Origin of the sequence: Gaetbulibacter saemankumensis DSM 17032, assembly GCF_000425645.1 — a bacterium.
In the GTDB taxonomy this organism is placed as follows: Bacteria; Bacteroidota; Bacteroidia; order Flavobacteriales; family Flavobacteriaceae; genus Gaetbulibacter; species Gaetbulibacter saemankumensis.
In genome coordinates this window covers 1-57,671 of record NZ_AUDV01000005.1, presented here as the reverse complement: position 1 = coordinate 57,671, position 57,671 = coordinate 1, and the positions used below count along the sequence as shown (strand labels likewise).

Below are 57,671 nucleotides of genomic sequence, written 5' to 3'. Positions count from 1 at the left end.
TAATCATATTTTCTTTTAGAAATATTGGCGTATTTTGTCCCAGAAATTTTTAGGAGACACTTTAAATTCATCTTCCAGCTCTTCTAAAGTTTTGCTTGCGGTATTGATTTTATTAAAAATTTGAGCTCTTATCAAATATATAGATGGCACTATTATGGCCATAATTGGAATTAAGTAAATTAGCTGATTGGAATCTACATAATTTAAGTCATCATTTAATGTTATGAATATTTGGTATGCATACATGGCAATAGGAACTAAAAGCACGTGATACCACCAATGTCTACAGGTAAAGAACCAAATGAAAAACAAAAATAGAGGTATCATTTTGCCTGTTAAAGTCCATGCAACTGTTAAAACACTTCCATAATATTTGCTGTCATATGTAAACAAAAAAGTGTTCCAAACACGAATATCTGGAACACTTTCATATAAATAAAAGAAATAAGGAGTTAACGCAATTAAAGTTGCGATTAAACTCCCTATAATCAAACTTTTCCTATCCAGCCGATGGAATTCTGATTTTTGATCTTTCAATTTTTGCTGTTTGTTCTCCATCTTGGTTTACAGTGTTTGCTGCATAAGCCGTGAACAACATTCCTCCGAAAATCGCTATAGCGATAACATACTTTTTAGTTTTCATTTTATAAGGGATTTAATTAATTAATTACCCAAATGTAACTAAAGAGTAAATGGTGATTTCTGGTAAAATGTTAAAAAAATGTTAAAACAAGTTGTTTTTACCTTTTTTACTTGCGGATTTACCGTAAAACACCATTTTTCAAAGCAATATGTCTACTTATTATACATCAAAATTGATTATAAATCTATTTTAAAACTAACTTCCTAGTATTATCTTTATATAATTCAATTTGAATCACGTTATAATTATTTTCTAATAACGGCTCAATGATTTCTGGCCATTCAATTAATACCCAGTTATCAGAATCTAAATAATCTTCTATCCCAAAATTATAAGCTTCTTCAATATCGTTTATTCTATATAAGTCAAAATGATAAGCTCTGTCATCTCCTAAATCATACTCGTTAACAATAGAGAATGTTGGGCTATTTGCTTCATCCTGGCTTCCTAATTTTTTAATTAAAGCTTTAATTAATGTTGTTTTTCCAACACCCATATCACCAATAAGCAATAGGGTTTTGGTTTTGAGATTATTAATTAATTCTTGAGCCACCTTATCGACGTTTTCAAGATTATAAATTATTTCCAAACACTTTAATTTTAATTACAATAATACAATTTTTATATGAATACACCTAAAAAATATGCGTTTTGTCGATTTAATACTACCTTACATAGATTATTTCGGATTAAATACCACAAACGGTATAATCATTTCTTCTAAAGAAACCCCACCGTGTTGATAAGTGTTTCTATAGTAACTCACATAGTGATTATAGTTATTAGGATAAGCAAAGAACAAATCCGTTTTCGCAAATATAAACGAACTACTCATATTAATACTAGGCAAATGAACTTCCTTGGGGTTTTTAAACTCAATAACATCTTTATTATCATAAGTTAAACTTCGTCCGGTTTTGTAGCGAAGATTTAAACTAGTGTCTCTGTCGCCAATTACTTTTGATGGGTTTTTTACATTTATAGTACCGTGATCTGTGGTTAATATCAGCTTAAATCCAAGTTGTTGAGCTTTTTGTATCATCTCAAACAATGGTGAATTTTTAAACCAGCTCACGGCTAATGATCGATAAGCTTTGTCATTAGAAGCTAACTCCTTTACAACTTCCATTTCAGTTTTAGAATGCGATAGCATATCTACGAAATTATAAACCACAACCGTTAAATCATTATTTTTTAAAGATTTGAAATTTTCAACGAGTTTTTTCCCAGTCTTTAAGTTTGTGATTTTGTGAAATTCACAAGTTAAGTGTGTTAAACCTAAACGTTTTATTTGCGATTCAAGAAAATCGGCTTCATGCAAATTTTTCCCACCCTCATCGGTATCGTTTTTCCAAAATTGAGGAAAAAGTTTTTCCATATCACCTGGCATTAAACCAGAAAAAATGGCGTTTCTGGCATATTGAGTCGCGGTAGGTAGAATACTATAAAAAGCCTCTTCTTTATCTTTCTTATAATATCCGTTAATTATGGGCTCAAAAACCTTCCACTGATCATAGCGTAAATTATCTACAACAACTAATAGGGTAGGTTGCTCCTTATTTAATTCTGGAACTATTTTCTCCTTGAATAAAGTGTGGGACATTACTGGGGCATCATAATAGGGTTCAAACCATTTAGCATAGTTTTTTTCTATGAATTTCCCGAATTGAATGTTTGCTTCTGTTTTTTGAGATTCTAAAATCTCAAACATACCTGCATCTTCAATATCTTCAAGTTGAAGTTCCCAGTAAATTAATTTCTGATATAACGTAGCCCATTCTTCAAAAGAATTTACCATCGTTAAATCCATAGCTATTTTTCTAAATTCCTGCTGGTAATTAGAAGTCGTCTTTTCTGAAACCAGTCTGGAATGATCCAAATTCTTCTTAAGACTTAATAGTATCTGATTTGGATTTACCGGTTTAATTAAGTAATCGGCAATTTTACTACCGATAGCTTCTTCCATTATGTATTCTTCCTCGCTTTTTGTAATCATAACCACTGGAAGATTATCTTGTTTTTCTTTTATTTCATTTAATGTTTCCAGACCTGTTAACCCAGGCATGTTTTCATCTAAAAAAACAATATCAAATTTTTCGGTATCTAAAATATCGATAGCTTCACTACCACTTTTACAAGTAACCACGTCATAATTTTTCTTTTCCAAAAATATAATATGAGGCTTTAATAAGTCTATTTCATCATCAACCCAAAGTATTTTTATGTTACTCATGTATCTTATTTATTTTAGAAATTAATTTAAACTATGGACTTTAGTACTATATATTTATATTTGTTAATGCAACACGATAATTAATAAACGTTTGAACAAACTTAAAATATTAAACGACCCAATTTACGGATTTATTACTATTCCAAATTCATTAATATTCGATTTAATTCAACATAAATACTTTCAACGCTTACGAAGAATCACTCAAATGGGGATGTCTTATTTGGTGTATCCAGGAGCTCATCATACACGGTTTCATCATGCAATTGGATGTATTCACTTAATGAAGCAAACTATCAACGTGCTTCGTTTTAAAGGTGTTACAGTTTCTAAGGAAGAAGAAACAGGGCTTTATGCGGCTATTTTACTTCATGATATTGGTCATGGTCCATTTTCACATGCTATGGAGCATAGTATTGTAGAAGGTGTTTCACATGAACAAATTTCCTTACTTTTTATGGAGCAACTGAATAAGGAATTTAACGGAAATTTAACACTAGCTATTAAGATTTTTAAAGGCGAATACCATCGCAAATTCATGTGTCAGCTAATATCGGGGCAATTTGATATTGACCGAGCAGATTATCTTAAGCGGGATAGTTTCTATACTGGTGTTGCAGAAGGAAATATTAATAGTGAACGTCTCATTACTATGTTGAATGTAGTAGATGATCATCTTGTTTTTGAAGAAAAGGGTATTTACAGTGTGGAGAAATTTATTGTGGCACGACGATTCATGTATTGGCAAGTCTATCTGCATAAAACCGGTTTAGCTGCAGAACAATTATTAATAAGAGTGTTGCAACGTGCTAAAGAATTATATAGCCAAGGGGTTAAATTAGAAGCGGGAACATCATTGATTTATTTTTTGGAAAATAAAATATCCATTGAAAATTTTAGTAATCAGGTTCTGGACATTTATGCTGAATTAGATGATTTTGATATTGTATCAGCAATGAAACATTGGAAGAATCATGATGATTTTGTTTTAAGCAGACTTTGCCAGATGATTCTTAATCGGAATTTACCGGCCATAAAACTTAAAAAGAAACCAATAAAACCAGAAAATTTAGACAAAAATCTAAAAGAAGTCATGGAGTTTTACAATATTGAAAAGCATGAAGCTCGTTATTTTGTTTTTACAGGAAGTATTTTTAATCAGGCTTATCAGTTAAAACACAAGGGTATAAATATTATGCATAAATCTGGAAAAATACAGGATATCGTGAAGGCATCCGACCAGTTAAATTTAAAAGCTTTGTCTAAACCGGTTACAAAATATTATATCTGCTATCCTAAGGGGAAACTTTAGGACATTTTTCCTATTTTTGCACATCTAATTAAAAACAATAAACTTTAAGTTTGAAATTTACAGCACAACAAATAGCAGGGATTTTAGAAGGAGATGTTGTTGGAAATCCTGATGCTGAAGTATCTAAACTAGCTAAGATAGAAGAAGGATTTGAAGGCGCATTAACCTTTCTAGCTAATCCGAAATACACACAATATATCTATACTACAAAAGCTTCTATCGCTATTGTAAATAAATCTTTTATTCCAGAAAGCGAGATACAAACCACACTAATAAAAGTTGATGATGCTTATTTAGCGTTTTCAAAAATATTAGAATATTACAATATGGTTAAGCTAAATAAATTAGGGATTGAAAATCCATCTTTTATTTCAGATTCAGCGACCTACGGGGAAAATATTTACATAGGGGCCTTTGCGTATATCGGTGAAAATGTAAAGATTGGAGATAATGTTAAATTATTTCCAAATGTATTTTTAGGAGATAATGTGGTTATCGGGAATAACACAGTTGTTTTTGCCGGGGCAAAGCTTTACTCCGATACCGTTATAGGTAATAGTTGTGTCATTAATTCAGGAGCAATTATAGGTGCTGATGGCTTTGGTTTTGCACCAAATGAAAACGGAGGCTACAACAAGGTACCTCAAACAGGCAATGTTATTATTGAAGACAATGTTGATATAGGAGCTGCAACAACTATAGATAGAGCTACATTAGGTTCTACAATTATTCGTGAAGGTGTGAAATTAGATAATCAAATTCAAATTGCACACAATGTTGAAATTGGTAAAAACACTGTAGTTGCTGCACAAACTGGTATTGCAGGATCGACTAAAATAGGATCCGATTGTCAAATAGGAGGGCAAGTTGGTATTGTTGGACATATTACTATTGGTAATAATGTTAAAATTCAGGCTCAATCGGGCATAGGAAGAAATGTAAAAGATAATGAAGTGCTTCAAGGGTCACCAGCCTTGTCGTATGCAGATTACAATAAATCGTATGTTCACTTTAAGAACCTACCTCAGATTATTAAACAAATTAACGATTTAGATAAAAAATAAATGGGAATAGTTAACACTGAACTTAAACAGAAAACTATAGAAAACCCGGTCTCACTTACCGGAGTTGGTTTACACACAGGTAAAAATGTAACCTTAACTTTTAAACCTGCAGATGCAAATACAGGCTTAGCATTTAAGCGTGTTGATTTAGAGGGAGAACCAATAATTGAAGCCGATGCAAATTATGTAACCAACACCCAAAGAGGTACTTGTCTGGAGAAAAATGGAGTAACTATACAGACTTCAGAACATGTTTTAGCTGCTCTAGTTGGTTTAGATGTAGATAATATTATTATTGAATTGAATGCTTCAGAGCCTCCAATTATGGATGGCTCTTCAAAGTTTTTTGTTGAAGCGCTTGAAGAAGCGGGTATAATAGAATTAGACGCTTTTAGAGAAGAATATGAAATTACAGATGTGATTTCTTATGTAGATGAAGAATCCGGGAGTGAAATCCTAGTAATGCCTGCCAAAGAGTATCAAGTAACAACAATGGTTGATTTTGGAACCAAAGTTTTAGGCACTCAAAATGCTACGCTGAATCAAATCTCCGATTTTAAAGAAGAAATTGCATGCTCAAGAACATTTAGTTTTTTACATGAAATTGAAATGTTATTGGAACATGGGCTTATAAAAGGAGGTGATTTAAATAACGCTATTGTTTATGTGGATAAGCCTTTATCTGAAAAAACCATGGAGAAACTAAAAGTAGCCTTTAAAAAAGATGCTATAGCAGTGAAGCCAAACGGTATTCTTGATAACCTAACTTTACACCACCCAAATGAAGCTGCTAGACATAAATTACTTGATGTTTTAGGAGATTTAGCACTTGTAGGTACACGTATTAGGGGTAAGGTAATTGCTAATAAACCAGGACACTATATTAATACACAGTTCGCAAAAAAACTTTCAAAATTAATAAAGAATGATCGTCGCAATAATGTGCCTAATATAGATTTGAATCAGCCACCATTAATGGATGTAAATCAAATCATGTCTATGTTACCGCACAGGCAACCATTCTTGTTAATAGATAAAGTATTTGAATTAACAGATAGCTATGTAACAGCAACAAAAAATGTCACTATGAATGAATATTTCTTCGAAGGGCATTTTCCAGGCGCACCTGTTATGCCTGGTGTTCTCATTGTTGAGGCCATGGCTCAAACAGGTGGGATTCTTGTTTTAAATACGGTTCCGGATCCTGAAAACTACTTAACATTCTTCATGAAAATGGATAACGTAAAGTTTAAACAAAAAGTAATGCCAGGCGATACATTAATTTTCAAATGCTCATTAATAACACCTATACGTCGTGGTATTTGTCATATGCAAGGATACGCCTATGCGAACGGCAAACTTTGTGCTGAAGCTGAATTAATGGCGCAAATATCGAAGGTAAAATAATTATAAATAAAATAAGCTTCTAAATTTATTCTTTTAGAAGCTTATGTATATAGACAACAACAACTAGTTCTATAAATTAAACTAAAAAAATGAATCAACCTTTAGCATATGTCCATCCTGGTGCCAAAATCGCAAAAAATGTGGTTATTGAGCCTTTTGCAACTATTAATAATAATGTTATAATAGGTGAAGGGACTTGGATTGGTAGTAACGTTACAATCATGGAAGGTGCGCGCATCGGAAAGAACTGTAATATATTCCCCGGTTCTGTAATTTCGGCAGTACCTCAGGACTTAAAATATAATGATGAAGATACTACGGTGGAAATTGGCGACAATGTCACTATAAGAGAGTGTGTCACAATCAATCGTGGTACTACAGATAGAATGAAAACCGTAGTAGGGAACAACTGTCTTATTATGGCTTACAGTCATATAGCTCATGACTGCATCGTTGGAAATAATTGTATTTTTTCTAACAATAGTACCTTGGCAGGACATATTACTGTTGGTGATTATGTGGTTTTAGCTGGTATGACGGCTGTCCATCAATTTGTTTCCATTGGTAATCATGCTTTTGTTACTGGCGGATCTTTAGTTCGTAAAGATGTACCACCTTATGTAAAAGCAGCGAGAGAACCATTATCTTATGTAGGCATCAATTCAGTAGGCTTAAGAAGACGTGGTTATACTACAGATAAAATAAGAGAAATACAGGATATCTATAGAATTCTATATCAGAAAAATTACAATAATACCCAGGCGGCTGAAATTATAGAGGCCGAAATGGAAGCAACCCCCGAGCGTGATGAAGTATTACAATTCATTAAAAACTCACATAGAGGTATTATGAAGGGATATTTCAAATCAAATTAAAATTAATAATCAGACCTTAAATTAAATATATGGTAACGACTAGTGATATTAGAAACGGACTTTGCATTCGATACAACAATGACATTTTTAAGATTGTAGAATTTTTACACGTTAAACCTGGTAAAGGTCCAGCGTTTGTAAGAACAAAATTAAAAAGTGTTACTTCTGGAAAAGTTATAGACAACACCTTTTCTGCAGGACATAAATTAGAAGATGTTCGTGTAGAAACACATAAGTTTCAATTCTTATATAATGATGGGGAATATTACCACTTCATGAACACAGAAGATTATACACAAATCCAATTAGTAGAAGCAGCTTTAGATAGCCCTGATCTAATGAAGGAGGGTGAAGTAGTTACTGTGATAATTAATACGGAAGACAACATGCCTCTTTCAGTAGAAATGCCTGCTAGTGTTATTTTAGAAGTAACCGCAACAGAACCAGGTGTAAAAGGTAACACTGCTACTAATGCTACGAAACCAGCAACTGTAGAGACTGGAGCTACTGTAAACGTACCTTTATTCATTAATGAAGGTGATAAAATTAAAGTAGAAACAGAAAAGGGAACATACAAAGAACGCGTTAAAGAATAAACGTAAGTTGAAATTTCCAAAACCACATACTTTAAAACAAATAGCCAATTTAATTGATTGCAAATTTGTTGGAAACGAAGATTTTCCAGTTTTAGGAATGAATGAGATTCATGTCGTAGAGCCGGGAGATATTGTTTTTGTAGATCATCCAAAATATTATGATAAAGCCTTACAATCGGCAGCAACTATTGTTCTTATAAACAAGGAAGTTGAATGTCCGGAGGGTAAATCTTTACTTATAAGTGATGATCCATTTAGGGATTTTAATAAACTCACCGATTATTTTAAGCCTTTTCAATACGCTACTAGAGCTATTTCAGAATCTGCTGATATTGGAGAAGGTACCATCATTCAACCAAATGTTTTTATCGGACATAATGTAGTAATTGGTAAAAACTGTTATATTCATTCTAATGTTAGTATCTATGACGATGCCGTGATTGGTGATAATGTTACCATTCACGCAGGAACTGTGTTAGGAGCCAATGCATTTTACTATAAAAAAAGAGTTGAAGGATTTGATAGATTAAAATCCTCTGGCCGTGTAGTTATAGAGAACAATGTTGATATAGGTGCCTCGTGTACAATTGATCGCGGAGTTACTGGTGATACCGCTATAAAAGAAGGGACTAAAATCGACAATTTAGTTCAAATTGGTCATGATACAGTAATTGGAAAAAAATGCCTAATAGCATCCCAGGTAGGAATTGCTGGTTGTGTTGTTGTAGAAGACGAAGTTACTTTTTGGGGGCAAGTGGGTTGCGCTAGCGGCGTAACAATAGGGACTAAGGCGATCTTACACGGGCAATGTGGCATTACTAAATCTCTGGAAGGTCACAAAACTTATTGGGGAACACCAGCGCAGGAAGCTATATCTGTTCTTAAGGAAATGGCATCTGTGAAACAATTACCTAATGTTTTAGTGCAATTAAAATCAAAAAAATAAATTTAAAAACCTGATTAAAGTATCCCAAAAAAAGTATTTTTGTGCTGCTTTATTCAAAAAAAATATAAGATGAGTGTTTTAGTAAACAAAGATTCAAAAATAATAGTCCAAGGATTTACTGGTAGTGAAGGTACTTTTCATGCTAGTCAGATGATTGAATACGGAACGAATGTAGTAGGTGGTGTTACTCCAGGAAAAGGAGGTCAAACCCATTTAGATAAGCCTGTTTTTAACACAGTATTAGATGCTGTGAAGGAAGTAGGAGCAGATACTACTATTATTTTTGTGCCACCAGCATTTGCTGCTGATGCTATTATGGAAGCTGCTGATGCAGGTATTAAAGTAATTATCACTATTACTGAAGGAATTCCTGTTGCCGATATGATTACAGCTTCAAATTATATTAAAAATAAAGATTGTCGTTTAATTGGCCCTAACTGTCCAGGAGTAATTACTCCAGGCGAAGCTAAAGTTGGTATTATGCCAGGTTTTGTTTTCAAGCAAGGAAAAGTTGGAATTGTATCTAAATCTGGGACATTAACTTATGAAGCCGCAGATCAGGTAGTTAAGCAAGGTTTAGGGATTACAACCGCTATTGGAATAGGTGGAGATCCAATTATTGGAACCACAACTAAAGAAGCTGTAGAGTTGTTAATTAATGACCCTGAAACTGAAGCTGTGGTAATGATTGGTGAAATTGGAGGACAACTAGAAGCCGATGCTGCTAACTGGTACAAGGAAAGTGGAAGTAAAAAACCAATCGTAGGATTTATTGCTGGCGAAACAGCGCCTGCTGGTCGTACAATGGGACATGCTGGTGCTATTGTAGGAGGAAGCGACGATACGGCTCAAGCTAAGAAAAAAATAATGAGAGCTTGTGGAATTCACGTAGTGGATTCGCCTGCTGAAATTGGAAAAAAAGTAGCGGAAGTATTATCTTAATACGCGCTCAAAATATTAAGAAAGGCCTCGCAATAATTTGTGAGGTTTTTTATTTGTTGCAACTTGTAATTGCTATATTTGAATTAAGAAAATAAACCAATCGTACATTAAGAGATAATTATTCTTAAAAAGTATTTAATAAATTGAATCACATGAAATTATTAGAAGGCAAAACTGCCATTATCACTGGAGCAAGTAGAGGTATAGGGAGAGGAATTGCTCAGGTATTTGCTGATCAAGGCGCTAATGTGGCGTTTACTTATAGTTCTTCAGTTGAAGCTGCTAACGAACTGGAAAAAGAATTAATCGCTAAAGGGGTAAAAGCTAAAGGCTACAAAAGTAATGCTGCTAATTTTGAAGACGCTCAGCAATTAGCCAATGATGTTGTTGCTGAATTCGGAAGCATTGACGTGCTTGTGAATAATGCAGGAATCACTAAAGACAACCTGTTAATGCGTATTAGTGAAGAAGATTTCGATAGTGTTATTGAAGTAAACTTAAAATCTGTATTTAACATGACGAAAGCCGTTCAGCGCACTATGCTAAAGCAACGTAAAGGTTCTATTATCAATATGAGTTCTGTGGTTGGGGTTAAAGGTAACGCTGGTCAAACTAATTATGCGGCATCTAAAGCGGGTATTATTGGGTTTTCTAAATCTGTAGCTTTAGAATTAGGATCGCGTAATATCCGTAGCAATGTCATTGCACCGGGTTTTATTGAAACGGAAATGACAGCAAAACTAGACGAAGAGGTTGTAAAAGGATGGCGTGCAGGAATTCCATTAAAACGCGGAGGTACACCAGAAGATGTAGCCAACGCTTGTGTATTCTTAGCCAGTGATATGAGTGCCTATGTAACAGGGCAAACATTAAACGTAGATGGTGGTATGTTAACTTAAAAACTTCTAGTAAGTTTAATGCAAATAGAAACTATTGTTTATATCATATTATCTGTAATTGCAGCGGTTTTTATCGCCGGATTTCAGTATGTAAAAACTGTCAAAAGCATATCTAAAAAGGATGTGCTTTTTTTGTTTCTTAGGTTTATGACTACCTTCTCTTTTTTAATGTTACTAATAAACCCTAAATTCGAGCAGATAACTTTACAAATTGAGAAACCGAAATTAGTTGTAGCGGTAGATAATTCTAATTCCGTAAATTATTTAAATCAAGGTAAGCAAGCTAAAGCATTGCTTAAAAACATAAAATCTAACCAAGGAATTAATAATAAATTCGATGTTAGTATCTACAGCTTTGGGAATGTCCTCAAATTAATAGACTCTTTAGATTTCTCAGAAGGACAAACAAACATCAGCAAGGCATTAACGCAATTATCACAATTACATAAAGACACAGAGGCTCCGATAATTTTAATTACTGATGGTAATCAAACTTATGGTAACGATTATGAGTTCTTATCCACACTTCAGAAGTCACCAGTGTATCCCGTGATTCTCGGTGATACCATACAGTATACGGATTTAAAAATCAAGCAAATCAACGTAAATAAATATGCTTATTTAAAGAATCAATTTCCTGTTGAAGCTATAATAGTTTATGATGGGGATGTCGCTGTAAATTCCAAATTCACCATTTCTAATAGGAATATTACGGTATATTCCAAACAAATCAGACTCACGAAAGAAGAGAATTCGTTGATTCTCAATTTTAATTTGCCTGCAAACAACATTGGTCTACATAACTACCTTGCTCAAATAGAAACTTTAAGTACTGAAAAAAATAAGATAAATAATAAGAAGCAATTCGGGATTGAAGTAATAGATCAAAAAACAAAAATAGCCATTGTTAGTGATTTTACCCATCCTGATCTCGGAGCATTAAAGAAAAGTATTGAAACAAATGAACTGCGTTCAGTGGAATTTTTAACTCCTACAGAAGCTATTTTAAAAATTGATGATTTTCAATTATTTATACTTTACCAGCAAAATCAAAACTTTGAAGAATTAATAGAACTATTAGGCATAGAAGGAAAGAATATTTTCAATATAATAGGAACTAAAACCAATTTGGATTTCATCAATGCGAATTCGAAAAATTATGATTTAGAAATTACGAATCAAACAGAAATGTATCAGGGCATCTTTAATTCAAATTACGCTCCTTTTTATGTTGAAGATATAGGTTTTAAAGAATTTCCTCCTTTAAATAGTGTATTTGGTTCTATTATATTCAATGCTCCTTTTGAAACTATTCTAAATCGCTCAATTAATGGCATACCTACTAACGACCCACTACTTAGTACATTCGAAGTGGATGGTAGGAGAGAAGCTGTTCTATTTGGTGAAAATATCTGGCAATGGCGTGCACAGAGTTTCTTAACTCATGATGGGTTTAAGGAGTTTGATAATTTTATAGGTCAACTAATTCAGTATTTATCTATGGATAATCAAAAAAGCAGGTTAACCTTGAGCTATGAAACTTTTTATAATAGCGGAACAAATGTTTTAATACGCGCCGAATTTTTCGACAAGAACTATATATTTGATACGCGGGAATCGTTAAGTATTACGGTGATGGATGAGAGGTCTCAAAATTCAAAAACCTTTCCTTTTATCTTGAAAAACAGTTACTATCAGGCTGATTTAAGCACATTGCCACCATCAAAGTATAAATTTACAGTGCGGGCTAGCAATGATAACATCTCTAAATCTGGAGAATTTACAATTCTTGAATATAATGTAGAGCAACAGTTTGTAAATGCTAATACAGGCAAATTAAGGCGATTAGCTAAAAACACCAAAGGTGAAAGCTTTTTAATAGATAATACAAACAGTCTCTTCACTGCACTTATGAAAGATTCGAGATATGTTGCTGTTCAAAAAAGCCATAAAAAAAACTTACCTTTGGTAGATTGGAAATACCTCTTGGCAATAATTGTTTTCTGTCTGTCTGCCGAGTGGTTTCTTAGAAAATATAACGGATTAATTTAATTAAAATAAAATGGAAAAATTACCAAAAATTGTATTCCCAGTCGTTATAGCGGCTATCGTATTATTAATAATTTTATCAAAATCGGCCATCACTATTGGTTCTGGAGAGGCAGGTGTTTTATACAAAACCTTTGGTGGAGGTGTTGTTACCGATGAATTACCACTAAGTGAAGGATTTCATGTTGTAGCACCTTGGAATAAAGTGTTTGTTTATGAAGCACGTCAGCAAGAGTTAACAGAACGCATGAAAGTACTTTCTTCTAATGGATTAGATATCCAGTTAGAAGCTACTGCCTGGTATAAACCTGAATTAGACAATCTAGGTAAATTGCATCAGGAAAAAGGATCAAACTATCTAGATCGTGTTTTAAAACCGGCTATTAGATCAGCAACAAGAAGTGTAGTAGGTCGATATACACCAGAACAAATATACTCTTCTAAACGTGATGCTATTCAACAAGAAATATTTGATGAAACAAAAAAGATCGTTGACGATCAATACATCGATTTATTAGAAGTTTTAGTTCGTGATGTTACACTCCCAACAGCTATTAAAGATGCTATAGAACGTAAATTAGGTCAAGAGCAACAATCTTTAGAGTATGAATTTAGATTAATTACCGCTCAAAAAGAAGCAGAGAAAGTCATTATTGAGGCTCAGGGTAAAGCCGATGCGAACCGTATTTTAAGTGCTTCTTTAACAGATAAGATTTTACAGGATAAAGGTATTGAAGCTACTGTAAAACTGTCTGAATCACCAAATAGTAAAGTTATCGTTATCGGTTCTGGAGACAGTGGTATGCCTATTATTTTAGGTAATCAATAAGTAATTTTGCTGAAAATTTCAATGTTAGTGATTTTCTATTGAAAAATGAATAATTTTAACGACACAAAATTGATTATTATTTAATTTATAAAAAAAATCGAATAATTCTTTGGATTTAAAATGATTAATTTTTGATATTTGCAACTGAATAACAAGTAAATGACATTTATTTATACACATCATCATCATTTTCAAATTTGCTCTCAAGCGAAGTGAAGATGTGTTGAATAAAATCAAGATATTTAAAACCCGTTTGAGACAATCAAGCGGGTTTTTTAATTTAAACTAAAAACTAACTAGATTGTTTCAAACTCAGAATAATTAAAAAAATGAGTAAACTACGTATTGCAGTACAAAAATCAGGTCGCTTACACGACGAGTCTATGGAATTACTAAAAAGTATTGGAATTTCAATAGACAATGGTAAAGATCAACTTAAAGCTTCGGCGAGAAATTTCCCGGTTGAAGTGTTTTATTTAAGAAATGGTGATATCCCACAATATTTAAAGGATGGTGTTGTAGATGTTGCTATTATTGGAGAGAATGTGCTTATTGAAAAAGGTGAAGGCATTAAGGTAGCTGAAAAATTAGGTTTTTCGAGTTGTCGCGTTTGTATAGCAGTTCCAAAATCTATGAAATATAAATCATTAGCCGATTTAGAAGGAAAACGCATCGCTACCTCGTATCCTAATACCATTCAGAAATATATAGATCAGAATGGGGTAAAGGCAAATATTCATATTATTAATGGCTCTGTTGAGATTGCTCCTAATATTGGACTTTCTGAAGCTATTTGTGATATTGTTTCTAGTGGTAGTACCTTGTTTAAAAATAATTTAAAGGAAGTTGAAACAATTTTAAAATCGGAAGCTGTTTTAGCTGTATCACCTGTTTTAGACCAAGAAAAACAAAAGATTTTAGACAAAATTCAATTTAGAATCCAATCGGTACTAAAAGGTCGTGAATCTAAATATGTATTACTAAACGCTCCTAATGATAAAGTTAATGACATCATAAATGTTTTGCCTGGCATGAAGAGTCCTACGGTTTTGCCTTTAGCTCAAGAAGGCTGGAGTTCCGTCCACTCAGTAATTAGTAAGAATGAATTCTGGGATGTTATTGATGAATTAAAAGCAAACGGTGCTCAAGGAATTTTAGTTTGTCCGATTGAAAAAATGGTACTTTAAGAATTAGATATGCAAGTAATTAATAATCCAGCCAAAAGTCAATGGGCTGAAGTTCTGAAAAGACCAACACAAACGGTTGATGATATTGAAGGTATTGTAAACAGTGTTTTTCAAGACATAAAAAGGAATGGCGATACCGCCATTAAAAAATACACAGAGCAGTTTGATGGTGTTAGTCTAGAGTCCAATATAGTTACAGTAAAAGAAATTGAACTGGCTTGTGAAAGTGTTTCAGATACCTTAAAAGAGGCGATAATTAAAGCTAAAAAGAATATTGAATCTTTTCATGCTGCTCAAAAGACATCAAAAGTTGAAATTGAAACAACTAGAGGTGTTCAATGCTGGCAAGAAAAAAGACCCATTGAACGTGTTGGTTTGTATATTCCAGGAGGAACAGCGCCTTTATTTTCAACAGTACTCATGTTAGCTGTACCTGCTCAAATAGCGAGTTGCAAAGAAATTATTTTATGTTCACCACCAAATAAAGAAGGTCAGTTAGCTCCAGAAATATTATTTGCAGCAAACCTTTGCGGGGTAACTAAAATTGTAAAAGTAGGAGGCATACAAGCGGTGGCTGCCTTAACTTTTGGCACAAAAAGCATTCCATGTGTTTATAAAATATTCGGGCCAGGGAATCAATTTGTAACTGTTGCGAAGCAACTAGCTACTAAATATGGCGTAGCCATTGATATGCCTGCTGGTCCAAGTGAATTATTAGTGGTTGCAGACGAAACAGCCAACCCGGCTTATATAGCTTCAGATTTATTAAGTCAGGCCGAGCACGGTGCCGATAGTCAAGTGATTTTAGTGTCTACTTCAAAAGATCTTATAGGGCAAGTATCTCAAGAAGTTGAAAGTCAAATAAAGGAGCTTCCTCGTAAGGCTATTGCTGAAAAAGCCATTGCAAACTCTAAACTCATTTATGTTGAGAATGATACTGTAGGTCTTGAATTAATTAATGAATATGGTCCAGAACACTTCATAATTTGTTCCAAAAATGAAGCGTTTTATATTAAGGGTGTTTCTAATGCAGGGTCTGTTTTCATAGGAGATTACACCCCTGAAAGTGCGGGTGATTATGCTTCTGGGACAAATCATACACTGCCTACCAATGGTTTTTCTAAAGCTTATTCTGGAGTTAATCTAGACAGCTTTTTAAAAAGCATGACTTTTCAGAAGATATCTAAAGAAGGGATTTTAAATATTGGTGAAACTATCGAGTTAATGGCAGATGCAGAAGGATTGCAGGCACATAAAAATGCGGTAAGCATTCGATTAAAAGATTTGAAATAATGAATATTCAAGAATTAGTCAGACCTACAATAAAGGCTTTGAAGCCTTATTCCTCAGCTCGTGATGAATTTCAAGGAGCTACGGATAACATGGTGTTTTTAGATGCTAACGAGAATCCTTATGAAAATGGTGTAAATCGGTATCCAGATCCGCACCAAGGAAGATTAAAAGCGGTTTTATCTGAAATAAAAGGTGTTCCTGTAAATAATATACTGCTTGGAAATGGAAGTGATGAAGTTTTAGATTTGATTTTTAGAGCCTTTTGTGAACCTAATCAGGATAACATAATTACGTTAACTCCAACATATGGCATGTATGAGGTGTTAGCCAATTTAAATGCTATTAGGATTAAGAAAATCAACTTGGATACCGACTTTCAGCCAAAGCCGAATGATATATTGGATGCCGCAGATGATAATAGCAAACTTCTATTTATATGTTCACCAAACAACCCGTCAGGAAATAGTTTCAATGCTGAATCAATAGAAACCTTAGTTTCTAATTTTAAAGGCATCGTGGTTATTGATGAAGCTTACATAGACTTTTCAAAAGAAGAAAGCTGGATTTCACGATTAAATGAGTTTCCTAACCTAATTGTTACACAAACGCTTTCTAAAGCCTATGGAATGGCTGGTATTCGTTTAGGAATATGCTATGCCTCAGAATATATAATTTCTATTTTAAATACTATTAAGCCACCTTACAATGTTAATGAATTAACTCAACAAAAAGCAATTGAGCAATTGAGTATAAAAGGTTTAGCTGAAAATCAAATTAAAAGCATTTTGCGGGAGCGCGCTATTATGATAGAGGCGTTATGTGCTGTTAGTTATATTTCGAAGATATATCCTTCAGATGCTAACTTTTTACTTGTAAAAGTAGACGATGCTAATAAACGTTACAATCAACTAATAGATCAAGGTATTGTAATTAGAAATAGAACAACACAACCGGGGTGTGAAAATTGTTTAAGATTAACCGTAGGAACACCTGAAGAAAATAAAATATTAATAGATACCTTAAAATCTATATAATGAAAAAAGTATTATTTATAGATCGCGATGGCACGTTGGTGTTAGAACCGCCAGTAGACTATCAATTAGATAGTTTAGAGAAGCTAGAATTTTATCCAAAAGTGTTTCAGTACATGGCTAAAATAGCTAATGAATTAGATTATGAGTTAGTCATGGTAACAAATCAAGATGGATTAGGAACAGATGCTTTTCCTGAAGACACCTTTTGGCCAGCACAAAATAAAATTATTGACGCCTTTGCTAAAGAAGGCGTTGAGTTTGCCGATATTCATATAGACAAAACCTTTCCTGAAGAAAATGCAATTACCCGTAAACCAAGAACCGGATTGCTAACAAAGTACTTTTCAGAAGAATACGACTTAGAAAATTCCTTTGTCTTAGGTGATCGCATTACCGATATGGAACTCGCAAAAAACTTAGGAGCAAAAGGTATTTATCTCTCTGAAAATCCAACATTAGGAGTCGATGAGATTGAAAGTTCACAGAATGAAATCATTGATTGCATAGCCTTAACTTCGACCGACTGGAAAGAAATATACGAATTTTTAAAATTAAAAGATCGTGTTGCCGAAATTACCAGAAACACTAATGAAACTAAAATTTATATTAAGTTAAATCTTGATGGTTCAGGAAAAAACGACATTAGTACAGGCTTATCTTTTTTCGATCATATGCTAGATCAAATAGGCCGTCATGGTGCTATGGATTTGACTATTAAAGTGGATGGTGATTTAGAGGTTGATGAGCACCACACCATCGAAGATACCATGATTGCATTTGGAGAACTATTCAACAAAGCCCTAGGTAATAAATTAGGAATAGAACGTTACGGATTTTGCTTACCCATGGATGATTGTTTAGCTCAGGTAGCTGTAGATTTTGGAGGAAGAAACTGGTTGGAATGGGATGCTGAGTTTAAGCGTGAAAAGATAGGTGATATGCCCACTGAAATGTTTTTTCATTTATTCAAATCGTTTACAGATGGTGCTAAATGTAACTTAAATATTAAAGCAGAAGGCGTCAATGAACATCATAAAATAGAGGGTATTTTTAAAGCCTTTGCGAAAGCTATGAAAATGGCTGTGAAACGTGATGCTAATAAGATGTTTTTACCATCAACAAAGGGAATGCTTTAAAAAACAGAAAAAGATTAATACATGAAATTAGTCATTATAAATTACGGAGCTGGAAACATAAAAAGCATTCAGTTTGCCTTTAATCGCCTGGGAATTGATGCTGTTCTTTCTAATGATCCGCAAGAGATAAAAGCAGCCGATAAAATTATATTTCCTGGGGTAGGAGAAGCTAGTAGTGCTATGGCCATGCTAAAAGAATCGGGACTTGATCTACTTATTCCTAAATTAAAACAACCTGTTTTAGGTATATGTCTCGGTATGCAATTACTTTGTGAGTTTACTGAAGAAGGTAATACTAAAGGCTTAGGCGTGTTTAAAACGGTGGTAAAGCGCTTCGATAATTCAGTTAAGGTACCGCAAATGGGATGGAATGTTATAAAGGATTTGAAGTCTAAATTGTTTAAAGATATAAAAGAAAAAGAATACATGTATTTGGTTCATAGTTATTATGCCGAACATTGCCCTGAAACCATTGCAACTACCGATTATGGACTAAATTATGCTTCGGCCTTACAACATAAAAATTTTTACGGCGTTCAGTTTCATCCGGAAAAGAGTAGTTTAGCAGGTGAGAAAATTTTAAAAAACTTCTTAGAATTATAATATGAGAATTATACCAGCCATAGATATTATTGAAGGTAAGTGTGTTCGCTTAACTAAAGGGGATTACGACACAAAAAAAATATATAACGAAAATCCGCTAGAAGTTGCTAAAATGTTTGAAGATTCAGGGATTGAATATTTGCATTTAGTTGATTTAGACGGCGCTAAAGCGAATCATATTGTTAATTATAAAGTTTTGGAACAAATAGCAGCTAAAACTAAGTTAAAAATTGATTTTGGAGGTGGATTAAAGGCAGATGAAGATTTACACATTGCTTTTAACTCCGGTGCTCGTCAAATCACAGGTGGCAGCATTGCAGTTAATAACCCAGAAACATTCGTAGGGTGGATTAATAAGTACGGAAGTGAAAAAATCATATTAGGAGCCGATAGTAATGCCGGTAAAATAGCTATTAGTGGGTGGCAGGAAGATAGCCAGGAGGATCTAATCCCTTTTATTAAAGGCTATCAGAAGAAAAACATACAATATGTTATTTGTACAGATATAGCAAAGGATGGCATGTTGGAAGGACCTTCAGTCGATTTATATAAACAAATCATTTCTGAATGCTCAAATAGCAGTAATGGTCAATCGGTAAAATTAATAGCTTCAGGTGGCATATCACATATAGATGAACTACCTGTTCTTAAAGAAATTGGTTGTGAAGGTGTTATTATGGGGAAGGCACTTTATGAAAACAGAATTAGCCTAAAACAACTTGAAAAATTTGTATAATCCATGCTAACAAAACGAATTATACCCTGCTTAGATATAAAAAACGGACGCACAGTAAAAGGTGTTAACTTCGTAGATTTGCGAGATGCCGGTGATCCTGTTGAATTAGCTAAGCAATATGCTGATGTTGGAGCAGATGAATTAGTGTTTCTAGATATTTCAGCAACATTAGAAAATCGAGCAACTACATTGGATATGGTGTTGCACGTGGCAGAGCAGGTAAATATTCCATTTACAGTTGGTGGTGGAATTTCTTCCGTAGAGCATGTTGATGCTTTATTGCAATGTGGTGCTGATAAGGTTTCCATAAATTCCTCGGCCGTTAAACGCCCGGAATTGGTAAATGAATTAGCTGATAAATTCGGAAGTCAGTGCGTAGTGGTGGCAATCGATGCCAAACAAATTGAAGGTCAATGGAAAGTGCATTTAGCCGGTGGAAGTATACCAACCGAAATTGATTTGTTCGAATGGGCCAAAGAAGTAGAACAACGAGGCGCAGGCGAGATTTTATTCACATCAATGGATCATGATGGCACAAAAAATGGATTTGCCAATGAAGCCTTAGCACGATTATCGGAAGAATTAAACATCCCAATTATAGCTTCAGGAGGCGCAGGAAAGGTATCTCATTTTGTGGACACCTTTAAAGAAGGTAAAGCAGATGCAGCCTTAGCTGCCAGTGTATTTCATTTTGGAGAAATTCCAATTCCTGAGCTAAAAAAAGAATTAAAAGAACATAATATTGAAGTAAGATTATGACCATAAAATACGATGCAAATGGCTTAGTACCTGCAATCATTCAAGATGCAATAACAAATAATGTATTAATGTTAGGATATATGAATGAGGATGCATACCAAAAAACATTAGAAACCCAGAAAGTAACATTTTTTAGTAGAAGTAAACAACGTCTATGGACTAAGGGAGAGGAAAGTGGGAATTTCCTAAACCTCTTAGATATTAAAAATGATTGTGATAACGATACGCTTTTAATTCGCGTTAACCCTGTAGGACCTACGTGTCATAAAGGCACCGATAATTGTTGGGGAGAAGAAAACAAATCTCGTTATGGCTTCTTTTCAACACTTGAAGATGTGATTGCTGAGCGTGTAGCAAACAAAGACACAAATAAATCATATGTAGCCAGCTTATTTTCTAAAGGTATTAATAAGGTGGCGCAAAAAGTAGGAGAGGAGGCAGTTGAAACAGTTATTGAAGCCATGGATAGTAACGATGAGTTATTTTTATATGAATCGGCTGATTTATTATTTCATTATTTAATGCTTCTACAGGCAAAAGGGTTTACTTTAAAAGACATAGAGAAAGAATTAAAAGGACGACATAAGTAAAAAAAACAAGGCATTAGATATCTAATGCCTTGTTTTAAATGTGTGTTTTTCAAATTTAATCCAACCAGCCTTCCTCAACTGATTTTTTAGAAAACCATACTAGGAAAATAGCAAATCCAATAATGCTAAGTGTCATTCCTAAGTGATCAGTATATCCTTGCATTAAATAATATCCCATCTGTATCACAACTGCAATTAATGAAATCACAAGCAAATGGTAGGCCCATTTTTGCTTTAATATGAGTCCGACACTCCCAATGGTGGCTGCAAATACAGCAATGGCAAAAGCTGCTGTGAGCCAAGCTGGAAGATTAGAAATAATTTCAAATTGTTCATTGCTAATAGAAGCACGCCAGCGCTCCGTTTTGTAGGCCTGGCCAATATACTGGTCTACACCCATGGCGTTCCAGAATAAGGCAATTACACTCACAATCCAAAACCAAATAGGTGGTTTACTTTGTAATTGATTTGTCATAATTTTTATTATTTCGTTAATAAAACTTAATACTATTTATAAAATTTTTGTTAGAAATAATAAATAACTTACATTTCGCCGATTTTAAATACTTCATGAAAAAATATTTTTACGTTATTAATATTCAGTACTTAGGATATCGGTTTCACGGATGGCAAAAACAACCAGATGTGAAAACACTACACTTAATGGTGGACCGAACTTTAAACTTTATTTTAGAAGGTAAATACTTTAAGAGTTTAAGTTCTGGTCGTACAGATGCCATGGTTTCTGCAGAGTGCGCAGCTTTCGAATTGTTTTTGAGAGAACCCATTGCCGACCAAGAAGCTTTTTTAGAATTGTTTAATTATAATTTACCTCAAGATATTCGCGCCTTAAGCATTCGAGAAGTTAATGCCGAATTCAATATCATTAATCACTCTAAAGTAAAGGAATATTTATACCTGTTCACTTATGGAGAAAAATGTCATCCATTTTGCGCTCCTATTATGACAACCATTTTAGATGATTTAGATATAGACCTAATGATTGAGGGTGCTAAACTATTTGAAGGAGAACACTATTTTAAATCGTATTGTTTTAAGCCAACTGATAATGGCATTTATAATAGGGAAATCACAACTTGTGAAATTGTTGAAAACACACTTTATACAGCTAATTATTTTCCTGAAAAGTCTTATATACTAAGAGTTAAAGGTAAGGGGTTTATGCGAAATCAAATAAGACTTATGATGGGCACTTTAATCGATTTAGGCAAACATAAATTAACCATAAACGACATCAAATATAGCCTTGAACCTGAAAATTTCGTTAAAATGGAATATATTGCACCTGCTTCTGGCTTAATACTAAAAAACATTGATTTTGAATAAGGAATAATTTTATTCATTGAAAACAACAAGGCAATATTGTATTTTTATAATGGCTTAAATACTATATCTCATGAGTGTAATGATATCTAAAAATGTTTTAGAATTTTTAAAAACGTTAGAAAAGAATAATAATAGAGATTGGTTTAATGATCATAAATCAGAATTTAAAACCATTCAAAAAGAAATTAAAGCTTTTTACAATCAAGCGTTATATGATTTAAACAGGCATGACAGCATAGATAAATTAAAATTATTTCGCATTTACCGAGATGTACGGTTTTCTAAAAACAAAGACCCTTATAAAATAAATTTCGGTGGTTCGTTTCATCGCGTTAAGCCAGCACTTCGAGGTGGGTATTACATTCATATACAACCAAATAATGAAAGTTTTATTGCAACAGGTTTTTGGGAGCCAGCCTCAGCCGATTTATTAAGAATTCGAAAGGAATTTGAAATGGATGATACCGAAATTAGAGAAATTATTAACGAACCGAACTTTAGAAATGTTTGGGGTGGTTTTGTAGGAGACGAAGTAAAATCGGCACCACGAGGTTTTAACAAAAACCACAAAGCCATCGATCTTATTAAGAAAAAACAATATATTTTCATAAAGAAATATACCGATAATGAGGTGCTTAACCCTAATTTTATTTCGGAAATAGATATAGCATTTAAGGTCGTACGCCCATATTTTAATTATATGAGCGACGTACTTACCACCGATTTAAATGGTGTCTCATTAATTTAAATTGCTTTTAAAACCTCAGGTCTTTCAAATAATATTATATTACTCAGCAAATTTTCTTTAACTATATGCATCATGCGTTTATTTAAAGCCGAAGAGTTTTGCATATAGGTAATATATTCTTCTACCGTAAACAAACCAATAACCATACCTTTTAGCGAATTACGAAACTTCATGTCCTTAATTATGGCATTTTCAATGTAATCAATACGTTTTTCAAGTGATAAATCGTAAAAGACTGATTTGTGCTTGCCTACGTAATTTTTAAAAACTTCAATAAGCAAATCGTTTTGTAATTTAACTATGGGTCGCAAAACTGAATTCTGAAAAAGCTCATCACTACTCATGTTATCATGTATTGTAGTGGTTTTAATGTCGGGGCGAATGGTTGTTAAGTTAAGTTGTCGTGTGTTCATAATCAAAAGAGTTTTATTAAAGCTATTAAATATTAAAACTGATTTATATAAAAGCCATTTTAGTTGTTAACTACTTTATTAACAGCGTAAGATTTCATATTTTTAATGAGTCCTTTAAATTGTTGGATTTAAAGACCATTCAAGAACATTAAAACATATTATCGAAATGAATTTCCATACAAGAAAATGGATAAAACCAGAAGACTTAAATCTAAACGGTACCTTGTTTGGAGGCCGATTACTAGAGTGGATTGATGAAGAAGCTGCTTTATATGCCATCATTCAATTAGAGAATCAACGTGTAGTAACAAAATACATGAGTGAAATCGATTTCAAATCCTCGGCTCGACAGGGTGATATCATAGAAATAGGTATCGATGTTGTAAAATTCGGAAAAGCGTCTTTGGTATTAAGCAGTGAAGTAAGGAATAAAATGACACATGAAACGATTATCACTATTGCTAATATAGTTATGGTTAGTCTGGGGGAAGATGGTAAAGCAAAACCCCATGGTAAAACAGAGATAGAGTATGTTTCCGACAGACTTGGATAAAGTCTACTTGTTTTGAACTTTGAAATTTATGACCAATTTTACGATTCCGTTAAAATATCATCGATTTTTTCTGCTTCCATTAATAATTTTATAAAAATACCTCACAATTGCGCCTTATACTTTATTAAATACTAAAAAAAAGGGAGTTTTAATTAACTTTGTCAACCTTTGGTAAAATTGATGAACTACCAGAATGACTTACTAAAATAAAAATTAAATTAATAAATATTTATGAGCAAGACATTGTTTGACAAAGTGTGGGATTCACATGTTGTAAGGAAAATTGAAGGAGGACCAGATGTGTTTTTTATAGACCGACATTTTATTCATGAGGTTACTAGTCCAGTAGCTTTTCTAGGTTTAAAAAATCGAGGCTTAAAAGTGTTGTATCCAGAGCGTACATTTGCGACGGCAGATCATAACACACCTACTATAAATCAACATTTACCAGTAGAAGACCCTTTATCCGCAAACCAGTTAAAAGCGTTAGAAGATAACTCGAAAGAATACGGGATTAGCCACTGGGGACTTGGTCATAAGAAAAACGGAATTGTTCACGTGGTAGGACCTGAAAACGGAATCACATTTCCAGGCGCTACTATAGTTTGTGGTGATTCACATACTTCTACACACGGTGCTTTTGGTGCTATTGCCTTTGGTATTGGAACTTCGGAAGTAGAAATGGTACTGTCTACCCAATGTATCATGCAGCCTAAACCTAAAAAAATGCGCATTAACGTAAATGGGCAATTGGGTAAAGGAGTGACTCCTAAAGATGTGGCCTTATATATCATATCACAATTAACTACTTCAGGAGCTACTGGATACTTTGTTGAATACGCCGGTGATGTTTTTGAAAATATGACGATGGAAGGGCGTATGACCGTTTGTAACTTATCTATCGAGATGGGTGCTCGTGGCGGTATGATAGCTCCAGATGAAACTACTTTTGCTTATTTAAAGGATAAACCATTATCTCCAAAAGGTGAGGCATGGAATGAGGCCGTAGCCCATTGGAAAACGTTAAAAACTGAAGAGGGCGCTAGTTTCGATAAAGAATTAACATTTAATGCTGCCGACATCGAGCCTATGATTACTTACGGAACCAATCCAGGTATGGGCATTGGTATTTCAAAACACATTCCTAATGCAGAAGCTGTGGAAGGTGGGGTTGCTACTTACAAAAAATCATTGGATTACATGGGGTATCATGAAGACGACTCTATGATTGGCAAGAAAATCGACTATGTATTCTTAGGAAGTTGTACAAATGGTCGTATTGAAGATTTCAGAGCCTTTGCTTCTATCGTAAAAGGGCGTAAAAAAGCTGATAATGTTACGGCTTGGTTGGTGCCAGGTTCTCATGAAGTTGAAGACTTAATAAAAGAAGAAGGGATTTTAGATATCATTACTGAAGCAGGATTTACCTTAAGGCAGCCTGGGTGTTCGGCATGTTTAGCTATGAATGACGATAAAATTCCTGCTGGTAAATATGCGGTTAGTACATCGAACAGAAACTTTGAAGGACGTCAAGGACCAGGATCAAGAACATTGCTTGCTAGTCCGCTAGTAGCAGCTGCAGCTGCGGTAACAGGCGTAGTAACTGATCCTCGTGACTTATTATAATCAGAGATGCAAAAAAATCAAAGATTAAACAATTAATTAAATTACAAAATGGCTTACGATAAATTCAATATATTAACTAGTACAGCAGTACCATTACCATTAGAAAACGTTGATACCGACCAAATTATACCGGCAAGATTCTTAAAGGCTACAGAACGTAAAGGGTTTGGCGATAATTTATTTCGTGATTGGAGGTATAACAGCGATGATTCTTTAAAAGAAGATTTCGTTTTAAATAACCCTATTTACAGCGGAAAGATATTAGTTGGAGGTAAAAACTTCGGATCTGGTTCATCAAGAGAGCATGCAGCCTGGGCTGTTTACGATTACGGATTTCGTTGCGTTGTCTCAAGTTTCTTTGCCGATATCTTTAAAAATAACTGTTTAAACATCGGAGTATTACCAGTACAGGTAAGTCCTGAATTCGCGGAACAAATATTCAATGCAGTTTATGACGATCCAAATACAGAAATCGAAGTGAATCTTCCGGAACAAACCATCACAATTCTTTCAACTGGTGCTCAGGAATCATTCGATATCAACAGCTATAAAAAGGAAAACATGCTTAATGGTTTCGATGATATTGATTATTTACAAAATATGAAGGAAGAAATTGAAGAGTTTGCTAATGGTTTGCCACTATAAACATGACTCCTAAAAGAATAGAAATAATGGATACGACACTTCGCGATGGTGAACAAACCTCGGGAGTGTCGTTTTCAGCTTCAGAAAAGCTCACCATTGCGAAGTTACTACTTGAAGAACTGAAGGTGGATCGTATAGAAATTGCATCTGCTCGAGTTTCTGAAGGTGAATTTCAAGCAGTAAAAAATGTCACCAAATGGGCTGCAGAAAACAACTACTTAGACAAGGTTGAAGTTTTAACATTTGTTGATAAAGGTGTGTCTATAGATTGGATGATTGAAGCAGGAGCTAAAGTTCAAAATCTACTCACTAAAGGCTCATTAAATCATTTAACTTATCAGCTTAAAAAGACGGAAGATCAGCATTTTAAAGAAATTAAAGAAACGATTGATCTAGCTACTGAAAGAGGAATAAAAACCAATGTTTATTTAGAAGATTGGAGTAATGGTATGCGTAATTCTAAAGACTATGTTTTTAAGTTTTTAGAGTTTTTAACTACTCAACCAGTAGCCCGCATCATGCTTCCTGATACATTAGGAATCTTAACGCCCAACGAAGCATATGAATTCGTAAAGGAAATTAAAGATAAATACCCTGATATACATTTTGATTTTCACGCCCATAACGATTATGATTTAGGTGTTGCTAATGTGGTTTCAGGATTAAATGGTGGAGCTGATGGTTTGCATCTTACGGTGAATGGTATGGGGGAACGCGCTGGTAACGCTCCTATGGCTAGTACGATTGCTGTAATTAACGATTTTATGCCACAGATTGAAATTGGTGTGAATGAAAAAGTGCTCTTCACCGTTAGTAAATTGGTCGAAAACTTTTCAGGAATTATGATTCCTGCTAACAAACCAATCATTGGAGCTAACGTGTTTACGCAAACCGCTGGAATACACGCTGATGGTGACAATAAGAAAAACCTTTACTTTAGCAAATTAATGCCTGAACGTTTTGGCAGAACGCGTAAATACGCACTTGGAAAAGCTTCTGGTAAAGCTAATATTCAAAAGAATTTACAAGAATTAGGGCTTCAGCTAAACGATGAAGATTTAATAAAGGTTACACAACGGATCATTGAACTCGGGGACAAGAAAGAAGTGGTAACTAAGGAAGATTTGCCTTATATCATTTCAGATGTTTTAGATAGCTATTCATATGAAGAACACGTTAAGGTAAATTCGTATGTGTTAACCCATGCGAAAGGCTTAAAACCTTCTACGACAGTTTCCATTTCTATTAATGGGGAGACGTATGAAGAAAACTCTCAAGGAGACGGGCAATTTGATGCCTTTATGAATGCCCTTAATAAGGTGTATAAACATATTAAATTAAATTTACCAGATTTAATTGATTACGCCGTAAGAATCCCTCCGGGAAGTCATTCAGACGCTCTGTGTGAAACCATAATTACATGGAAAAACACCGAAACAAAGAAAGAATTTAAAACGCGCGGTCTTGATTCCGATCAAACCGTATCGGCTATTAAAGCCACTGAAAAAATGTTAAACATTATTACTAATTAAGAATATAAAACATGAAATTTAATATAGCACTTTTAGCAGGTGATGGAATAGGACCTGAAGTGATTGAACAAGCTGTAAAAGTAAGTGATGCCGTGGCCAAAAAATTTGGACATGAAATTACTTGGAAACCCGCATTAACAGGAGCGGCAGCCATTGATGCTGTAGGAGAACCTTATCCGGATAGCACTCATGAAGTTTGCGCATCCTCAGATGCCGTGTTATTTGGGGCTATTGGTCACCCAAGATTCGATAACGATCCATCAGCACCTGTGCGTCCTGAGCAAGGCTTACTAAAAATGCGTAAAAAATTAGGCTTATTCGCAAATGTACGTCCAACGTTTACATTTCCTTCATTATTAGATAAATCTCCTTTAAAACAGGAGCGTATTGAAGGTACCGATTTAGTGTTTTTACGCGAGTTAACTGGAGGTATCTATTTTGGAGAAAAGGGTAGAAGAGATGAAGGTGAAACTGCTTACGACAACTGTGTTTACACTAGAGCTGAAGTGCAGCGTTTGGCTAAAAAAGGATTTGAATTAGCTATGACTCGTAACAAAAAGTTATGTTGTGTAGATAAAGCAAACGTATTAGAAACTTCTCGTTTATGGAGAGAGACCGTACAAGCTATGGAAAAGGATTACCCAGGGGTTGAAGTAAGTTACGAATTTGTTGACGCTGTTGCTATGCGTTTAGTGCAGTGGCCAAACAGTTACGACGTATTAATTACAGAAAATTTATTTGGTGATATTCTAACTGATGAAGCTTCGGTAATCTCAGGATCTATGGGATTAATGCCATCGGCATCTATGGGGTCTGATATTGCTTTATTCGAGCCTATTCACGGATCGTACCCACAAGCGACAGGTAAAAACATAGCAAACCCTATGGCTACTGTTTTGTCGGCAGCAATGATGTTCGAAATGGCTTTTAACTTACCAGAAGAAGGGAAAGCTATTAGAGATGCTGTAAATAAAGCGTTAGCTGAAGGTGTTGTAACTGAAGATTTGGCTGAAGGCGGGAAATCTTATGGTACTAAAGAAGTTGGTGACTGGTTAGCTGCTAACATCTAGTAAAACCTAATATTACTTATAAAAAAAGGGTGCATTTTAAAATGCACCCTTTTTTTATTAATTAACTATATTATCTAATTAACGATCTTTTTATTGAAAATAGAACTACTTGGCAATTCAAAAAGTTCTAGATCAAAGTAGGGTAGTGCAGCAATGGTATGATCAAAAATATCAGCCATTATATATTCGTAATTTTCCCAACGTTTATCACTACTAAAAGCATAAATCTCTAAGGGAATACCCTGTGTTGTTGGAGCTAGCTGACGTACCATAATCATCATATCCTTATTTATAGCCGAATGATTTTTTAAGTACGAATCGATATATTTTCTGAACACACCTAAATTAGTTAGGTTTCTTCCGTTTAATAGTAATGCCTTATTAATATTTTGAGATTCGTTATAAGTCTTAATATCTGATTGTCTGGAATCTAAATAGCTTTCTATTAACTGGATGTCTTTAAGTTTTTCAACATCGGCATCTTTCAGGTATTTTACACTGTCCTGCTTTATATACAAAGCTCGCTTAATACGCCTACCATCAGAGTTCGTCATACCTCGCCAGTTTTTAAACGAATCAGAAATTAAAGCGTAAGTAGGGATGGTCGTAATAGTTTTATCAAAATTCTGAACCTTAACCGTTGCTAAAGTAATTTCGGTCACATCGCCATCGGCTCCATATTTTTCAAAAGTTATCCAGTCGCCAATACGAACCATATCATTTATAGACACCTGAATACTTGCTACAAAGCCTAAAATAGTATCTTTAAAAACAAGTAAAATAACTGCTGAAGCTGCACCTAATCCGGTTAAAAAATCGGAAAATTTAATTTCGGTGATAATGGCTATGGAAGAAAAAACACCAATAACCCAGGCAAAAATCATAAACACCTGAATATAGCTGGCAATAGGCTTATCTTTAAATTGGGATAAGGTTTTCAGGTAATCTTTAATGGCATTTAGTATACTACGCACCACCCATAACGTTAGGATAATGGCAAAGATCTTCAAACAGGTTTCTGCAGCACTTTCAAATTCCGGAAAATCAAAAAACACTAAGGGAAAGACTTCCAAAGTAATGAGCAAGGGAATGATGTGTGCTATATTTCTAGGAACCTTGTTTGCTATCAGTAAATCATCAAAATTTGTCTTTGTGGATGATGCAAATTTGGTAAAAACAACTATTAATACCTTTCGAATAATGAAATCCAAAATAAAGATCACTATCGAAAATATAATCATGAGGGCCAACACATTCACATATTCAGCTAACTTTTGTGAAGCACCCCATTCTATAAGATAATTATAAATTAAATGCTTGTAATTATCCATTATTAACGCTTTTTAAATATTTATAATCGATATAAAAAGTTCCAAATGGGAGGATAGATGCCAATAAAACTAAAGTGAATTGTTTAGAATTCCACCGTAATTCCGGTTTTATCATAATCGCCAGAATAATATAGGCAATGAATAATAAACCGTGTGGCATCCCAAGTAATTTTACATATTGCGCATCATCTAAAAGATATTTTATTGGTGTTGCAATAAATAATAATAAAATATAAGAAAGGCCTTCAAGAAAGGCTACTAGACGAAAGATATTGATAAATGAAAACATAAATTTAAATTTATCTACAAAAGTAACGGTCTATACTTAATTTCAAGCCAGCTTTATGACTTTTTTATAATGCATTAAAGATTACAAGACCATAAATAACGAAACGTAAAAACCTTAAAGAACCATATATTACAACATTTCTGAACGGAAAGGAAATGATACCAGCAGCTAAGCAAGAAATTGAAAAGGGCAGTGGTAATAAAGCTCCAACCAAGATTAAAAAACCACCCCATTTTCGGGAATTTTTTAATTGCTTTTCCATTTTTTCTTCCAAATACTTATGAATTCGAGGAATTTCAGTGATATAATACCCGATATAATAGGACAATAAACCTCCTGTATAGGACAATATGGCTAAAAATGATAGATACAACCAAGGTGATGGCATTTTGCCTGCCCAGGCAATAAAAATTTCGGGTGGCACTAAACCTAATAGGGTTTCCGATAGAAAAAAGAAACTCAATACACCATATTCGGGTAATGTTTTAGTAAGATGAATAAGCGCTTCATTTATACTAAAAAAATGGTTTACAATATAAACACCAATAACTATTAAAACAATGTAAGGAATAGCTTTACGAACGGCTTGCCAAACAAAACTGTAAAATCCTGTATAGCTATAATACTGATGTAATAGCTGTATGCGTGACTTACTGGTTTTTGTTTTTTGCTTTTGCTTCATAAGGAATGACAAGAGCTTGCAAATATACGTATTGTAAAAGCCAATGAAAGGAATGGGGTAAGTTTAAAATTATTTTAACATTAATTAAGAGACCATATTTTCTATTTTACATAATATAAATTATAGTGCAAATATAATGTAGCAAATTGCGCATAGTTTTACTATTTGTGCATAATTATAGATATAACGCCTTTAGGCTTATATCGTCACCATAATTATGTCAAAGCAATTTGCGGAAAACTATTGTAACTATATTCGGTAGCTATAATGTTCTATTATATAAAATATCCCAGATTGTTTAAAAGATACTCTTGAAAGTTTTCGTTTGGGTCATGACACTTCAGGTTTTTATAATTCGTATAATTTTAATATTCCGTACAAACGTCCAGTTTTTTTTAAATACGCAATTTTAATTTACATACAAATGCGTAGCATTCATGAGCTCCTTATTATAACAATAATAATCTGTGAATAACTTCGACCGCTTGCCAACGCCAAAATAAAAGCTAACCTTTTTGCTCTTATTATAACAGGTATCTATTTTTAGGTATTAGAATTTTATTGCAGGCATGTTTATCGATGACCAAATCTATAATTTACAGATAAGACAAATTTTCCTGAAGGACTATCTCCCAGATAATCAAATTGCTGTTCTTTAAAAACATACATGATGTTTATTCCAAATTGTTTCGTAATTAAGGCCTGAGCAGCTATATAATCGGTTTCGAGATTCCAAATACGACCATACCTTAAACTATAATCTTCACTAAGTCCAAAGGCGCTGCCAATACTTGATCTGGATTGTAAGGTTGGAAATGCTGATGGCATAATAAATCCGTAGTTATAATCGATGTCCAGATATTTTCGAGGTCCAACTCTTAAATAAAACTCAGGTAAAACATTGTATTCTTTTTGAGCGTCCTTTATATTATCAGAATTATAAAATTCATCTTTATTAAGTCTTAATTTTCCTAATTGCAATCCAATGCCGCCTCCAATCCATTTGCGGTCTAATTTAAGATAAGGATTAATAGCGAGTATAAATTCGGATTGAGATTCCTGAGTTTGTAAATTGGTACTTTTTATATTTCCTCCCGAAATATTAGCACCGTAAGTGAAGGTTTTCTTCTCATCTATTTTAACATTAGAATACCCTAATCCTCCTACTTGATACACTTGCTTGAAATATTGACTAGAATACGACGTGCCGCATTCACCTTCTTGTGGATTATAATTAACTGAATTTGCAAAATTACCAAATGAACCACCAACATCAATCCGTTTATAATATTTCGATTCAAGAGTTTTGTCGGGAATAGTTTGTGCTAAAACATACAGTGGTGCCAATAAAATTACTGTAGTAATAAACCGGTAGCGTTTGAGCCTGCTATCAGAATATAAATAATACAATGACAGCATAATAGCAGGGATAAATTTAATCCAGATAACAGCTAATTCATAAGGCGAAAACAAATTTTTAAAGGTATAAATGAGTATCGCTATAATGGTTACATAAATGAAATCGGCATGAATATAAGGTGAATTTTGGAGGCCTTTCACCCATTCTATTTTTGTTCGCCTTTCATAAATATAAAGCAACAATATAAACAGAAATGCATATCCTAGCATACTCCATTGGTATGATCTTAGCCCAAAATAATACAGATTGTTAAATTGCGAACCTTGAGCGTCACGAACAAATTCAATACCAAATCGAATAATAAAAAACAGAGACAGGCTAAAAAGTAGCGCACTTGCATTCTTTTTCCACTTTTTATGCGTTTTATAAACTACAAAACCAGCTATAAATAATAATAAACTTTCATATAGCTGCACCGGGTGTATTGGGGATGACAGCGCTGCTGTATTTTCTATAAATCCTGACACCCATTGATTAAAGTGTGCATGGGTTCCTGGTGGATATTGTACTCCAACAAAACTGTTTGTTGGCACTCCATAACAACAACCATTAAATAAGCACCCAAATTTTATTATACCTATAGCTACAATGCCCATCCAAGCGTATAAGTCTAACATGGGTCTGTTAAATCCAAAGATACGTTGTGAAATAATAAGGCCTACCAAACCAAAAAGTAAACCGCCTATAGAAGATCTATTATTAAACATTTCTGGATTTTGGTATATCGCCGTATACCATTCTGTAACAGGAATAGTAAATAATCTTGAACCAATAACTGTAAAAAGTGAAATTGTAGTCAGCATTAATAAAACCGACCTTAGGTGATAACCTCTTTTTTGACTTTTGACAAGAACTACAATAAAAATAAATGTAAAAGCTAATAAATAAAATAGCTTAAATAATACCTTGGGATTAGCTATAGTAATTTCCATGATTATATATTTAGCTAAAGAGGTGGCTGGTTGAAAAGAAGGCTTCTTAAATTTACAAAATTATCTTCAATATAGGTAATATTATGGTCTATTATTAGCCATTTGGCATTACATTTTATGCTTAAATATCAATAATAGCACGTAGGATTTTATTAGATTTACAAAAACATCAAATCCATATCTATTAATTATAAGTATCTGTTAGCTGTAATTGTAATCGCTTGGTATCTACTAGAGTTTTTAAAAAATTGGAGATTTAGATTTTCAAAGAGAATGGTTTTTCTTAATGTCTTCGATTTTCTAATGAAAATCGCAGTAATTACTTTTTTCGTAGTGTTTTCCGGATATGAAATTTTACAATCGATGGGCTGGTCAATATTCATGATATTTTTGACTATAATAATTGCCCTATCACCATCGATATTTTACCGTATTCAATTAAACAAACATAAAAAATTGAATTCTTAAATGAACTAGTTCAAACCGTTTTTTCTTTTATACCGAAAAATGATAGTTCATAGTTATTTAAACCGCCTATAATTTTAATAAACCGTATAAAGTATCACGAAATTTTAAATACGCAATTCTCGCAAAGCACTCGATTCAATAAAATACAATAAAAAGTGATTTTTATTACATTATAAACAACCAATTACCAAACAACCTGTACTCTATATCGGTTAAATTTGTTTTTACTGAAGTTTATTTATTTTTATAATTCGTGTTTCTAATATAAAATTTTAGCTAATTGACCTTTATAATCTTTCCGGAGCCTAAAATTTGACTTTCAATCTCTGGCGAACCTTTATAATACACATCTCCACTACCTTCAATATTTACATATAAATAATTCGCTGTATTAACTTTACAATCACCACTACCAATTATTTCTAAGGAAGATTCATTTACCTGAAACTCTAATGCATTTATATCTCCACTTCCCTCATTTCTAATGGATAGATTATCTGAAGTGCCTGAGATGTCTATATTAGCGGTTCCTGAATTTAAAATAAACATACCCGAATCGATATTTAAATTTTCAACATTAATATTTCCGACCCCACTATTCTTAATACTATTCAAACTTAAAACGGTAATAATAGCTCTAACATGAATATCTCTGTAATTATTTTCTTTTAAACTCAATTTTATTTCATCATCAAAAACCTCCGTTTTTACATAATGCATGATATTATCATCAGCAATAATTTCAACAGATTGAACATCTCCCTGACTAATCAATATGTCGAAAACACCTTCACTATAAATTTGATTAAAAGGATCTACCATCCTTATTTCAGAAGTTAAACGCCCTGAACCTACTAATATATCGTCCTTTGAACATGAATTCATAATAAATAGTAAAGGCCATAATAAAATAACAATCTGTTTCATAACTTGTAGTTTTAATTTAGATTGTAAAATTATCCCCTATTTGTATTTTAAACATTGATGTAAATCAAGATTTTTTTGATCGCAATCGGGATAAGGTCTCTGGGGTAATATCAAGATAAGAGGCAATGATATGATGTGGAATTCTATTAAATAAATCTAATCGGGTTTTACAAAACTGCTGATAGCGACCTTCTGCATTTTGTGTTATAAGTGCAATTTCTCTTGTATGTTTTTCAAGTATAAAATTGATTAATTGCTGATTTTTAAAAGTTTCTAAATCTGGATATTCTTTAAATAATTCTTCAATTAATGAAGACTCCCAATAGATTAAATCGCAATCGGTTAAGCACTGGCAATAAATATAACTGGCTTCATTTTTAAAATAACTTACAATAGAACTGTAGAAAAAATCCTGCTCTAAAGATATCCGAATTGTTTTTTCCTGGCCATCTCGTGTTAGTACATAATGTCGCGTAACACCATGTTTAACGAAATATATTTTATTAGACGTTTCGCCTTGCCTTATTATGAATTCTTTTTTAGAATAAGATTTTGAAGTGCCCTTATTTAGAAGAATTGAAAGCGCTTCATTCATTATCATTTCATTTAACAATGCTAACTACTGCAGAATATTGGCATTACTGTCCTTTTTCAACTTAATATCTTTAGTTGCAACTAGCATACCTCCCTCCTCTTCAAGTCTTAACATACTTGGCACCGCTTTCGCACGACAAGCTAATGTTAGTTCTGGAATCAGTGGATCGTCATTGAAGAAGAAAGCATTCAAATCTTTTGCCGGTTGTCCCGGTTCTTTTATGATTCTATGAATTTGTTTTAATTCTTTCACTCTATCATATTTACCGGGCATAAAGGTATAAAAAGTATAACGACCATCAGCATCGGTTTTAATCCAAGCTCTATGATGTACATAACGCTTTCTCTTTTCATCCTTTTTCATTTCGTAATTACCGTTTTCATCCGGTTGATAAATAAAAAAGATTACATCTTTAGCAGGAGTAATACCGTCGCTCTGATAAATAGTACCCGTTATTTTTAGTTTATTCTCTTTTATGTCGAAATCCGGAACGGTATCGGTGTTGTTTAAAGTCGTACCATAATAATCGTATATAGGACTGCGCTTTTTATAATTTTCAGAATTACCATCTAATAAACCTGCAATATCTTGAGCATACATATTCAAAGAAAAGCAAAAGGTTACTGCCAGTAAGAAAAATGAAACGACTGCTTTCATAGGGGTCTTGTTATATTTCAATTAATTAAAATTATATAATAATCTGAATTACTGGCAAAAAATCATATGAACTCACAATATTCACGATGAAATGACTTATAATTTTATTTTTGATATTAAAAACTTACATACATTTATCATCTAAAAATATCTTTAATAGTGCTCATACATTCTACACAAGAACAATACATTGGTTATTTAAATACCCCTTTGCTTTGGGAAACAAATTCCATTTTTAATATCAAGCAATTTAAATTAAAGGAGATTCCTGCGAGCCTATTTAATGATACCATACTTTCTAATCTGAGACTAGGAAAACGCGTAGAACGCTTCGTTAGTTATGAACTGAAACAACATGATTCTATAGATATTCTTCTAGAAAATATTCAAATTCAAGACAATAAAATCACCAAAGGAGAAATAGACTGCATTCTTAAATACCAAGACCAGCCCATTCATTTAGAAATTGTGTTTAAATTCTATCTTTATGATCATAAAATATCAGAGAATGAAATTGAATGTTGGATTGGACCAAATAGAAAAGATAGTTTGTTAAATAAGCTTACTAAATTGCGAGACAAACAATTACCACTACTACACAATCATCTAACCAACAAAATTTTAGAAAAACTTCATTTAAAAGCTTCAGATATAAATCAGCGTGTCTTATTTAAAGCTCAATTATTTATTCCTTATTTTAAACGTTCTGTTAAATTTAATGTATTAAATAAAGCCTGTTTAACAGGATATTATATCCACTTTAAACAATTAAGTCAATTTTCAAATTGTAAGGGTTATATTCCTAATAAAATCAATTGGTTATGCGAAGTAAAACCAAATGTCAATTGGTTACATACTTCAACCTTTGAAAAGGAAATTGCTACATATATAAGAAACGAAACAGCACCACTAACTTGGATTAAACACCCGAATGGCGTTATAGAAAAAGTATTTGTGGTCTGGTGGGATTGATAAAACTTAATCCTTTTTATCCTCTTCGGTTACAAGATTTCCAGAATAACGAATCGGAAATCTTGAGTTTCCATTTAAATTCATAGACGCATTTTTATTGGGAAATAATTCTATAAATACATTAAAACTTTCAGAATGACTTTGTGCGGTAAAGCTTATTTTGTAGCCCCCATTTTTAGACTTCTCTGCTTTATAATCACTCATTTCCCCATTAAATTCAATACCACTATCACGTCCACCATACGATACATTCATTTGACGTTCTCCAAAATATGGCAAAAAAGAAGTTACACTATCCTTTGAAACTTTCAGAAAATTAGGATTACCAATTAAATTAACGGCTCCAGAAGAACTTCCAGGATTCATCAATCCGGAATTCATGACCCGTTGTAAGGCTGCTGTTGTTTGCGGGTATGCCCAATCAGATTCAATACGAAATTCTTTATTATTTACCATTTCCTCTAACGCCGCAATTTGCTCTGGTGTTGCTGTGGTTTTTGATGTTCCGCAACTTACAATTATGGTAAACAAAACCAGTACTATTATATTATTTAAGACTTTCATAAGTTATTCATTTTACATTATACTAAATTTACGAAGAAATAAGAAAATCATATAATTTTTAAAAATAGATTAACAGAATCTCTTGTTTTCAAATCATTAAGTCTGTATGGTATTAAAATAAAAAAGACTACAACGATCGTTGTAGTCTTTTTTATTTTAATATGACGCTAATTATTAGAATTCTCGTTTACCAAATTCACTGTCTATAAATTTGGCCTTATTCTTAGAATGGTTAAACGTATAAGACAGATTTAATGACACCATATCTACTTCGTAAACATAATTTGTAGTGGTGTAAAATTGATTGGCTCTGGAGGTTGTTATACGCTGTTCATTACTATTTAGCATGCCCATATCAATATTTTGCCATTGTAGAGTAGCACTAAGACGATTATCTAAAAAAGACTTTTTAAAAGTTAGGTTAGGAGAATAAAATCTGGAATCTTCACCCATAGCCGTAACCCGATTAGATAGATAATTAAAGGTAAATTGCAAAGAAGCATTTTTCCAGAAATTATATGTTGAATTAAAATTTATGGAGTAAATGGTAGATTCCGTATCGACGTCGTAACGTCTTTCTATTCCATCACGATGCTGGAATACTAATTCCCCCTTTATATCGTAATTGTAAATATTGGCTCCAATAATGTTTGTCCAATTTTTTGTTGGCTTAATCGTGGCTCCTACTTCTAAACCTAGAGCATTACTTCTTCCGACGTTGGAATACACGCGATTAATAATACTATCTATAATGGCTCCGTTTTGCTCATAAGCCAAGGTATTCACACGATTAATTACATTTTCAACATGTCTGTAATAAGCGGTCGCATAAACTGAATTTCCTCCTTTAATCTTTTTAGTCACTCCTATTTCTGCTAAATCGATAAACTCAGGCAATAATTTATTGTCACCTTGTTCAAAAACTTCAGAGTGTTCGCGCTCTGCAAAACTATTCATTTTAAACGTGGTGGTTCTCTCAACCCTTTTACTGTAAGCCGCTTTTAAATCCGTTTTATCATTTACAGCATATTTAACAGATGCTGAAGGGAAGAGCTTTACGAAATCATATCCATACCTATTTGCGACCGTTTCACTTCTTAAAGCCTCTGTATAAGACCTGTCCATGGATTCTAATCGTACGCCTGCTGCGTAATCCCAATTACTTTTATTTCCTGTGAGTTGCACATAGCCTGAGTGAATCGTACGATTTAACTCGATATCACTTGAAAATTCAGGAACCAAATTTCCATCTCGTTCATAAACAAACTCACCGGTGTGATCTAAATCCCTAAATTGATACCCTGTTTCTATAACACCAAATTCATAAGGTCTGAATTTGTAGTCTAAATTAAATCGCGTTCCGTGCAGCGGATTATCATTCGTATTATATTCTCTTTGATATTCTATACTATTATCGGGATGTCCTAGATTGTCGTTTTCCGTTGGCCCTCCTAAAAATGTATATTCATATAAAAATGATGTTGAAATTTTTGAATCATTTTTAAATTCATGCGAATAATCGAAACTCCCTAAGGCAAAATCTCCTTTTCGGATTCTTAAGTTATGATTATAATAAGCAAAAGTATATAACCTGTTATCGCTACCTATTGGAGATACCGCATGATTATCGTAATAAACAATATCTGCTAAACGATCTTTAGTATGTTTTCCAGCAAAGAATCCTAATGAGAAATTATCAGCTTCATTAGGTTTGAAATCTATATTAAAACGTCCATTATAGCTGATTTCATCAAAGCTTCGCTCTCCATCTGACGGTAAAAAAGTGGTTTTATCTTCAGGGGTATTTATAATGTACATATCCCCTTCTCTTCTTCCTGTCTTATCATTACGCTGGTAGCTAGCACCAAGTGATACATTCCAGATATCATTTTTGGTATTGACGGTAAAGTCTCCACCAAAACGTTGCGCGGCCACTTTAGTATCATAAGGTTCAATGGAAGGAAATCCACCTCTAAGATTTACCTGAGCAAAAGTTCCGTTAGTAGCTCCCTTTTTGGTAATGACATTTAAAATGCCTCCTTTTCCTTCCGGGTCATATTTTGCAGATGGTGCTGTAATTAATTCTACGGATTCCAGCGCATTGGCGGGTAATTGAGATAATATAGTACTGGCATCCCCCTGCGTTGGTTTACCGTTGATTAACACTGAAAACCCTTGACTTCCTCGAACACTGATGTCTCCTTGGCCATTCATGGTTATCGAAGGTAAATTTTTAATTACATCTACGGCATTACCACCTTGACTGTTTTGATAAGTTTTTGTATCGAATACTTGTCGGTCTATTTTATGAACAACTGCCGATCGCTCCGCATTAATGACCACTTCATTAAGTTCAGAACCCAATATTAAATTAAAAGTTCCTAAATTTAAAAGAGCACGTTTTTTATTAATTTGGATATTTGTTTTTCTGGATGGTTTATAGCCAAGAAATGATGCTTCGAGATAGTAATTTCCTGTTTTCACATTATCAATAACAAACATGCCTTCCGAATTGGTAATGACACCTGTTACTAAACTGGCATCACTTTGTTTATACAAGGCTGCAGTGGCATATTCTAATGGAGAACCATTTTCGGCATCGATAATTTTTCCAGTAATTTGGGCTAACGTCAGATGACTTATAAATAATAAAAAGAAAACAGAAATAGTATTTTTAAAATGCATGTGGTTAAATTTGGAGGCAAATGTAACAAATTGCACTACAAAGTTTGGATATGAATACTACATTTAAAAATCTTTTTGTAAATCCTAAATTTCACAATAAATACTTTAACGAAGTATCTTATTTATTGCCAATATCCAATCTTCAATAGTTGTGTTTTCGGTATGCAGGGCCAAACTTCCATTTCCGTAAGGTGCATAAATATCAGGGTTTGTAACTGAAAAGAAACCTACTGTTGGTGTTAAGGAAGCACTTGCCAAATGCATAACACCATTATCGGCCGCAATAAATATTGATGTGTTTTTTATAATAGCTCCCATTTCACGGATATCCTGACTATAGAAATTAGGAGCTTTAAATCCAATCTTTGATATGTTTTCAATTGGAAGCATTTCAATAATATTAAAATCCGGATACTCCTTTAAAAGGCGTGCGTAAAATGTTTCCCACCAAGTTTGAGAATAACACTTGTTACCTGTGGCATTGGTATAAATGCAAATGGTTTTCTTATCGTTTTTAATTAAATTGTCCAAAATCTGATTTCCATTAGAAATTTCATCGGCGTTCAACTTAATATTTAAAACAGGTAATTCTGAGTTGTTTTCTGGAAATCCTAACCGGTATAAGTAGCGTCTTAAATTATATATAGGATATTTAGAAATATGTTGGTAATCCCTGTGTTTTTCCTGAATATCATTATGAACATCACCAAACACCTTGCATGTAGCTTTCGATAATTGTGTTAATAACCTCCCTGAAGACGAATTTTTATCCCCATTAATTACCAAATCATAGCGATTGGTTTTTATTGATGCCCAAGTTCTAACATACTTGAATAAATTACTAAATGGTTTTTTAGGGAGCTGATAAATCTTTCTAACATTCGTATAATTTTGAAAAACAGGAAACGCCACACCACCTTTAACGAACAAATCAACTTCACAACCCGGAAAGGTATTAATGACTTCCTGTACAATAGGTGTTAGTAATAATTGGTTTCCTAGTCTATGATTAGGTCTTATTATTAAAACCTTCTTAATATCTTCAATGCGAATGGAGCCTTTAACCGGTTCGGAATAAGACTTGCCAACACCTTTAGTAATGCTATGCATCACCTTTCTACGAATATTATTAATATAGCTTTTAAATGTCATGTTTATGAAGTTAATTATAAAGGGCCTGCAAAAGTACGAAGATGTCCATATTTAAGCAATATTATTCATTCTGATTATGTGCTTGTTTTCGACTTATACCAAACATTTAAAACCAGTCCACCTATAATAAGCCCAATCCCAAGAAGATTATAAAAGGTATAAGCTTCACTAAATAATACCACGCCAAATGATGCTGTAAATACTACTTCAATATATTTTAACGGCGCTACAATATTTGTCGAAGCTATTTGAAAGGCTTTGGTCATATAATACTGTCCGAAAAAGCCAAAAACACCTAAACCTAATAAAACCAACCATTCTGTGCCCGAGGGGGTTACCCAATTAAATATGGAAAACACCCCTCCAATAATTGTGGCAATAATCATAAAATAATTTACAATAACTACTGGATGTTCACTAGTCCCTATCTTACTAATTATTATATAAACTAAACCACTTAATACCGAGGCAATCATAACTAATAGAAGTCCAAAGGAGTTGAGTTCTCTATCTAAACCTTTCAATACAATGACCCCAATAAATGATATTAAGAAAAAAAGCCATTGCCAGGATTTAATTTTCTCACCAAGTATTAGGACCGCGAAAATAGCAGCAAAAACAGGAGCTATATATCTTAATGAAACCGCTGTTCCTATAGATAAGTACTTCACCGACATAAAAAACAACAGCATAGAACTAGCCCCCGTTAGAGCTCTTAGCACCAGTAATTTATTGTTTTTTCCAATAAAGGGTATCCTATTTTTCAATAAAAACCCGAAGGTAAAAAAGAGTGATCCAAAGGACCGAAAGAATACAATTTGAAAACTATTTACATCAATCAGAAATTTTACAGAAGCATTCATACAGGCAAATGCCAATGTGCTAATAAGCATGTATTTAATTGCACTTTTAACGTCCAATCGATCTGGGTTTAAATTTTCTATTAGAATTAATAAAATATACCCCCGTTAGTAAAATAGTTGCTGCAATTATAGACTGCCCAGAAATTTGTTCATCCAAAATCCACCAACCTAAAAATAGTGCAATAATAGGATTTATGTATGTTGAAGTGGCTACTTTTTCTGGAGACACCACTTTTAATAAAAAATTAAATGAAGAGAAAGCAACGACGCTCCCAAAAAGAACAAGTGCTAGCATTGCCCATAAAACATCCTGACTCCACGTTGTTGGAAGACTCCAAGGTTCTGAAAAACACAAACTTGCTAATATTAACAACAAACCACCTAGTATCATTTGATAGCCCGTGCTTACAAAATGATTTTTCGGTAAATCGGCCTTTCCAACAAAAATACTGGCATAGGACCAAGAAATCATACAAGTAAAAATCATAAGCATGCCAACAAGTTGATTGTCCTGACTTACAATCTCCTTCTGTCCAACTAACAGAAACACTCCCAAAATACCAAGAGCGACACCAACATAAGACATGGCTGATATTTTCTTTCCTTGTAATATGCGCATTAATATTAATACTACTAATGGTTGTGCTGCAATTTCTAAAGCCGCAAATCCACTATCTACATATTTAAGAGCCCAAACCACAACGCCATTACCAAAGCTTAAAAATAAAAATCCTGATATAATCGTACTCTTAAATTGTTTCCAAGTAATGGAGATATCAACCTTGAGAATTTTTGCCAATATAAAAATTAAAACGCCAGCTGTAGTAAACCGTAGTCCCGCCAAAAAAAATGGGGGTACTTCTTGAACGACAATTTTGTTTAAAAGGTAGGTAGATCCCCAAATAACATAAATAGCAAAGAAAGCTAAAACAATAAGTACAGTTTTTCGCTGCTTTGACATAGGTTTTAATTAAGCGTATTGAAAATTTGAGAAACTAGTAAAGACAAATATTGAAGACTAAATCTTTTTCACAGCAACAGCATTCATGCCTTTTTGTCCGCGTTCTAAATCGAAAGTTACCTTATCGTTTTCTGCAATAGGCTCTAATAACCCACTAACGTGCACAAAATACTTTTCTCCATTAACATTGTCGGTAATAAAACCAAACCCTTTTGATGTATCGAAGAAAGCCACTTTACCTTCGTTTACTACAGGCTCTTCTGGTTCTCTTTCCTCCTTTTTAGGAATCCCTACTTCAATACTTTCAACGTCAACTTTTACTTTCATAGATGGGTCCGGAGGTGTATCGGTAAGATTACCATTATGATCTACATAAGCAAATTGAATACCTTGTGGATTTTCTTTAGCTTCAGCTCTACGCGCTTCCTTCTTTTTCTGTTTATCTTCACGCTTTTTTAAGCGCTTTTTTTCTTTCTCAATCTTGTTAAATGTCACTTGTGATTTTGCCATAAAAATGTATCTGGTTTAATTATTTAATACTCTGCTATGAATAATTTTTACTTAAAAATCTGAATTGGAAACTTTTTTGAAGTATTGAGACGTTTATATAAAAATTTACAAACATGTTAATTGCCTGTAAAGGTAAGCTATTTAAAAACAGTGTGAAAATGATATAAACTAAAAATAACTTCAGAAAAATTAATCTTCTGGCGGATATCCAAATATAGATTCGAAAACTTCATCGAAATTTGCTCTTAAATAAGAGTTTAGTTTCTTTCTGTAGTCGTCTTTTAACCAATCTACAAAATTGTAAGTACTCTTACTAATACATTTTGTGTAGCGCTGAATTCTAAAATCGATATCATCACCCAGCTTCTTAGCCAAGGCCAAAGCATCATATACATCTTCACTGTTTTCGATACATATTTTGGCATGATGTTCTATAGAACGCTCTAATACCACTTTTGAAGACTCACCATTACGTATAGAATCGACATAGGTTTTCTGAATATCGAAATACACCTCTTTAGAATTCCCGAACTCGGCACGTAAATCTGGTGGCATTTCATATCTAAAATTACTTTCTATATCCTCATCACTAATTAAAGCATCTAAATAATAATTAGGAGACTTAAATATACGTTGCCAATCCAGATTATCGCCCCAGGGTCCAAAACGATGGAAATTATTTCCTAAATCGATAACTGTAAAACTTGTTTTATCTTTAAAAATACGAGAACCACGCCCAATCATTTGGTAGTAAAGGGTTAAAGATTTTGTCGCCCTGTTTAAAATAATACTTTCTACCGATGGTTCATCGAATCCTGTTGTTAAAATACTTACAGAAGTTAAAATGGCATCAGGAGTATTTTTAAACCATTTTAAAATGGCAGCTCTTTCCTTTTTTGTATTGGTGTTATCTAAATGAGCAACAGGATAACCCGCACGTCTAAATGTATCATATACATGCAAAGATGTGTTTATACCATTATTAAAGATAAGAGTCTTTTTGCCTTTCGAACGTTCTTCATAAGCCTGAACCAACTTCGATAGCATATCATCAGCCGTATATAAATCTTCAGAAGATTTCACGGTATAATCACCATTAGACCCTACTACTAAGGAAGTTAAGCCTACATTGTAAGTGTACATATCGGCTCTTGCCAAAAATCCATTTTCAATAAGAGACTCAATACTTTCACCTACAATCAACTCATCGTAATTATCGGTCATTGGTAATTCGATACTGGAACTTAATGGTGTTGCCGTAACACCAAGTATGAACGACTGACTAAAAAACTTGAACAATTTAGTAAATGAATTGTAGTGTGCCTCATCAATAATAACTAAACCTATATCTGAGATATCAAGCTTATTATCATTCAAACGGTTGTTTAACGTTTCAACCATAGCAACAAAACAGCTATATTGCGCCTGATCACTTAAATCTGCCTTACTGTCAATCACTTTGTTATTAACTGCAAACTCAGTTAACATTTTAGAGGTTTGCTTACAAAGCTCAATACGGTGCGTCATGACTAACACCTTCTTTTTATGATGTTTCAGGTATTGTCTAACAATTTCAGAAAAAATTACTGTTTTACCTCCACCCGTAGGTAACTGGTATAACAGATGGTAATCGTCCGGTGATTCCTCAAAACTTTTAAATATTTTATTAATGGCTCCTTTTTGGTAGCTATATAAATCTTTACCTGTTTTTCTTTCTGCTAATTCTGTTTTTGATACCGACATGTAAATACATTTAAGGGCTGCAAAAATAACACCTTTAAAGCGTTTATAACAATCTTTGTGTTGAAAATTTGTCAAGATTTTGTGTCGACTAAAAATCATTGTCTATTTTTGAAGTCTTGAATTCTCTAACATTTTAATTTATAACCTAATATGAATATTAACGATAAAAGCCAAATAACCACCTATCAAGCCTCAGAGCAACGTTATGATAAAATGACATATAATCGATCAGGGAAAAGTGGCGTTTTACTGCCAGCCTTATCTCTAGGCTTATGGCATAATTTTGGTTTTGTAGATAATATTCAAAACGGAAGAGATATTCTACGCTGCGCTTTCGACCATGGTATTACTCATTTCGACTTAGCTAATAATTATGGCCCACCATATGGATCGGCTGAAGAAAATTTTGGAACCATTTTTAAAAAAGACTTTAAACCTTATCGCGATGAATTATTTATCGCTTCGAAAGCGGGTTACGATATGTGGCCTGGACCTTATGGAAATTACGGCTCCAGAAAATATTTAATAGCCAGTATTGACCAGAGTTTAAAACGTATGGGCCTTGATTATGTTGATATTTTTTATCATCACCGACCAGATCCTGAAACGCCACTGGAAGAAACTATGGGTGCTTTAGCAGATATTGTTCGTCAAGGGAAAGCTTTATATGTAGGCATCTCTAATTACCAACCAAAAGAAACTCATGAAGCTGCCGAGATTTTAAAACATTTAAACGTGCCTTTTATATTGCACCAGGCACGTTATAGCATGTTTGACAGATGGGTTGAAGGTGGATTATTAAATACATTAAATAAAAACGGTGTCGGTTGTATTGCCTTTTCACCATTAGCTCAAGGCATGTTGACAGATAAATATATAAATGGTATTCCTGAAGGCTCTCGAGCGTCAAAATCTATGGGCCACTTAAATGAAGATGCGGTTTATCAAAATATTGAAAAAATTAAAAAGTTATCTGAAATGGCTAAATCAAGAGGGCAAAAACTATCACAAATGGCTATTGCCTGGATCTTACGTCAACCACAAGTAGCCTCTGTATTAATAGGAGCTAGTTCAGCAAAACAGTTAAAAGAAAACGTAATAGCTTTGGATAATTTAGTTTTCACAGAAGAGGAACTTCAAATGATTGATGCTATATTAAACTAACCTGTTTTGCGTTTATAAAAAAAGTTGTGTTTACAGACCATAAGTTGTAACCTCATGTTACCATAACGGATTAGACAATAATACATAACTTTCAAGCAAATTACGACAAAACACCCAGATTATTAGCAATTTAGAGATTTAGGATAATTTACAACATCAACAAGTTTATTGAGAATAGGCCTATTAATAATTCAAAAATCAATATTTTATAACTACACAGCGGGTTAAATTAATATCATACACTATCCATACATTATCCATAGGGTATCTATAGGATATCCATAGATTTGGTAAGGAGAAGTGAGACGGTATACCCCATCCTGTAAATAGCTATATAACAAAGCTACGCGTATGGAAAAACCAAAACAATCATAGTATTATGTATTAGGTTCAGTCAAACAAGAACATTATTATACTAGGCGTAACCAACCTAAACGGAGTTAATTGACAAATTTTAATTCAAATGCACAACGAGTTAAACTAATATAATGATGTGTTTTTTATTCTTTAACCACAATGATTGTAGCTTTTACCCCGGTAGCTAAGTTCCATTGATTATGCGATATGATGCTGCCGGAATCATCAATGACTTTGAATTCTGCAGTATTGGGGCCAGATTGTCCTTGGTTTAAAGCGAGAAAATCGATTTTATTAAACCCTTTATGCAACTGAAGTTTATAACCTTTAAACCCTCCGGTAAGAAAAACTCGAGCCTGCACAACATCATCGTTAACTAATACTTGAATCACATCACCGTCAATAGCTCCGTGATCACGATATACAATATTTACAAATTCAGATTTGGTTTTAAAATCTCCTAAATACTGATTGGTTTTACTTCCGTTTCGCTGTTCTATTTCCTCAGGTGTTATTAATCGGGCACTCTCCAAATTTTTATCTATACGCTTTGCATATAGTTCACCAGGATTTCCAAATTCTTCACCAAATAATGAAAACTGTTTTTTAGGAGTATTAATACCGCCTTGCAATTCAGGAACATTTAAGCTACCAAACTGAGCCTGATTATTTTCAATAGGTTGTGATGGTGTGATACTGGATAAGTCTAACGAATCCTTTTTAGACTCAACCGCAGGAATCGCTATGGATTTATTTCTCGTATCTATCTGAGCTTGAGCCGAAAATCCAATTATAAAAATTATTATATATGTAATAAATAACCTCATTCTGTTGTTAATTAGCTTAGGGGGTTACCCTATCCACATATCATTTGCATCCTTAATTCAAATATATTTCTTTATATCAAAAACTGCACAGATACACCATTTATTTTACATGGATTTAACAAAAATCATACCTAAACCAACCTGTATAACATTTTATTCTATTCTAATTCGATACTATCTTTTTTAATGCCGTACCAAATATTAATTTTTTGACGCCCCCATGCTTTAGCGGCCTTCACATCCTTTCCCATGTAAATATCAATTCGATTTTTCCAGCGACTGTTCATTTTATCTTTTACAAAATAAATGCTATCGAATCCTTCCATTTTAACTGGAGTATTATGTGACAGACCTAATTTTTGTAAATCTCGCGATATAGCTATACATTTAGTATTTGAAGTTAAACTATCTCCAAACGCCGTAATATTGGGATTGCTATTAGTTTGATAGGCTAAACTGTTATAAGCAGTTGCGGTTACCTTTAATTCATACCAATTATACTGATCTTCAAAAGTGTCAATTGAGAGTTTACAGCCCATAAGGATCATCATACTTAAAAAAACGACTATTAATTTCATGCACTTAATTAAAGAAATATAATATACAAAAGTTCATTAATATTCTAATAACTCCAATAAGGCCTGTTTAAATCGCGATTTAGGTAAATATTGACTTTCAAGCTGTTTTGCAAATGGTATTGGAGTTTCTAAACTACCTACACGCTTTATTGGCGCGTCTAAATATTTAAAATAATGTTCCATTATTATTGCTGAGATATCGCTGGCAATGCCACCAAACAAAGAATCTTCCTGAAGAATAATAGCTTTCCCCGTTTTTTTTACAGATTGAAAAATTGTTTCAGTATCTAATGGTTGAAGCGTTCTTAAATCAATTACATCTACATCCTTCATTTCTAGCTCATCAAGCGTTTCCATGGCCCAATGCAGGGCTGCACCATAACTTATAACGGTTAATTTTGAACCCATTCTAACCAATGATGCTTTACCGATTGGAATGGTATAATAATCCTCAGGAACTTTCTGCTTAATTTTTCTATATAATCCTTTATGCTCAAAAAACAACACTGGGTTTGGGTCTTTTATTGAGGTATTTAGCAAGCCTTTAACGTCATAAGGAAATGCGGGGTAAACCACTTTTAACCCAGGTGTTTTTGTAAACCAGGCTTCATTTGTTTGAGAATGAAAAGGCCCTGCCCCAACATCGCCTCCACAGGGTAACCTTAATACGACATCTGCACATTGCCCCCAACGATAATGTACTTTTGCTAAATAATTAACTACCGGATTAAACCCTGAAGAAATAAAATCGGCAAATTGTAGCTCCACGATACTTTTTATTCCGGCAATAGATAAGCCCATCGCTGTTTCAATAATACCAGATTCACAAATAGGAGTATTTCGCACTCTATCTTTACCAAATTCGGAAATAAATCCTTCTGTAATTTTAAAAGCTCCTCCGTATTCAGCTATATCTTGCCCCATAATCACCAAATCCTTATGAATAGACATATTTTCCTTTAGACTTTCGGAAATTGCATCGATAAATCTAATTTCTCTTGAAGCCCCAACCGGTTTAATATCACTATATGAAAATGGTGCATATACATCATTTAATTCTTGGCTTTCAGAAGCTATAATATCAGGTGCATTATATGCCAGCTCTAATTGCTCATTTATTTCGTTAGAACACTTATGTTTAATTTCATTTACTACAGTCTCTGTAAGCACCCCTATATCTTTTAAGTGTGCTTCAAAATTAATTATAGGATCTTTTAAAGCCCATGCATCAAATAATTCTTGGGGAACATATTTGGTGCCACTTGCCTCTTCATGGCCGCGCATTCTAAACGTTTTAAATTCTAAAAGTATGGGGCGCGGATTTTGCCGAACACTTTCGGCTATTTCAAATACTTTAGTATAAACTTCAACTACATTGTTACCATCAATGATGTGAGACTCCATGCCATAGCCTATACCTTTATCGGCAATATGACCACAGTTAAATTGCTCACATACAGGTGTTGATAAACCATAACCATTATTTTCGATACAAAACAATACGGGTAATTGCCACACAGAAGCAATGTTTAAGGCTTCATGAAAATCACCTTCACTGGTTCCTCCCTCACCTGAAAACACTGCCGTTACATGATTTTTATTCTTCAACTTAGAAGCTAGTGCAATACCATCGGCCACACCCAGTTGCGGACCTAAATGCGATATCATCCCTATAATTTTGAACTCTTGAGTACCAAAATGAAACGAACGATCACGACCCTTAGTAAATCCGGTCGCCTTGCCCTGCCACTGGGCAAACAATTTGTTTAAAGGTATATTTCTTGAGGTAAACACCCCCAAATTACGGTGCATGGGCAAAATATATTCATCCGTTTTTAATGCCTTAGTAACTCCAACAGCTATAGCTTCTTGGCCAATGCCGGAAAACCATTTACTGATTTTACCCTGCCTTAAAAGAATTAACATCTTCTCCTCTATCATACGAGGTTTTAAAAGGGACCTGTACAAATCTATTAACGTCTCATTGGTAAGGCTTTTAGATTGAAAAATCATAATGAATGAGTATACATTTTTATAATTAACACCGCTTCAACTAATACCAAATATACCATAAAAAGGTATTTATCTAAGTGAATCTTGAAAAAAATGACTTGCATTCGAATAGCAATGTTTTTGTACATTTGTATGAATTCACTTTTAATTTTTACCGCATGAATAGTATTCCGAGTGTTAATTTATCTGATTTCCTTTCTAATGATCCTAATAAAAAACAAGCCTTTGTAGATGCTATTGGTAAAGCTTACGAAGAAATTGGTTTTGTTGCTTTAAAAGGTCATTTTTTAAATGATGATTTAGTGGAAACATTATACAAAGAAGTGAAACGTTTTTTTGATTTACCGCTGGAAACCAAGCAGAAATACGAAATTCCTGAAATTGGCGGACAACGTGGTTATGTATCTTTCGGAAAGGAAAGTGCCAAAGGTAAAAAGGAAGGTGATCTTAAAGAATTTTGGCATTTCGGTCAATATGTAGAAGATAACGATGCGCTTAAAATGGAATACCATGATAATGTTATTGTCGAGGAATTACCTGGATTTAATAAAGTAGGAAAAGAGACTTACCAAATGCTAGAAAAAACTGCGAAATATGTATTACGGGCTTTGGCACTTCATTTAGGCATAGAAGAAACCTATTTTGACAAATATATTCATAATGGAAATTCGATTTTAAGACCTATACATTACCCGCCAATTACAGAGGAGCCTAAAGAAGCGGTTCGTGCTGCGGCTCATGGCGATATTAACCTCATTACACTCCTTATGGGGGCTCAAGGTCGCGGACTTCAAGTACAAAACCACAAAGGGGAATGGATAGATGCTATTGCCCAACCAGACGAATTAATGATTAATGTGGGCGATATGCTTTCGAGACATACCAATAACAAATTAAAATCTACAATTCATCGTGTAGTTAATCCACCAAAAGAACTGTGGAACACCTCAAGGTATAGCATTCCATTTTTTATGCATCCAGTTAGCGACATGAAACTAAACGTATTAGAGGAATGCATTGACGAAAATCACCCAAAAGCTTTTAAAGACATTACTGCAGGTGAATTTTTAAATGAACGATTAGTAGAATTAGGATTGATTAAAAAATAATAAGATGGACTTACAAGATCAATTAAAAAATTTATTCCCAGACCATGAAGTTGACGAAGTTAAAGACAATGCCGAAGATTCTGGGATTTGGATACAAGACGAGCCTTTACTTTGCAAATACGAAAAACGTAAAGGTAAGCCCATTACAATAATTGATGGATATAACGGTGCTACCGAAGATTTTAAAATTTTAGCAAAAGAAATTAAAACAGCGCTTAGTGTTGGGGGAAGTTTTAAAAATGACCAGATAATTATTCAAGGAGATTATCGGGATAAAATTATGTCCATATTAAAAGATAAGGGGTTTACTGTCAAGCGGGTTGGAGGTTAAGAGCTCATTCATAACCAACATTTATAAAACCAGGACTATATGAAATTAAAGCCTTCTGAATTAATACTTAACCCCGATGGCAGTGTATATCATTTAAATTTACAACCAGAAAATATATCAAACACTATTATTCTTGTAGGCGATCAAAACCGGGTCGAAAAGGTTTCACAATATTTCGATAGTATTGAATTCCAAACTCAAAAGCGTGAGTTTAAAACACACACAGGAAGTTATAAAGGGAAACGATTATCAGTCATTTCTACAGGAATAGGACCTGACAATATTGATATTGTCATCAATGAATTAGATGCCCTTTTTAATATCGATTTAAATAAACGAGAAATAAAGTCAAATCTGACGTCAATCGATTTTATTCGAATTGGCACTTCAGGCTCTCTCCAATCTGATATTCCAGTTGATTCCTTTGTTTTAGGAACACACGGTTTAGATTTAAATGGGATGTTACACGCCTATGATTTAAAAGACATTAATCTTAACCATATTGTGAATGCCTTTGTAGAACACACAAAATGGAGTACTAAAAAGGCTTATCCTTTATTAATCGTAAACAGTTCGGTTCTGATGAAAAAACTAGAAAGTCCTAAAGTATATAAAGGCATTACAGCTACAGCAGGGGGATTTTACGGTCCACAAGGCAGGCAATTACGTTTAGAACTTCAGGATTCAGAGTTAAATAATAAAATTGATAGCTTTAATTATAAAGGGCACCGAATCTCTAATCTTGAAATGGAAACTTCTGCCATCTATGGCTTATCGAAATTACTAGGTCATCATGCCGTTTCTATGAACGCTATAATAGCCAATCGGGCCACAGGTACATTTAGTAAAAATCCGGCTAAAGTTATTGATGAACTCATTCGATATACTTTGAATAAAATTGTAGAATAATATGAAGCAGGTTAACATTGGAGGTGTTCCAGAGCATTTTAATTTGCCTTGGTATATGGGTTTAAAAAATGGTGCTTATAAAAATCAGGGCATAAATTTGAGATGGAAGGATTATTACGGTGGTACTGGCGATATGTCTCAAGCGCTTCGTAAAAAAGAAATAGATATTGCTGTTATATTAACCGAAGGCATCATTAAAGATATTATTTCAGGAAATCCCTCTAAAATTGTTCAAACCTATGTTCAAACACCGTTAAACTGGGGTATTCATGTTGCCTATCATTCTAAATACAAAACTATACAAGATCTTAAAGGCAGTAGAGCTGCGATTAGTAGGTTTGGATCGGGTTCACATTTAATGGCTTATATAAATGCGAAAAATAGCCAATGGGATTTAGATAAAGATTTGAATTTTGAAGTAATAAAAAACCTAAATGGCGCTGTTGACGGACTAACTAACCGCAAAGCCGATTATTTTATGTGGGAGAAATTTACAACCAAACCATTGGTTGATAATAAAACATTTAGACGCATAGGAAATTGCCCTTCTCCATGGCCATGCTTTGTTATTGCTGCACACCAAGATTTTATTGATTCTCATCCGGACACCTTAAAATCAATTCTGAACATCATTAATAATACAACTTCTAATTTTAAGAAACTTCCTAATATCGCAGAAACCATAGCGGCCAGATATGAACAAAAACTAGACGATGTTCAAGAATGGCTTAGTATTACCGAATGGTCGCAAAGTTTAATCGATCAAGACACGGTTATAAAAACTCAAAGCGAATTATATGCACTAAATATAATTCCTGAGCTTGTAAGCTATGACGCTTTGGTCTACAAATTATAATCGATAGAAATTTACTCAACACTATATTATAAATTGATGTCAATCTAATACCTTTTCAAAAAGCCTATACAAGTTAATATTCTTAAGTTTAATTATTAAAAATCAAGACATTAAGCTCTTAAGCTTGTTTGAAATGCGTAACTTTGTTATAACGACAAAACTATTAGTGACATGAATGCTATTATCCTCTCGAATATTCATCCTGTTGTGGTTGGAAAATTAATAAATCAAAATTTAATTAATCAATACACCAAATTTTTATATCACTTTTTCCAGAATACTAAAAGACAAAATAAGATTAGTTTTGAGGAGGTCTCGGAGCATGTCGATAAATACGCCATATCATCTGAAAACATTGAAAAACGTCAGGTTTTACTTTTTGATGACATTGAATCTTTTATAGTCAATGAAATGGAAAACACAACACCCTCCAGCTATATTTTTCCTAAAGGTTTTGATTTTTTACCTGAGAGCCATTACGGCCCCAAAATAGAGATGCGTATGGACTGGTTCAAAAAAAAACTAGGATATGTTTTTGATAAATTCTATGAATATTCACCTAGTAAACCCGAAAACATTATTCATGTAACATGTTCTGGATACTCATCCCCTAGTATAGCTCAAGAGGCCGTAATAAATCGAAAATGGAAAGACGTGAAAGTCACACATTCCTATCACATGGGATGCTATGGAGCCTTTCCTGCAATTAGAACTGGTTCAGGTTTACTAGCTCTGAGTGAAACAAAAGGTCGCGTCGATATCATACATACCGAATTGCTTTCAGTCCACTTAAATCTAACTGAATTTTCTGCTGCAAATACAATGATTTGTTCGTTATTTTCTGATGGGTTTGTAGGTTACTCATTATATGATGAAAACCTATTTTATAAAGAAGGTCTTAAAACTAATAAAGCTGGATTGAAAATACTGGCTTCGCATGAAGTTATAATTCCCGACACCTTAGAGGACATGACTTGGGATTTGGGAGAATATAGTTTTCTAATGACCTTATCTAAGCGTGTCCCTGTATTTATAAGAAAGAATATCAAGGAATTTGTTGTAAATATGTGTAATAAAATAGGCTTGGATTTTGAAACTGAAAAAGAATCCATTTATTACGCTATTCATCCAGGTGGGCCTAAAATAATTGATTATGTTGTGAAAGAATTAAATATAGATAGTAGCCAAGCTCATTGGTCTTATGATGTATTAAAACACCATGGTAATATGTCCTCAGCAACAATTCCACATATTTTTAAAAAAATCATTAACGACCCAGACATAAAAGTCAACACAAAAATTATCGCGATTGCTTTTGGTCCGGGATTAACCGCTACGGGATTATTACTTGAAAAGGTGGCCTAAAAGTTTTAAGTTAATTAGATATTAGTAATATCTTATAGCAACACAACATTTAACTCCTGATAATCTAAAAATTAAACCGTTAGACTGAATATTAATTAACATTTTCTTTTTTTTCATAAATTTAATAAAAGCTAAACTCCTTGATTTATGAAAAAAACTACCCTATTATTATGTTCTTTTTTATGGCTAGTTAGTTATATTTTGACAGCCCAAAATACTGGGAATTCACCATGTGACGTCATAGATTTTTTAACTGTAGACAATAACTCCTGTGTCGAGCAAGTTTTTAGTTTTGATGATTCTGAAATTGATGAAAACATCTTGTCTGACCCCAATTGTAATTTTAGAACCAATTTAGAAGACAGATGGTTTAAGTTTCAAATGCCCGCCGATGGAGCCGTTAGAATTAAAACATCATATGTATCAGGTTCAAACGTAACAGATACTGCCATTGAAACTTTTAGAGTAACAAATACTAATGACCCTTGCAATAATTTAGAATCCACAAGTTGTGATAATGATGGAAATCCTGCAACAGACACCAATAATCAATATCATTCACAAATTGATGTTGTAGAACCAGCTGGAAGCACCATTTATTTTAGAGTTTGGGAAAACGATACCGACGAAATAGGTAATTTTAATATCTGTCTTTATAAAATAGAAGCTCCAATGGTTGCCGATAATGACGAATGTTTAGATGTGAACACCATACTTCCTTTAAACACTACCTGTATTAAAACTCTAGGAACCAATTTTCTAGCTACTCCATCTTCTGATGATATCGGTGGCACTGGTTGCGCAGCTAACGATGGTGATGATGTATGGTATAAAATAAGCGTTAATTCTGATAAATTTTATGATATAATTATTGAAACATCTGAGGATCCGGGCTCTCCATTTGATGACACAGCAATTGCTGTCTATTCTGGATCTTGCAATGCCCTTGTTAACATAGCTTGTGATGACGATGGTGGAACGGACTTCTTCTCTAAATTAACTTTAACGAATAGAAAAGATGAAACCCTTTATATTAGGGTTTATCCCGCGGTTGAACCTCAAGTTGGAACTTTTAATATTTGTGCTATTGCCACTGAGGCTTTAAGTGCTGATGATCATGGAATTAAAAATAACTTTACCCTTTACCCAAATCCTGCTAATGATATTATTTACCTAAAATTCAATCAACCATCAAATAAATCAATAAATACTCATATTTATGATATTCAAGGTAAATTAATATTACATACCACCAAAACTATTATAAATAACGAAATTGAATTAAATGTATCTATGCTTAAAACAGGTATGTATTTTTTAAAAATAGATGATGGGGAAAATCAATCAACAAAAAAAATAGTGATTATATAAATTATAGTATTAAATAGAAACACCTTAATCTAATAACATTTTAAAGGTGTTTCTATTTATAATCAGAACTTGACAACACGTTTTGCCATATAATTTTGAGTTTCTTTATCTAATATAATAAGGATATATATTCCTTGCTGAAAATGGTCCAAATCCTTTAAGCGTATTAATCCATTATCGCTCCGTTTTTCTAAATTTAAAATACGTTTTCCTAATAAATCATAAAGAGCAATACTATAAATTTTATTGGTTGCTTGAATTGAAAAACTAATATTTAAATTATTAATAAATGGATTGGGGCTTATTAAAATACTTTCCAAAATAGATTTACTGGAAATTACTAAGGTGCCTTCATCTGTTAAAGGGTCACAATCATCATCTATACCATTACCCATAATTTCTAGGGCCTCTGGATGTACATTTTCGTTGGCATCATCACAGTCTGTGTTATTATCTGAATACCCACTGGGTGCGGTAGATGCACAAAGCATAGCTTCTGTGGTTGAACCAAATCCATCACCATCACTATCGACATAATATATCTGAGGTTCATGGACTAAAGCATTGGCGTCATCACAATCGGTGTTGTTATCGGAATACCCATTAGGAGCTGTAGACTCACAAAGCATGACTTCTGTGGTTGAGCCAAAACCATCGCCATCACTATCGAGATAATACAACTGAGGTTCATGGACTAGAGCATTGGTGTCATCACAGTCTGTGTTATTATCTGAATACCCACTGGGTGCGGTAGATGCACAAAGCATGGCTTCTGTGGTAGAACCAAATCCATCGCCATCACTATCGAGATAATACAACTGAGGTTCATGGACTAGAGCATTGGTGTCATCACAGTCTGTGTTATTATCTGAATACCCACTGGGTGCGGTAGATGCACAAAGCATGGCTTCTGTGGTAGAACCAAATCCATCGCCATCACTATCGAGATAATACAACTGAGGTTCATGGACTA

The 57,671-nt window shown here is 33.6% G+C and carries 56 protein-coding genes; 33 read left to right on the top strand and 23 right to left on the bottom strand.

All coding sequences use genetic code 11. The features are described 5' to 3' along the window. Window positions 1–15: 15 nt before the first annotated feature. The 3 genes from H611_RS0100310 to porX form a co-directional block, all read right to left on the bottom strand. Window positions 16–558 carry a hypothetical protein gene (locus H611_RS0100310; protein WP_027136468.1) on the bottom strand — a complete coding sequence of 181 codons (543 nt, stop codon included), beginning with the start codon at window positions 556–558 and terminating at the stop codon, window positions 16–18. Between the two features lie 269 nt (window positions 559–827). Further along, a complete protein-coding gene (gene tsaE / locus H611_RS0100300; RefSeq protein WP_027136467.1) occupies window positions 828–1,232 on the bottom strand; it encodes a tRNA (adenosine(37)-N6)-threonylcarbamoyltransferase complex ATPase subunit type 1 TsaE in 405 nt (134 codons plus the stop codon). Between the two features lie 90 nt (window positions 1,233–1,322). Further along, window positions 1,323–2,876, bottom strand: a complete 1,554-nt coding sequence (porX, locus tag H611_RS0100295) for a T9SS response regulator signal transducer PorX (RefSeq protein WP_027136466.1) — start codon at window positions 2,874–2,876, stop codon at window positions 1,323–1,325. Between the two features lie 91 nt (window positions 2,877–2,967). Between porX and H611_RS0100290 the strand changes: the two genes are divergently transcribed. From H611_RS0100290 to hisIE, 18 genes are all read left to right on the top strand, one after another. Beyond that, window positions 2,968–4,188 (top strand): HD domain-containing protein, encoded by a 1,221-nt coding sequence (locus H611_RS0100290; protein ID WP_245574746.1) that lies wholly within the window; start codon window positions 2,968–2,970, stop codon window positions 4,186–4,188. Between the two features lie 50 nt (window positions 4,189–4,238). Further along, complete coding sequence (gene lpxD / locus H611_RS0100285; RefSeq protein WP_027136464.1) at window positions 4,239–5,252, top strand: UDP-3-O-(3-hydroxymyristoyl)glucosamine N-acyltransferase; 1,014 nt, start codon at window positions 4,239–4,241, stop codon at window positions 5,250–5,252. Then, window positions 5,253–6,659, top strand: coding sequence for a bifunctional UDP-3-O-[3-hydroxymyristoyl] N-acetylglucosamine deacetylase/3-hydroxyacyl-ACP dehydratase (locus H611_RS0100280; RefSeq protein ID WP_027136463.1), 1,407 nt, complete (start codon window positions 5,253–5,255; stop codon window positions 6,657–6,659). 89 nt (window positions 6,660–6,748) lie between these two features. After that, complete coding sequence (gene lpxA, locus H611_RS0100275) at window positions 6,749–7,534, top strand: acyl-ACP--UDP-N-acetylglucosamine O-acyltransferase (RefSeq protein WP_027136462.1); 786 nt, start codon at window positions 6,749–6,751, stop codon at window positions 7,532–7,534. Between the two features lie 29 nt (window positions 7,535–7,563). Next, window positions 7,564–8,130, top strand: coding sequence for an elongation factor P (gene efp / locus H611_RS0100270; protein ID WP_027136461.1), 567 nt, complete (start codon window positions 7,564–7,566; stop codon window positions 8,128–8,130). A 7-nt stretch (window positions 8,131–8,137) separates the two neighbouring features. Next, complete coding sequence (locus H611_RS0100265; RefSeq protein ID WP_027136460.1) at window positions 8,138–9,076, top strand: UDP-3-O-(3-hydroxymyristoyl)glucosamine N-acyltransferase; 939 nt, start codon at window positions 8,138–8,140, stop codon at window positions 9,074–9,076. Window positions 9,077–9,145: 69 nt separating this feature from the next. Beyond that, a complete protein-coding gene (gene sucD, locus H611_RS0100260; RefSeq protein ID WP_027136459.1) occupies window positions 9,146–10,018 on the top strand; it encodes a succinate--CoA ligase subunit alpha in 873 nt (290 codons plus the stop codon). Between the two features lie 152 nt (window positions 10,019–10,170). After that, window positions 10,171–10,917 (top strand): 3-oxoacyl-[acyl-carrier-protein] reductase, encoded by a 747-nt coding sequence (fabG, locus tag H611_RS0100255; RefSeq protein ID WP_027136458.1) that lies wholly within the window; start codon window positions 10,171–10,173, stop codon window positions 10,915–10,917. 18 nt (window positions 10,918–10,935) lie between these two features. Then, entirely contained in the window at window positions 10,936–12,969 is a 2,034-nt protein-coding gene (locus tag H611_RS0100250; protein ID WP_027136457.1) for a vWA domain-containing protein, read from the top strand. Between the two features lie 10 nt (window positions 12,970–12,979). Then, window positions 12,980–13,795, top strand: coding sequence for a prohibitin family protein (locus tag H611_RS0100245; protein WP_027136456.1), 816 nt, complete (start codon window positions 12,980–12,982; stop codon window positions 13,793–13,795). Window positions 13,796–14,124: 329 nt separating this feature from the next. Continuing rightward, window positions 14,125–14,982, top strand: a complete 858-nt coding sequence (hisG, locus tag H611_RS0100240) for an ATP phosphoribosyltransferase (protein WP_027136455.1) — start codon at window positions 14,125–14,127, stop codon at window positions 14,980–14,982. Window positions 14,983–14,991: 9 nt separating this feature from the next. Next, window positions 14,992–16,275, top strand: coding sequence for a histidinol dehydrogenase (gene hisD / locus H611_RS0100235; RefSeq protein WP_027136454.1), 1,284 nt, complete (start codon window positions 14,992–14,994; stop codon window positions 16,273–16,275). Then, the gene (gene hisC, locus H611_RS0100230) at window positions 16,275–17,309 is read left to right on the top strand and encodes a histidinol-phosphate transaminase (RefSeq protein WP_027136453.1); all 1,035 of its coding nucleotides are present in this window, start codon (window positions 16,275–16,277) and stop codon (window positions 17,307–17,309) included. The genes hisD and hisC overlap by 1 nt, the downstream gene beginning before the upstream one ends. Continuing rightward, window positions 17,309–18,445, top strand: a complete 1,137-nt coding sequence (hisB, locus tag H611_RS0100225) for a bifunctional histidinol-phosphatase/imidazoleglycerol-phosphate dehydratase HisB (protein ID WP_027136452.1) — start codon at window positions 17,309–17,311, stop codon at window positions 18,443–18,445. Before hisC ends, hisB begins: the two co-directional genes overlap by 1 nt. A gap of 21 nt (window positions 18,446–18,466) precedes the next feature. After that, complete coding sequence (gene hisH / locus H611_RS0100220) at window positions 18,467–19,048, top strand: imidazole glycerol phosphate synthase subunit HisH (RefSeq protein WP_027136451.1); 582 nt, start codon at window positions 18,467–18,469, stop codon at window positions 19,046–19,048. Window position 19,049: 1 nt separating this feature from the next. Then, on the top strand, window positions 19,050–19,784 hold the full coding sequence (gene hisA / locus H611_RS0100215) for a 1-(5-phosphoribosyl)-5-[(5-phosphoribosylamino)methylideneamino]imidazole-4-carboxamide isomerase (protein WP_027136450.1): 735 nt from the start codon (window positions 19,050–19,052) through the stop codon (window positions 19,782–19,784). A gap of 3 nt (window positions 19,785–19,787) precedes the next feature. Then, on the top strand, window positions 19,788–20,543 hold the full coding sequence (hisF, locus tag H611_RS0100210) for an imidazole glycerol phosphate synthase subunit HisF (protein WP_027136449.1): 756 nt from the start codon (window positions 19,788–19,790) through the stop codon (window positions 20,541–20,543). Beyond that, entirely contained in the window at window positions 20,540–21,133 is a 594-nt protein-coding gene (gene hisIE, locus H611_RS0100205) for a bifunctional phosphoribosyl-AMP cyclohydrolase/phosphoribosyl-ATP diphosphatase HisIE (protein ID WP_027136448.1), read from the top strand. The genes hisF and hisIE overlap by 4 nt, the downstream gene beginning before the upstream one ends. 55 nt (window positions 21,134–21,188) lie before the next feature. Here the strand turns inward: hisIE and H611_RS0100200 are convergent, their stop codons facing one another. Continuing rightward, window positions 21,189–21,563, bottom strand: a complete 375-nt coding sequence (locus tag H611_RS0100200) for a hypothetical protein (RefSeq protein ID WP_157515009.1) — start codon at window positions 21,561–21,563, stop codon at window positions 21,189–21,191. A gap of 140 nt (window positions 21,564–21,703) precedes the next feature. Between H611_RS0100200 and H611_RS0100195 the strand changes: the two genes are divergently transcribed. Then, window positions 21,704–22,480, top strand: a complete 777-nt coding sequence (locus H611_RS0100195) for a tRNA pseudouridine synthase A (RefSeq protein ID WP_027136446.1) — start codon at window positions 21,704–21,706, stop codon at window positions 22,478–22,480. Between the two features lie 70 nt (window positions 22,481–22,550). Beyond that, window positions 22,551–23,228, top strand: coding sequence for a DUF2461 domain-containing protein (locus tag H611_RS0100190; RefSeq protein ID WP_027136445.1), 678 nt, complete (start codon window positions 22,551–22,553; stop codon window positions 23,226–23,228). Here the strand turns inward: H611_RS0100190 and H611_RS0100185 are convergent. Beyond that, window positions 23,225–23,641: a hypothetical protein gene (locus tag H611_RS0100185; RefSeq protein WP_027136444.1), complete on the bottom strand. Its 417-nt coding sequence runs from the start codon at window positions 23,639–23,641 to the stop codon at window positions 23,225–23,227. The genes H611_RS0100190 and H611_RS0100185 overlap by 4 nt on opposite strands. A 166-nt stretch (window positions 23,642–23,807) precedes the next feature. On the opposite strand from H611_RS0100185, the gene H611_RS0100180 reads away from it, so the two are divergent. The 5 genes from H611_RS0100180 (at window position 23,808) to leuB (ending at window position 29,067) form a co-directional block, all read left to right on the top strand. Next, window positions 23,808–24,194: an acyl-CoA thioesterase gene (locus tag H611_RS0100180; protein ID WP_027136443.1), complete on the top strand. Its 387-nt coding sequence runs from the start codon at window positions 23,808–23,810 to the stop codon at window positions 24,192–24,194. Between the two features lie 231 nt (window positions 24,195–24,425). Next, window positions 24,426–25,820, top strand: coding sequence for a 3-isopropylmalate dehydratase large subunit (gene leuC / locus H611_RS0100175; protein ID WP_027136442.1), 1,395 nt, complete (start codon window positions 24,426–24,428; stop codon window positions 25,818–25,820). A gap of 48 nt (window positions 25,821–25,868) precedes the next feature. Then, window positions 25,869–26,465 carry a 3-isopropylmalate dehydratase small subunit gene (gene leuD, locus H611_RS0100170; protein ID WP_027136441.1) on the top strand — a complete coding sequence of 199 codons (597 nt, stop codon included), beginning with the start codon at window positions 25,869–25,871 and terminating at the stop codon, window positions 26,463–26,465. A gap of 2 nt (window positions 26,466–26,467) precedes the next feature. After that, complete coding sequence (locus H611_RS0100165; protein WP_027136440.1) at window positions 26,468–27,997, top strand: alpha-isopropylmalate synthase regulatory domain-containing protein; 1,530 nt, start codon at window positions 26,468–26,470, stop codon at window positions 27,995–27,997. A gap of 11 nt (window positions 27,998–28,008) precedes the next feature. Further along, entirely contained in the window at window positions 28,009–29,067 is a 1,059-nt protein-coding gene (gene leuB, locus H611_RS0100160; RefSeq protein ID WP_027136439.1) for a 3-isopropylmalate dehydrogenase, read from the top strand. Between the two features lie 74 nt (window positions 29,068–29,141). On the opposite strand, the gene H611_RS0100155 is transcribed toward leuB, so the two are convergent. The 7 genes from H611_RS0100155 to H611_RS0100125 form a co-directional block, all read right to left on the bottom strand. Then, a complete protein-coding gene (locus H611_RS0100155; protein ID WP_035483085.1) occupies window positions 29,142–30,398 on the bottom strand; it encodes a mechanosensitive ion channel family protein in 1,257 nt (418 codons plus the stop codon). Continuing rightward, window positions 30,391–30,687, bottom strand: coding sequence for a DUF3817 domain-containing protein (locus H611_RS0100150; protein ID WP_027136437.1), 297 nt, complete (start codon window positions 30,685–30,687; stop codon window positions 30,391–30,393). The genes H611_RS0100155 and H611_RS0100150 overlap by 8 nt, the downstream gene beginning before the upstream one ends. 64 nt (window positions 30,688–30,751) lie before the next feature. Next, window positions 30,752–31,369: a YqaA family protein gene (locus H611_RS0100145; RefSeq protein WP_027136436.1), complete on the bottom strand. Its 618-nt coding sequence runs from the start codon at window positions 31,367–31,369 to the stop codon at window positions 30,752–30,754. Between the two features lie 573 nt (window positions 31,370–31,942). Further along, complete coding sequence (locus H611_RS0100140) at window positions 31,943–33,721, bottom strand: prolipoprotein diacylglyceryl transferase (RefSeq protein ID WP_027136435.1); 1,779 nt, start codon at window positions 33,719–33,721, stop codon at window positions 31,943–31,945. Between the two features lie 744 nt (window positions 33,722–34,465). Next, window positions 34,466–35,116 (bottom strand): head GIN domain-containing protein, encoded by a 651-nt coding sequence (locus H611_RS14385; protein WP_027136434.1) that lies wholly within the window; start codon window positions 35,114–35,116, stop codon window positions 34,466–34,468. A 64-nt stretch (window positions 35,117–35,180) separates the two neighbouring features. Beyond that, window positions 35,181–35,711, bottom strand: a complete 531-nt coding sequence (locus H611_RS0100130; protein WP_027136433.1) for a Crp/Fnr family transcriptional regulator — start codon at window positions 35,709–35,711, stop codon at window positions 35,181–35,183. 24 nt (window positions 35,712–35,735) lie between these two features. After that, a complete protein-coding gene (locus H611_RS0100125; protein WP_027136432.1) occupies window positions 35,736–36,368 on the bottom strand; it encodes a hypothetical protein in 633 nt (210 codons plus the stop codon). 159 nt (window positions 36,369–36,527) lie between these two features. Between H611_RS0100125 and H611_RS0100120 the strand changes: the two genes are divergently transcribed. Continuing rightward, a complete protein-coding gene (locus H611_RS0100120; RefSeq protein WP_245574745.1) occupies window positions 36,528–37,340 on the top strand; it encodes a DUF1853 family protein in 813 nt (270 codons plus the stop codon). Between the two features lie 6 nt (window positions 37,341–37,346). Here H611_RS0100120 and H611_RS0100115 read toward each other — a convergent pair whose 3' ends face one another. From H611_RS0100115 to H611_RS0100085, 7 genes are all read right to left on the bottom strand, one after another. Further along, the gene (locus H611_RS0100115) at window positions 37,347–37,904 is read right to left on the bottom strand and encodes a DUF4251 domain-containing protein (RefSeq protein WP_027136430.1); all 558 of its coding nucleotides are present in this window, start codon (window positions 37,902–37,904) and stop codon (window positions 37,347–37,349) included. A 174-nt stretch (window positions 37,905–38,078) separates the two neighbouring features. Continuing rightward, the gene (locus H611_RS0100110) at window positions 38,079–40,589 is read right to left on the bottom strand and encodes an outer membrane beta-barrel protein (RefSeq protein WP_027136429.1); all 2,511 of its coding nucleotides are present in this window, start codon (window positions 40,587–40,589) and stop codon (window positions 38,079–38,081) included. A 105-nt stretch (window positions 40,590–40,694) separates the two neighbouring features. Further along, on the bottom strand, window positions 40,695–41,741 hold the full coding sequence (locus H611_RS0100105) for a glycosyltransferase family 9 protein (RefSeq protein ID WP_027136428.1): 1,047 nt from the start codon (window positions 41,739–41,741) through the stop codon (window positions 40,695–40,697). A 74-nt stretch (window positions 41,742–41,815) separates the two neighbouring features. Beyond that, a complete protein-coding gene (locus tag H611_RS0100100) occupies window positions 41,816–42,634 on the bottom strand; it encodes a DMT family transporter (RefSeq protein WP_035483162.1) in 819 nt (272 codons plus the stop codon). 16 nt (window positions 42,635–42,650) lie between these two features. Further along, on the bottom strand, window positions 42,651–43,565 hold the full coding sequence (locus H611_RS0100095) for an EamA family transporter (RefSeq protein ID WP_027136426.1): 915 nt from the start codon (window positions 43,563–43,565) through the stop codon (window positions 42,651–42,653). Window positions 43,566–43,622: 57 nt separating this feature from the next. Then, on the bottom strand, window positions 43,623–44,075 hold the full coding sequence (locus H611_RS0100090) for a cold-shock protein (protein WP_027136425.1): 453 nt from the start codon (window positions 44,073–44,075) through the stop codon (window positions 43,623–43,625). Between the two features lie 189 nt (window positions 44,076–44,264). Beyond that, window positions 44,265–45,818 (bottom strand): DEAD/DEAH box helicase, encoded by a 1,554-nt coding sequence (locus tag H611_RS0100085; protein WP_027136424.1) that lies wholly within the window; start codon window positions 45,816–45,818, stop codon window positions 44,265–44,267. A 150-nt stretch (window positions 45,819–45,968) separates the two neighbouring features. Here H611_RS0100085 and mgrA point away from each other — a divergent pair, with 150 nt between their 5' ends. Then, on the top strand, window positions 45,969–46,982 hold the full coding sequence (gene mgrA / locus H611_RS0100080; protein ID WP_027136423.1) for an L-glyceraldehyde 3-phosphate reductase: 1,014 nt from the start codon (window positions 45,969–45,971) through the stop codon (window positions 46,980–46,982). A 500-nt stretch (window positions 46,983–47,482) separates the two neighbouring features. Here mgrA and H611_RS0100075 read toward each other — a convergent pair whose 3' ends face one another. The 3 genes from H611_RS0100075 to H611_RS0100065 all read right to left on the bottom strand — a co-directional run bounded on the left by H611_RS0100075 (window position 47,483) and on the right by H611_RS0100065 (window position 50,757). After that, window positions 47,483–48,166, bottom strand: a complete 684-nt coding sequence (locus tag H611_RS0100075; RefSeq protein ID WP_051238664.1) for a hypothetical protein — start codon at window positions 48,164–48,166, stop codon at window positions 47,483–47,485. Between the two features lie 158 nt (window positions 48,167–48,324). Then, a complete protein-coding gene (locus tag H611_RS0100070; RefSeq protein ID WP_245574744.1) occupies window positions 48,325–48,744 on the bottom strand; it encodes a 3D domain-containing protein in 420 nt (139 codons plus the stop codon). Window positions 48,745–48,780: 36 nt separating this feature from the next. After that, window positions 48,781–50,757: an alpha-ketoacid dehydrogenase subunit alpha/beta gene (locus tag H611_RS0100065; RefSeq protein ID WP_027136420.1), complete on the bottom strand. Its 1,977-nt coding sequence runs from the start codon at window positions 50,755–50,757 to the stop codon at window positions 48,781–48,783. Between the two features lie 158 nt (window positions 50,758–50,915). Between H611_RS0100065 and H611_RS0100060 the strand changes: the two genes are divergently transcribed. The 6 genes from H611_RS0100060 to H611_RS0100035 all read left to right on the top strand — a co-directional run bounded on the left by H611_RS0100060 (window position 50,916) and on the right by H611_RS0100035 (window position 56,698). Next, window positions 50,916–51,866, top strand: a complete 951-nt coding sequence (locus tag H611_RS0100060) for an isopenicillin N synthase family dioxygenase (RefSeq protein WP_027136419.1) — start codon at window positions 50,916–50,918, stop codon at window positions 51,864–51,866. 4 nt (window positions 51,867–51,870) lie between these two features. Continuing rightward, window positions 51,871–52,197 (top strand): translation initiation factor, encoded by a 327-nt coding sequence (locus H611_RS0100055; RefSeq protein WP_027136418.1) that lies wholly within the window; start codon window positions 51,871–51,873, stop codon window positions 52,195–52,197. A gap of 39 nt (window positions 52,198–52,236) precedes the next feature. Beyond that, entirely contained in the window at window positions 52,237–53,106 is an 870-nt protein-coding gene (locus H611_RS0100050) for a nucleoside phosphorylase (protein ID WP_027136417.1), read from the top strand. A gap of 1 nt (window position 53,107) precedes the next feature. Next, window positions 53,108–53,962, top strand: coding sequence for a substrate-binding domain-containing protein (locus tag H611_RS0100045; RefSeq protein WP_027136416.1), 855 nt, complete (start codon window positions 53,108–53,110; stop codon window positions 53,960–53,962). 171 nt (window positions 53,963–54,133) lie between these two features. Continuing rightward, complete coding sequence (locus H611_RS13705) at window positions 54,134–55,327, top strand: 3-oxoacyl-[acyl-carrier-protein] synthase III C-terminal domain-containing protein (RefSeq protein WP_051238663.1); 1,194 nt, start codon at window positions 54,134–54,136, stop codon at window positions 55,325–55,327. A gap of 147 nt (window positions 55,328–55,474) precedes the next feature. Next, the gene (locus tag H611_RS0100035; RefSeq protein WP_027136415.1) at window positions 55,475–56,698 is read left to right on the top strand and encodes a T9SS type A sorting domain-containing protein; all 1,224 of its coding nucleotides are present in this window, start codon (window positions 55,475–55,477) and stop codon (window positions 56,696–56,698) included. Between the two features lie 62 nt (window positions 56,699–56,760). Here H611_RS0100035 and H611_RS13700 read toward each other — a convergent pair. Further along, window positions 56,761–57,671, bottom strand: a 911-nt coding sequence (locus tag H611_RS13700) for a MopE-related protein (RefSeq protein WP_035483078.1), incomplete at its 5' end; no start/stop codon positions are given.

Bases quoted from the DNA above. Each gene is read 5' to 3' on its own strand.
- H611_RS0100310 (WP_027136468.1), bottom strand. From the start codon at position 558: ATGGAGAACAAACAGCAAAAATTGAAAGATCAAAAATCAGAATTCCAT.
- porX (WP_027136466.1), bottom strand. From the start codon at position 2,876: ATGAGTAACATAAAAATACTTTGGGTTGATGATGAAATAGACTTATTA.
- H611_RS0100280 (WP_027136463.1), top strand. From the start codon at position 5,253: ATGGGAATAGTTAACACTGAACTTAAACAGAAAACTATAGAAAACCCG.
- lpxA (WP_027136462.1), top strand. From the start codon at position 6,749: ATGAATCAACCTTTAGCATATGTCCATCCTGGTGCCAAAATCGCAAAA.
- efp (WP_027136461.1), top strand. From the start codon at position 7,564: ATGGTAACGACTAGTGATATTAGAAACGGACTTTGCATTCGATACAAC.
- sucD (WP_027136459.1), top strand. From the start codon at position 9,146: ATGAGTGTTTTAGTAAACAAAGATTCAAAAATAATAGTCCAAGGATTT.
- fabG (WP_027136458.1), top strand. From the start codon at position 10,171: ATGAAATTATTAGAAGGCAAAACTGCCATTATCACTGGAGCAAGTAGA.
- H611_RS0100250 (WP_027136457.1), top strand. From the start codon at position 10,936: ATGCAAATAGAAACTATTGTTTATATCATATTATCTGTAATTGCAGCG.
- H611_RS0100245 (WP_027136456.1), top strand. From the start codon at position 12,980: ATGGAAAAATTACCAAAAATTGTATTCCCAGTCGTTATAGCGGCTATC.
- hisG (WP_027136455.1), top strand. From the start codon at position 14,125: ATGAGTAAACTACGTATTGCAGTACAAAAATCAGGTCGCTTACACGAC.
- hisD (WP_027136454.1), top strand. From the start codon at position 14,992: ATGCAAGTAATTAATAATCCAGCCAAAAGTCAATGGGCTGAAGTTCTG.
- hisC (WP_027136453.1), top strand. From the start codon at position 16,275: ATGAATATTCAAGAATTAGTCAGACCTACAATAAAGGCTTTGAAGCCT.
- hisB (WP_027136452.1), top strand. From the start codon at position 17,309: ATGAAAAAAGTATTATTTATAGATCGCGATGGCACGTTGGTGTTAGAA.
- hisH (WP_027136451.1), top strand. From the start codon at position 18,467: ATGAAATTAGTCATTATAAATTACGGAGCTGGAAACATAAAAAGCATT.
- hisA (WP_027136450.1), top strand. From the start codon at position 19,050: ATGAGAATTATACCAGCCATAGATATTATTGAAGGTAAGTGTGTTCGC.
- hisF (WP_027136449.1), top strand. From the start codon at position 19,788: ATGCTAACAAAACGAATTATACCCTGCTTAGATATAAAAAACGGACGC.
- hisIE (WP_027136448.1), top strand. From the start codon at position 20,540: ATGACCATAAAATACGATGCAAATGGCTTAGTACCTGCAATCATTCAA.
- H611_RS0100195 (WP_027136446.1), top strand. From the start codon at position 21,704: ATGAAAAAATATTTTTACGTTATTAATATTCAGTACTTAGGATATCGG.
- H611_RS0100190 (WP_027136445.1), top strand. From the start codon at position 22,551: ATGAGTGTAATGATATCTAAAAATGTTTTAGAATTTTTAAAAACGTTA.
- H611_RS0100185 (WP_027136444.1), bottom strand. From the start codon at position 23,641: ATGAACACACGACAACTTAACTTAACAACCATTCGCCCCGACATTAAA.
- H611_RS0100180 (WP_027136443.1), top strand. From the start codon at position 23,808: ATGAATTTCCATACAAGAAAATGGATAAAACCAGAAGACTTAAATCTA.
- leuC (WP_027136442.1), top strand. From the start codon at position 24,426: ATGAGCAAGACATTGTTTGACAAAGTGTGGGATTCACATGTTGTAAGG.
- leuD (WP_027136441.1), top strand. From the start codon at position 25,869: ATGGCTTACGATAAATTCAATATATTAACTAGTACAGCAGTACCATTA.
- H611_RS0100165 (WP_027136440.1), top strand. From the start codon at position 26,468: ATGACTCCTAAAAGAATAGAAATAATGGATACGACACTTCGCGATGGT.
- leuB (WP_027136439.1), top strand. From the start codon at position 28,009: ATGAAATTTAATATAGCACTTTTAGCAGGTGATGGAATAGGACCTGAA.
- H611_RS0100155 (WP_035483085.1), bottom strand. From the start codon at position 30,398: ATGGATAATTACAAGCATTTAATTTATAATTATCTTATAGAATGGGGT.
- H611_RS0100150 (WP_027136437.1), bottom strand. From the start codon at position 30,687: ATGTTTTCATTTATCAATATCTTTCGTCTAGTAGCCTTTCTTGAAGGC.
- H611_RS0100145 (WP_027136436.1), bottom strand. From the start codon at position 31,369: ATGAAGCAAAAGCAAAAAACAAAAACCAGTAAGTCACGCATACAGCTA.
- H611_RS0100140 (WP_027136435.1), bottom strand. From the start codon at position 33,721: ATGGAAATTACTATAGCTAATCCCAAGGTATTATTTAAGCTATTTTAT.
- H611_RS14385 (WP_027136434.1), bottom strand. From the start codon at position 35,116: ATGAAACAGATTGTTATTTTATTATGGCCTTTACTATTTATTATGAAT.
- H611_RS0100130 (WP_027136433.1), bottom strand. From the start codon at position 35,711: ATGAATGAAGCGCTTTCAATTCTTCTAAATAAGGGCACTTCAAAATCT.
- H611_RS0100125 (WP_027136432.1), bottom strand. From the start codon at position 36,368: ATGAAAGCAGTCGTTTCATTTTTCTTACTGGCAGTAACCTTTTGCTTT.
- H611_RS0100115 (WP_027136430.1), bottom strand. From the start codon at position 37,904: ATGAAAGTCTTAAATAATATAATAGTACTGGTTTTGTTTACCATAATT.
- H611_RS0100110 (WP_027136429.1), bottom strand. From the start codon at position 40,589: ATGCATTTTAAAAATACTATTTCTGTTTTCTTTTTATTATTTATAAGT.
- H611_RS0100105 (WP_027136428.1), bottom strand. From the start codon at position 41,741: ATGACATTTAAAAGCTATATTAATAATATTCGTAGAAAGGTGATGCAT.
- H611_RS0100100 (WP_035483162.1), bottom strand. From the start codon at position 42,634: ATGCTTATTAGCACATTGGCATTTGCCTGTATGAATGCTTCTGTAAAA.
- H611_RS0100095 (WP_027136426.1), bottom strand. From the start codon at position 43,565: ATGTCAAAGCAGCGAAAAACTGTACTTATTGTTTTAGCTTTCTTTGCT.
- H611_RS0100090 (WP_027136425.1), bottom strand. From the start codon at position 44,075: ATGGCAAAATCACAAGTGACATTTAACAAGATTGAGAAAGAAAAAAAG.
- H611_RS0100085 (WP_027136424.1), bottom strand. From the start codon at position 45,818: ATGTCGGTATCAAAAACAGAATTAGCAGAAAGAAAAACAGGTAAAGAT.
- mgrA (WP_027136423.1), top strand. From the start codon at position 45,969: ATGAATATTAACGATAAAAGCCAAATAACCACCTATCAAGCCTCAGAG.
- H611_RS0100075 (WP_051238664.1), bottom strand. From the start codon at position 48,166: ATGAGGTTATTTATTACATATATAATAATTTTTATAATTGGATTTTCG.
- H611_RS0100070 (WP_245574744.1), bottom strand. From the start codon at position 48,744: ATGAAATTAATAGTCGTTTTTTTAAGTATGATGATCCTTATGGGCTGT.
- H611_RS0100065 (WP_027136420.1), bottom strand. From the start codon at position 50,757: ATGATTTTTCAATCTAAAAGCCTTACCAATGAGACGTTAATAGATTTG.
- H611_RS0100060 (WP_027136419.1), top strand. From the start codon at position 50,916: ATGAATAGTATTCCGAGTGTTAATTTATCTGATTTCCTTTCTAATGAT.
- H611_RS0100055 (WP_027136418.1), top strand. From the start codon at position 51,871: ATGGACTTACAAGATCAATTAAAAAATTTATTCCCAGACCATGAAGTT.
- H611_RS0100050 (WP_027136417.1), top strand. From the start codon at position 52,237: ATGAAATTAAAGCCTTCTGAATTAATACTTAACCCCGATGGCAGTGTA.
- H611_RS0100045 (WP_027136416.1), top strand. From the start codon at position 53,108: ATGAAGCAGGTTAACATTGGAGGTGTTCCAGAGCATTTTAATTTGCCT.
- H611_RS13705 (WP_051238663.1), top strand. From the start codon at position 54,134: ATGAATGCTATTATCCTCTCGAATATTCATCCTGTTGTGGTTGGAAAA.
- H611_RS0100035 (WP_027136415.1), top strand. From the start codon at position 55,475: ATGAAAAAAACTACCCTATTATTATGTTCTTTTTTATGGCTAGTTAGT.